The sequence below is a fragment of the Marinobacter sp. genome (assembly GCF_035268745.1).
GTDB lineage: Bacteria > Pseudomonadota > Gammaproteobacteria > Pseudomonadales > Oleiphilaceae > Marinobacter.
In genome coordinates this window covers 1-48,480 of the sequence record NZ_DATFKH010000117.1, presented here as the reverse complement: position 1 = coordinate 48,480, position 48,480 = coordinate 1, and the positions used below count along the sequence as shown (strand labels likewise).

Annotated in this window: 39 protein-coding genes, 4 tRNA genes and 1 pseudogene; 36 read left to right on the top strand and 8 right to left on the bottom strand. The window is 56.1% G+C overall.

Going from position 1 to position 48,480, the window contains the following annotated elements; genetic code table 11:
* The 3 genes from VJ956_RS08750 to VJ956_RS08740 form a co-directional block, all read left to right on the top strand.
* The coding region (locus VJ956_RS08750) for a hypothetical protein (protein ID WP_324083879.1) at positions 1-2,795 on the top strand (2,795 nt) is incomplete at its 5' end.
* A complete protein-coding gene (locus VJ956_RS08745) occupies positions 2,788-4,215 on the top strand; it encodes a hypothetical protein (protein WP_324083876.1) in 1,428 nt (475 codons plus the stop codon). The genes VJ956_RS08750 and VJ956_RS08745, both read left to right, overlap by 8 nt.
* Positions 4,208-4,777, top strand: a complete 570-nt coding sequence (locus VJ956_RS08740) for a condensin complex protein MksE (protein WP_324083874.1) — start codon at positions 4,208-4,210, stop codon at positions 4,775-4,777. The genes VJ956_RS08745 and VJ956_RS08740 overlap by 8 nt, the downstream gene beginning before the upstream one ends.
* 28 nt (positions 4,778-4,805) lie before the next feature.
* Here the strand turns inward: VJ956_RS08740 and VJ956_RS08735 are convergent, their stop codons facing one another.
* Both VJ956_RS08735 and folD read right to left on the bottom strand, forming a co-directional pair.
* Complete coding sequence (locus VJ956_RS08735) at positions 4,806-5,867, bottom strand: lipase family protein (RefSeq protein WP_324083872.1); 1,062 nt, start codon at positions 5,865-5,867, stop codon at positions 4,806-4,808.
* Positions 5,868-5,975: 108 nt separating this feature from the next.
* Entirely contained in the window at positions 5,976-6,833 is an 858-nt protein-coding gene (gene folD, locus VJ956_RS08730) for a bifunctional methylenetetrahydrofolate dehydrogenase/methenyltetrahydrofolate cyclohydrolase FolD (RefSeq protein WP_324083871.1), read from the bottom strand.
* A 166-nt stretch (positions 6,834-6,999) separates the two neighbouring features.
* Between folD and VJ956_RS08725 the strand changes: the two genes are divergently transcribed.
* The 10 genes from VJ956_RS08725 to VJ956_RS08680 all read left to right on the top strand — a co-directional run bounded on the left by VJ956_RS08725 (position 7,000) and on the right by VJ956_RS08680 (position 16,240).
* Positions 7,000-7,076, top strand: a tRNA-Pro gene (locus VJ956_RS08725).
* 33 nt (positions 7,077-7,109) lie between these two features.
* Positions 7,110-7,186, top strand: a tRNA-Arg gene (locus VJ956_RS08720).
* 94 nt (positions 7,187-7,280) lie between these two features.
* A tRNA-His gene (locus VJ956_RS08715) sits at positions 7,281-7,356 on the top strand.
* A gap of 47 nt (positions 7,357-7,403) precedes the next feature.
* Positions 7,404-7,488, top strand: a tRNA-Leu gene (locus VJ956_RS08710).
* A 210-nt stretch (positions 7,489-7,698) separates the two neighbouring features.
* The gene (gene tig, locus VJ956_RS08705; protein ID WP_324083869.1) at positions 7,699-9,006 is read left to right on the top strand and encodes a trigger factor; all 1,308 of its coding nucleotides are present in this window, start codon (positions 7,699-7,701) and stop codon (positions 9,004-9,006) included.
* Between the two features lie 188 nt (positions 9,007-9,194).
* A complete protein-coding gene (gene clpP / locus VJ956_RS08700; RefSeq protein WP_324083867.1) occupies positions 9,195-9,830 on the top strand; it encodes an ATP-dependent Clp endopeptidase proteolytic subunit ClpP in 636 nt (211 codons plus the stop codon).
* Positions 9,831-9,913: 83 nt separating this feature from the next.
* Positions 9,914-11,197: an ATP-dependent Clp protease ATP-binding subunit ClpX gene (gene clpX, locus VJ956_RS08695; RefSeq protein WP_324083865.1), complete on the top strand. Its 1,284-nt coding sequence runs from the start codon at positions 9,914-9,916 to the stop codon at positions 11,195-11,197.
* Positions 11,198-11,348: 151 nt separating this feature from the next.
* Positions 11,349-13,766, top strand: a complete 2,418-nt coding sequence (gene lon, locus VJ956_RS08690) for an endopeptidase La (RefSeq protein WP_324083863.1) — start codon at positions 11,349-11,351, stop codon at positions 13,764-13,766.
* A 236-nt stretch (positions 13,767-14,002) separates the two neighbouring features.
* Positions 14,003-14,275, top strand: a complete 273-nt coding sequence (locus VJ956_RS08685) for an HU family DNA-binding protein (RefSeq protein WP_324083861.1) — start codon at positions 14,003-14,005, stop codon at positions 14,273-14,275.
* 111 nt (positions 14,276-14,386) lie between these two features.
* On the top strand, positions 14,387-16,240 hold the full coding sequence (locus tag VJ956_RS08680; RefSeq protein ID WP_324083859.1) for a SurA N-terminal domain-containing protein: 1,854 nt from the start codon (positions 14,387-14,389) through the stop codon (positions 16,238-16,240).
* A 47-nt stretch (positions 16,241-16,287) separates the two neighbouring features.
* Here VJ956_RS08680 and VJ956_RS08675 read toward each other — a convergent pair whose 3' ends face one another.
* Entirely contained in the window at positions 16,288-17,157 is an 870-nt protein-coding gene (locus VJ956_RS08675) for a MurR/RpiR family transcriptional regulator (protein WP_324083857.1), read from the bottom strand.
* A gap of 215 nt (positions 17,158-17,372) precedes the next feature.
* Here VJ956_RS08675 and zwf point away from each other — a divergent pair, with 215 nt between their 5' ends.
* From zwf to VJ956_RS08645, 6 genes are all read left to right on the top strand, one after another.
* A complete protein-coding gene (zwf, locus tag VJ956_RS08670; protein ID WP_324083855.1) occupies positions 17,373-18,848 on the top strand; it encodes a glucose-6-phosphate dehydrogenase in 1,476 nt (491 codons plus the stop codon).
* A complete protein-coding gene (pgl, locus tag VJ956_RS08665; RefSeq protein WP_324083853.1) occupies positions 18,835-19,554 on the top strand; it encodes a 6-phosphogluconolactonase in 720 nt (239 codons plus the stop codon). The genes zwf and pgl overlap by 14 nt, the downstream gene beginning before the upstream one ends.
* A 1-nt stretch (position 19,555) precedes the next feature.
* Positions 19,556-20,203, top strand: coding sequence for a bifunctional 4-hydroxy-2-oxoglutarate aldolase/2-dehydro-3-deoxy-phosphogluconate aldolase (locus VJ956_RS08660; protein ID WP_324083851.1), 648 nt, complete (start codon positions 19,556-19,558; stop codon positions 20,201-20,203).
* A 208-nt stretch (positions 20,204-20,411) separates the two neighbouring features.
* The gene (locus VJ956_RS08655) at positions 20,412-21,374 is read left to right on the top strand and encodes a sensor domain-containing diguanylate cyclase (RefSeq protein WP_324083850.1); all 963 of its coding nucleotides are present in this window, start codon (positions 20,412-20,414) and stop codon (positions 21,372-21,374) included.
* Between the two features lie 555 nt (positions 21,375-21,929).
* The gene (locus tag VJ956_RS08650; RefSeq protein WP_324083848.1) at positions 21,930-23,603 is read left to right on the top strand and encodes a sensor domain-containing protein; all 1,674 of its coding nucleotides are present in this window, start codon (positions 21,930-21,932) and stop codon (positions 23,601-23,603) included.
* A 419-nt stretch (positions 23,604-24,022) separates the two neighbouring features.
* A complete protein-coding gene (locus VJ956_RS08645) occupies positions 24,023-26,317 on the top strand; it encodes a GGDEF domain-containing protein (protein ID WP_324083847.1) in 2,295 nt (764 codons plus the stop codon).
* 263 nt (positions 26,318-26,580) lie between these two features.
* Here the strand turns inward: VJ956_RS08645 and VJ956_RS08640 are convergent, their stop codons facing one another.
* Positions 26,581-26,982, bottom strand: a complete 402-nt coding sequence (locus VJ956_RS08640; protein ID WP_324083845.1) for a nuclear transport factor 2 family protein — start codon at positions 26,980-26,982, stop codon at positions 26,581-26,583.
* 182 nt (positions 26,983-27,164) lie between these two features.
* On the opposite strand from VJ956_RS08640, the gene VJ956_RS08635 reads away from it, so the two are divergent.
* From VJ956_RS08635 to VJ956_RS08615, 5 genes are all read left to right on the top strand, one after another.
* A complete protein-coding gene (locus tag VJ956_RS08635) occupies positions 27,165-28,343 on the top strand; it encodes an ABC transporter substrate-binding protein (protein WP_324083844.1) in 1,179 nt (392 codons plus the stop codon).
* Between the two features lie 66 nt (positions 28,344-28,409).
* Entirely contained in the window at positions 28,410-29,279 is an 870-nt protein-coding gene (locus tag VJ956_RS08630) for a branched-chain amino acid ABC transporter permease (protein WP_324083842.1), read from the top strand.
* Positions 29,276-31,783 carry an ATP-binding cassette domain-containing protein gene (locus VJ956_RS08625; RefSeq protein WP_324083840.1) on the top strand — a complete coding sequence of 836 codons (2,508 nt, stop codon included), beginning with the start codon at positions 29,276-29,278 and terminating at the stop codon, positions 31,781-31,783. Before VJ956_RS08630 ends, VJ956_RS08625 begins: the two co-directional genes overlap by 4 nt.
* Positions 31,780-33,006: an amidohydrolase family protein gene (locus tag VJ956_RS08620; RefSeq protein WP_324083837.1), complete on the top strand. Its 1,227-nt coding sequence runs from the start codon at positions 31,780-31,782 to the stop codon at positions 33,004-33,006. Before VJ956_RS08625 ends, VJ956_RS08620 begins: the two co-directional genes overlap by 4 nt.
* A gap of 36 nt (positions 33,007-33,042) precedes the next feature.
* Positions 33,043-33,648, top strand: a complete 606-nt coding sequence (locus VJ956_RS08615; protein ID WP_324083835.1) for a pyridoxamine 5'-phosphate oxidase family protein — start codon at positions 33,043-33,045, stop codon at positions 33,646-33,648.
* Positions 33,649-33,669: 21 nt separating this feature from the next.
* On the opposite strand, the gene VJ956_RS08610 is transcribed toward VJ956_RS08615, so the two are convergent.
* Positions 33,670-34,365, bottom strand: a complete 696-nt coding sequence (locus VJ956_RS08610) for a GntR family transcriptional regulator (RefSeq protein WP_324083833.1) — start codon at positions 34,363-34,365, stop codon at positions 33,670-33,672.
* A 333-nt stretch (positions 34,366-34,698) separates the two neighbouring features.
* On the opposite strand from VJ956_RS08610, the gene VJ956_RS08605 reads away from it, so the two are divergent.
* The 9 genes from VJ956_RS08605 (at position 34,699) to VJ956_RS16345 (ending at position 43,630) form a co-directional block, all read left to right on the top strand.
* Positions 34,699-36,312: an ABC transporter substrate-binding protein gene (locus tag VJ956_RS08605; RefSeq protein WP_324083831.1), complete on the top strand. Its 1,614-nt coding sequence runs from the start codon at positions 34,699-34,701 to the stop codon at positions 36,310-36,312.
* Positions 36,313-36,324: 12 nt separating this feature from the next.
* Positions 36,325-37,356 (top strand): ABC transporter permease, encoded by a 1,032-nt coding sequence (locus VJ956_RS08600; RefSeq protein ID WP_324083829.1) that lies wholly within the window; start codon positions 36,325-36,327, stop codon positions 37,354-37,356.
* A gap of 1 nt (position 37,357) precedes the next feature.
* Positions 37,358-38,251, top strand: coding sequence for an ABC transporter permease (locus VJ956_RS08595; protein ID WP_324083827.1), 894 nt, complete (start codon positions 37,358-37,360; stop codon positions 38,249-38,251).
* A gap of 10 nt (positions 38,252-38,261) precedes the next feature.
* Positions 38,262-39,938: an ABC transporter ATP-binding protein gene (locus VJ956_RS08590; RefSeq protein ID WP_324083824.1), complete on the top strand. Its 1,677-nt coding sequence runs from the start codon at positions 38,262-38,264 to the stop codon at positions 39,936-39,938.
* Positions 39,935-40,654: a GntR family transcriptional regulator gene (locus VJ956_RS08585; protein ID WP_324083823.1), complete on the top strand. Its 720-nt coding sequence runs from the start codon at positions 39,935-39,937 to the stop codon at positions 40,652-40,654. Before VJ956_RS08590 ends, VJ956_RS08585 begins: the two co-directional genes overlap by 4 nt.
* A gap of 52 nt (positions 40,655-40,706) precedes the next feature.
* A complete protein-coding gene (locus VJ956_RS08580; RefSeq protein WP_324083821.1) occupies positions 40,707-42,215 on the top strand; it encodes a gamma-glutamyltransferase family protein in 1,509 nt (502 codons plus the stop codon).
* 37 nt (positions 42,216-42,252) lie between these two features.
* Complete coding sequence (locus VJ956_RS08575) at positions 42,253-43,053, top strand: sulfite exporter TauE/SafE family protein (protein ID WP_324083819.1); 801 nt, start codon at positions 42,253-42,255, stop codon at positions 43,051-43,053.
* A 114-nt stretch (positions 43,054-43,167) separates the two neighbouring features.
* Positions 43,168-43,539, top strand: coding sequence for a hypothetical protein (locus tag VJ956_RS08570; RefSeq protein WP_324083817.1), 372 nt, complete (start codon positions 43,168-43,170; stop codon positions 43,537-43,539).
* Entirely contained in the window at positions 43,463-43,630 is a 168-nt protein-coding gene (locus VJ956_RS16345) for a hypothetical protein (protein WP_414674410.1), read from the top strand. Before VJ956_RS08570 ends, VJ956_RS16345 begins: the two co-directional genes overlap by 77 nt.
* Positions 43,631-43,674: 44 nt before the next feature.
* On the opposite strand, the gene VJ956_RS08565 is transcribed toward VJ956_RS16345, so the two are convergent.
* Both VJ956_RS08565 and VJ956_RS08560 read right to left on the bottom strand, forming a co-directional pair.
* On the bottom strand, positions 43,675-44,100 hold the full coding sequence (locus tag VJ956_RS08565; protein WP_324083814.1) for a GFA family protein: 426 nt from the start codon (positions 44,098-44,100) through the stop codon (positions 43,675-43,677).
* A 22-nt stretch (positions 44,101-44,122) separates the two neighbouring features.
* Positions 44,123-44,335: a DUF1127 domain-containing protein gene (locus tag VJ956_RS08560; RefSeq protein ID WP_324083812.1), complete on the bottom strand. Its 213-nt coding sequence runs from the start codon at positions 44,333-44,335 to the stop codon at positions 44,123-44,125.
* Positions 44,336-44,447: 112 nt separating this feature from the next.
* Between VJ956_RS08560 and VJ956_RS08555 the strand changes: the two genes are divergently transcribed.
* Both VJ956_RS08555 and VJ956_RS08550 read left to right on the top strand, forming a co-directional pair.
* Entirely contained in the window at positions 44,448-45,335 is an 888-nt protein-coding gene (locus tag VJ956_RS08555; RefSeq protein ID WP_324083811.1) for a LysR substrate-binding domain-containing protein, read from the top strand.
* Positions 45,332-46,915 carry a hypothetical protein gene (locus VJ956_RS08550; RefSeq protein WP_324083809.1) on the top strand — a complete coding sequence of 528 codons (1,584 nt, stop codon included), beginning with the start codon at positions 45,332-45,334 and terminating at the stop codon, positions 46,913-46,915. The genes VJ956_RS08555 and VJ956_RS08550 overlap by 4 nt, the downstream gene beginning before the upstream one ends.
* A 243-nt stretch (positions 46,916-47,158) precedes the next feature.
* Here the strand turns inward: VJ956_RS08550 and VJ956_RS08545 are convergent, their stop codons facing one another.
* The gene (locus tag VJ956_RS08545) at positions 47,159-48,067 is read right to left on the bottom strand and encodes a LysR family transcriptional regulator (protein ID WP_324083806.1); all 909 of its coding nucleotides are present in this window, start codon (positions 48,065-48,067) and stop codon (positions 47,159-47,161) included.
* Between the two features lie 160 nt (positions 48,068-48,227).
* On the opposite strand from VJ956_RS08545, the pseudogene VJ956_RS08540 reads away from it, so the two are divergent.
* Positions 48,228-48,380 (top strand): annotated as a pseudogene (locus VJ956_RS08540) (DoxD-like family protein); the annotation flags it as partial.
* Between the last annotated feature and the right edge of the window lie 100 nt (positions 48,381-48,480).

The window sequence follows — 48,480 nt, the reverse complement described above, 5'->3', positions numbered from 1 at the left end:
TGCTTAACTCCCTGCGTCTGTTCCTGTTGCCGGAGAACAACTTCAAGAACAGCCGCAAGAAGTTCGCCTTCCGCAATGCCAGCGCCGGCAGCTTTTACACCAATGAGGAAAGCTACCAGCATTACTTCCCCAGCCAGTTCAGTTTCCTGATCATGGAAGCCGAGAACCCGGCCGGGGTGCATTGCCAGATTCTGTACCGCGACAGCGCCAGCCAGCTCAGCTACGGTCGTGCCTTTGTGCCGGTGGGTTATGACCAGCTGCGGCCGCTGTTCTGGAACGGTGACGATGAGGACGGTATCGGCCAGGCGGTGCCGGAGCTGTCGTTCAGCCGCCTGTCAGAGACCCTGAAAAAGCTCTCCAGAGAAACCCGGCTGGTGAATGACCCGGCCAGACTCAAGCAGATGCTGTACAGCAGCGAGTTGATGAACGCGGATGCGGTGCGCTATTCCGTGCTGCCCCTGGGTGAGTCTGACGAGCGCCGGGTGCAGTCGCTGCGCACGCTGATTCTGCTGCTGTTCGAAATGAAGGCGGACGATCAGGCCATGGCCAACGCGGTGGCCAGCATTATCGAGGCGGACAAGAAGTTTGCTGACGACGCCTTTGATTTCAATATTGATGACTTCCTCAATCGGCATGACCAGTTAAAGCAGCAACAAACCCAACTGAACCGGATCGAGAAAGAGCGTTCCCGATTTGACAAGCTTTACCGGGATTATCAGGCCTATCAGAGCCTGCTTCGCAGCCAGCATGAGTTTGCGGCGTTTCGGGATGGCGTGGCCAATGCCCTGGAGGATATTGGCACCAGACGCAAAGCGGCGGTAGAGGCGTTCAATGAACAGAACGACATTCTGCGCCATGTGCTGCAGGCCCTGAAGAAACTGGAACAGGAGTCGGAGGGCCTGAAGGGCGAGATCCGTTCCGCCGACCGTCGCATCAAACAGTCCGAACAGAATCAGAAAGACGGCGATCTGCTGCTGTCCCAATATGGTGACATTACCCTGCAGGAAATCGAGGACATCCAGCGAGAGGAACTCGTGAGCAGGAAAGGGCATCTGGCGGCATTGAAGAGTGCCGCCCAGGCGGAAATCCGGCTGGAGCAGATTCAGCACGAAAAGCAGAAACTGGAGCGCAAGCTCGAAAATCTGAAAGAACGTGAAAGCAGGCAACGATGGCAGTTGCAGAACCAGCTGGACGAGGCCACTGCGGCACCGCTGCAGGCTGTGGACCCCCGGTTGGTGATGGCCAGTCCGGGGCAGGATCTGGATGCCGACACCAGGGCCGCGATCGAAGCCTTTGCCCGGTTGTTTGTGCCCAATGCCAAAGGCTTTGACTGGTTCGATGCCGAATACCCGGCCCAGCCGACGCGGCAGAGCAACTTCGCCGAGCAGCGCCGGCACATCGAGGGAGAGCTTCATGGGCTGGAAAAGGAACGTTCCGAGCTGGCGGACACCACCAATCAGGAACACGACAGGCCCCGGCTGATCGAGCGCACGGAAAAAGACATCCGTGCCATCGAGAAAGACCTGGACACCCTGAGCCGATACCCGGCAGCCGCGACCACCCTGCGGGACGCCACCGGGGAAAAGCAGGCGGCTGAAGAACAGTTGGCCAGACTGGACGAGCAGGCCCGGCTGGAGCAGCAGAAGCAGGATGCCGTGCAGCAAAAGGCCGCCCGGGCCAGAGCCGAAAAAGAGCGAGTCGAAGAGCGGGAGCGGGAACTGGCGGGTCTCAGCCGCAGTGTCGGAACCGTGGCGCACCGGTTCCCGCATCTGAAAGTCGTTACGGCTGAGCAGCCGCTGGATATTGAGCAGGTGTCTGTCGCCGCGTTCGATGACCTGCAAACCCGGCTGGATGACCTCGAAGAGCGCCGTCGCAGTATTCTCGACCACCTGCGTCAGTTCGTGTATCTGGGCATTCATGAAGACGCTGACGGCGAGCTGCAGAAGGACAGCCCGGCGTCTTCAGTCATTCGTGAGACTTTTAAAAGCCTGTCGGATCTGTTTGCGGGTATGGCAGAACGCTGGCATGTGCTGGAACAGCAGGTCGGGATCCATAACGAGACCGTGGCCAGCTACCGCCAGGCGCTGAAATCCAACCACGAACATATTGCCCGTTTTGAAACCCAGCTCAATCGTGAACTGGACGGCGTGCGCATCAATGATCTGGTGGAAATCCGGGTGGATATCCACACCGATCCGAAATTCCGCAACCTGGTGGAAGAAGCCAACAACATCGACCCTTATGGCAACCAGCTGCAGTCCGATGCCTTCTACGACCGTTTGCGGGTGTTTGTGGCGGACTTTTTCGGGGACCAGGGCGGCAGCAAGCGCCTGACCATGGACCGGGTTATCACCGGTATCTCCTACCGCACCCGCAAGGAAAACACTGCCAATCTGGACCGGAAGGGTCAGTCCACCTCCACCACGGCACTGATCAATCTGGAGCTGGTGTACCGGCTGCTGAAGCGGGTGCTGTATCCCGGCGTGCAACTGTCATTCCCCATGGTGCTGGACGAGCTGGCCAGCGTCGACATCAGCCAGATGCCATCGTTACTGGAGCGCCTGCGCAAGCAGGGCTTCAACCTGTTTTCGGCGGCCACCCACAGTGCCAGCGCGGAAGTGATTTACCTGATCGGCCGGCACCTGGAAGTGGGGCAGATGCGCACCTCCCGCCCCTACAGCCCGCAGCGCACCCTGGTGTTCTGGGGTGGTGCCGAGGGTTTCACCAACGGCGAGCCCGTGAGCCATTGGGCTGACCAGACCCAGAACAGCCTGCTGGAGCCGGCGGATGAGTAAACGCTTCAGCACCCTGGACACCGTCCGGCTGCTGTTCGAGCACCCGAGGATTCTGTTCCGGATGATCGAGCGGATGGACCGCAACGAGGCCCGATACATTCGTGAAAGTGATCTGGTGGCCGAGGTAATGGACTACACCCGCACCCTGGGTAATGCCGACCGGGACCGGGTGCGGCTGGCACTGAATACCGACAATCTGTTCCGCAGCGGGCTGGTGATCGACATCATCAAGGCCGAGGGCGAGCGGCGACTGGTGTTCCAGGATGCCCTGATCAGCCTGATGCGGGCCTGCAACGCGTCGCTTTACCAGGAGTTGACCGACGCCAGGCTGAGAGGCCATCTGGTGACCCTGCGGGATGTGCGTAATCGGCTGGAAATCAGCAGCTTCAGCAACGCGGACCCGGACTACACCGAGCTGCGGGACGACCTGAACGAGCGGGTCAGCCAGCTCATTGGCCTGCTACGCCAGAATGTGCTGCGCATGCAGACCATCAGTGTGCAGCTTGCGGACCTGTCCGGCGATGCCAGCCGGGCGCCGGAGAAATACCTGGAGTTCCGCCAGAACCTGTTCGAGCAGATCGTTACGCTCTATGAACGCCACATCAAGCCCACCCTGGTGTTTCTGAACCCGGACACGCGACTGCCCGACGGCAGTAACCTGTTCGAGACCGTCGAGGCCATGGTGCGGCTGCTGGAAAGCCACGGCGACAACAGCCTGGCGGACCAGTTGTTCCGTTCTTCGATCAGTCTCAACGCCCTGTACAAACCGATTCAGGCGGTGGCCCAGGAGGTGGAGCACTTCCTGCGCAAGACTCGCCAGGGCATGGTGCAGTACAACGCCATGGAGCATTTCTTCGGCAAACTGCAGGAGCTCAAGGGCGAAACCGAGACCCTCAGCCTGAAACGAAAATGGCTGGAGGGCGGGGACTTTGCCCGCAGCACCGGTTTCCTGATTGGCCTGCGGGCCCAGCAGCGCCCGAAGCACTATGCCTTCGGCCAGTCGTCCAGCTACTACCGGTTATTGTTCAGCGAACTGGAGCTGCGCCTGAATGATCTTCGCCGCAAAGCCGAGGTGCCGGTTCTGCAGGAAGTGGACGGCAGCGGTCGCCATACCCGCATTGATGTCCAGCGCATCAACCAGCTGTATCAGTGGCTCGAAACCCTGGAGCTGCGGCCGACCACGGATCTGGTGCGGGAGCTGCATGGCCGCCTGGACGGCTTCATTCCCGGTTACCGTTTCCCGGATCTGCTGGCGGCGCTGAACCGGTTGGTGAACTCGCCACCGGAGGGGCTGCAGGTGATTACCACCAACCGTTTCCGGATCCTGGATCAGTCATCCGACGGCGAGCAGTTCGTTTACCGCAGGCGCCGTCTGGAACCCAGTGCCGCGATCAACCAGCAAGAGCGATACCATGCCTGAATTCGATCAGATTCTGCCCGCCCACAGCGCAGCCATCTACCGGGAATTCCAGGCCGGCCGGGTGATTGTGCGCGACGTCTGGGACAGCAACCGCTCCGAGCTGCGCGCCAATTCGCTCTATAACCTGCTTTACAACCATCTGTCCCACTTCCGGACCTTCTATGAGCACCTTGGCAGCGAGCTGGTGTTCAACGAGACCGGTGCCTTTTTCTTTCTCAAGGAAAGCAGTGACGACGAGAACGAAGAGCACGATGAAAACGCCTTCCGGGTTCAGGTGATACTGCTGATTATCGGGCGTTATTTCGCGCGCAGCGGTCGGGACCTTGAATATCTTGGCCGTCCCGATGCCGGATTGAATGAGCAGGACCTCGTCGCTTTGAGTGGCGATGACGAATACCAGGAGATCCTCAGGGCTGCCCGCTTTGAAAAGGGGCTGCCTGAAGCTATGGACTACCTGGACAAGCGCAACCTGCTGTTTCGCTCTGGCGCCAGTCGCTGCTTCCTCAGTACTGCCGGTCTTTATTTTCTGCAGGAACTGGTCCGGGAGTATGAACGGGGCTAGCGCAGCCGTTGTCTGATTTTACTTTCGACTACTCTTGGGGCTTGTTCCGGCTCTGGGCGTACTGTTTCAGCTTTTCGGCGTAGTCCCGTATCGCGTGATCACCGGCGGCTGCCTTTCCCCAGCTCATCAGTAAACGCCTCAGTACCAGCCACGACCGCCAGAAGAAGTTGGGGCTTTTCCGGACCAGGCGGTGTCCGGGCGTGGTCGAGTCGGATTCGGGGCCGGTGGGGACTGTCGACAGGAATATGAGTGAGCCGTAATGGGTATAGCCGACCAGATTCCGCCGGAGCCATTCGGATATCTGGAATGTTCCGTTCAGCGGGATCAGGCGCAGTCCGCCGAGAACAAGCTTGAGACCGAACCCGAATGGCACGCGCGGTACGCCATCTGCCGCGTTGACCACGCGGTAAACGGGCGTCTTTATGCCTTCAAAGAAGCGGTCGTCTGCGACCCTCGGGCCGCCGAAGGTGTAGCATGCCCCGGTGCTTTCCCGTTCGAGGTAGCGGGTCGCAATCAGGGCCAGGGCCCCACCCAGCGAGTGACCCGCAATGTAGACGGGCGGGCCCTTGTGGCTGGTAAGGGTGGCTTCGATCAGGTCACGGACCTGATCGAATGCCTCGAGGAATCCCCGGTGAATGCGGCCACCGCCCGGCGCTGCCACCAGATCGGTCTTGATGTCGGTCAACACGTCCCTGATGTTGGGCTGGGTGCCCCGGAACACCAGGATCAGCATCTGTCCGGAGCCGTCGACCTGATTCAGTCGTGCCAGAAACGCCTCGGTGCCGGACTGGGCAAAGCCCTCAACGAATTCGAAGTTATGCTGTCCCAGTATCGTACTGATGTCGGATGACACTTCCTGGCCCGAGTCAAGCGCCCGCCGCACGAGCATCTCGACCGCATCCTCGGAGCCGCCCGACTCGACAGCGGCGCGAATCTCGGATACCAGCTTCACCACCGATACTTCTTCCGGAAGCGGTTCATAAACCAGACGTGAAAGCTCGGCCATGATCCACGAGGTGCGGTCCGAGTAGGCTGCCCGGGTAATTGGCGGAGTGGCAAGCAGATGCGGGGCGTCAAAATATTTGCTCATAGCATTCTCCCTAAGCTAAGAGTCATCCTGTCCTGCTTATTATTGTAGGCGAGCCGCCGGGGGCCGCAAATTCTCGCCTACCGCCCACACTCACAGTGCTACCCGGTGTTAATCCGCGTGTAGCTCGTTGGCGGCATAAAGGGTGTTCTGGAGCAGGGTGGCGATGGTCATCGGGCCGACGCCACCGGGCACTGGCGTGATCCAGGCGGCGCGTTCCGCGGCGACCGCAAATTCCACATCACCATGCAGCCTGCCATCGTCCGTGCGGTTGATGCCCACGTCGATCACAGTTGCGCCCGGTTTTATCCACTTGCCCTTGATCAACCCGGGCTTGCCGGCGGCGGCAATCAGAATATCGGCTTCGCCGACGAATTTTTCCAGGTTGTTGGTGAAACGATGACAGATCGTGACGGTTGCGCCCTTGAGTAATAATTCCATGGTCATCGGACGACCGACGATATTGGAGGCACCCACAATAACGGCATGCTGGCCCTTGTAGGGCGTGCCCACACTGTCAAGCAGGGTAATCACGCCTGCGGGTGTGCAGGGGCGCAAGGTCGGTTTGCGCTGCATCAGGCGACCGATATTGTAAGGGTGGAAGCCGTCGACGTCTTTGTCCGGGCGGATTTTTACCAGTATCGGATCGGCATCCAGGTGCTCCGGCAGCGGCAACTGCACCAGAATGCCATCAATACCCGGGTTCTCGTTCAGTTCATCCACCAGGGCTTCCAGGGTTTCCTGCGAGACATCCGCCGGCAGGTCGTAGGACAGGGACATGATGCCCGCCTGGTCGCAGGCCTTGCGCTTGTTGTCGACGTAGATCCGGGAGGCCGGATCGTTGCCCACCAGAACCACAGCCAGCCCTGGCGGCCGCAGACCCTGTGCGCGTCTGGCTTCCGTACCCATGGCGACGCGCTGGCGTACGCCTGCGGCGATTTCTTTTCCATCAATCAGTTCAGCGGTCATGTCTTTGTCTTGTTGGTTATGCGAGAATCAGGATCGGGTGCATTGTCTCACGGTTGCGGTCGTCAGCCAATTGCCCGGGGTAAATGGCGAAAAGCGTATTGACGGGCCGGGGTGGCGCCGGTAATATGCGCGCCAACTTTGCTGAGGTTACTGTTGTTCAGTCAGACGGGGTATAGCGCAGTCTGGTAGCGCGCCTGCTTTGGGAGCAGGATGTCGGGAGTTCGAATCTCTCTACCCCGACCACTTTCTGAATGTTCAGGTGGGCGAACGGTTCATGCGCTCGTAGCTCAGCTGGATAGAGCATCGGCCTTCTAAGCCGGTGGTCGCAGGTTCGAGTCCTGCCGGGCGCGCCATACCGCAGACGGTCTGATCCGTCCCGGAGACACCGAATCGGCAAAGTTAATCTGAAATATCTGTCGGGATCTGCCCGGCACCAGTCTGGATGTGGTGGACGTAGCTCAGTTGGTAGAGCTCAGGATTGTGACTCCTGCGGTCGAGGGTTCGATCCCCTTCGTCCACCCCAACTTCCTTAAGAAGTGGTTCCGGGTTGAGCTTCCTGCTTTCCACTGTGCGAGCGTGGCGGAACTGGTAGACGCGCTGGATTTAGGTTCCAGTGGGGCAACCCGTGAGAGTTCGAGTCTCTCCGCTCGCACCATTCTGTATTCTGGTTTTCTCTTCTTTCATATCCCGATCAACTCCTGGTGCCATTGTCCTGAAGTCCGGTTATTCGATGATTCTCTCGGCAAGGTAAACCGTGATAAACTGTGTGCTTTCAATTTTTGGGCTCTTTGCGGAATAACGGTCCGGCTGGCCCTTTTTTCAATATTTTCATTCACCTACAGAATCTGTAATTTGAGGATCTTCCATGCAAGCGTCTCTTGAAACGACCTCCAACATCGAACGTCGGCTGACGATTGGTGTGCCCGCCCAGGAAATTGATCAGGCCGTGCAGGCGCGCCTTCAGGAAACCGCGCGTACCGTCAAAATGAATGGCTTCCGCCCGGGCAAGGTGCCGATGAGTGTGGTCAAGCGTCGTTTCGGTGACAGTGTCCGTCAGGAAATCGTTGGCGAAGTCATGCGTGACAATTACGTCAAGGCGATCCAGGAGCAGGACGTGAATCCGGCTGGCTGGCCACGGTTTGAACCGAAGACCATGGAAGAGGGCAAAGACCTTGAGTTTGTAGCCATCTTCGAAGTTTTGCCGGAAATCGAACTGGGTGATTTCAGCAAGATCAGCGTCGAGAAGCCGGTTGCTGAAATCGGCGAAGAAGACGTCGACAACATGATCGAGAACCTGCGTCGCCAGCAGGCCACAATGAAGTCCGTCACGCGCGAGTCGAAGAACGAGGACGTGGTGCTGATTGACTTCAAAGGCTTCATTGACGGCGAAGAGTTCGAGGGTGGTTCTGCCGAGAACCACAAACTGACCCTGGGTTCCGGCCAGATGATCCCTGGCTTTGAGCAGGGCATTGTCGGCGCCAGGGCGGGTGAAGAACTCGAGGTCGAGGTAACCTTCCCCGAGGATTACCAGAGTGAAGAGCTGGCAGGCAAGCCGGCCAGGTTCGAGATCAAGATCCATGATGTCCAGGAGCCCCAGTTACCGGAACTGAACGCTGAATTTTTTGAAAAGTTCGGCATCAAGGCTGATGATGAAGCGGCGTTCCGTGCCGAAGTCCAGAAAAACATGGAGCGTGAACTCAAGCAGGCGGTTGCCAACAAGGTCAAGAACGACGTTGTTGAAGGACTGCTGGAGACCACGGAAGTCGACGTCCCGGCGGCATTGGCCGATCAGGAAATTGACCGTCTGCGCAAAGACGCTGTTCAGCGTTTTGGCGGACAGGTTGATTTCCAGCAACTGCCGAAGGAGATTTTCGAGGAGCAGGCGAAGCGTCGTGTCAAAACCGGACTGCTGTTTCAGGAAGTGGTCAAGAAAAACGACCTCAAGGCAGACGATGCCAGGGTAGATGCAAAGATCCAGGAAATTGCGTCAACGTATGAACAACCAGAAGAAGTTGTTGCGCACTTCAACAGCAATCCGGAGCAGAAGCAGCAGATTGAGTCCGCGGTGCTTGAAGATGCGGTGATCGACCTGGTTCTTGAACAGGCCACGGTCACGGACAAGCCGATGAAATACGAGGAAGCGATTCAGGCCGGACAGCAACAGCAGAACTGAAAGCACAAAGCTGGTACGAGGTACCGGTAGGCCCGATCCGGAGAACAGCTGGCAGGTCCGGCTGTTTTCATATGGAGCCTTTGCTGGCAGGCTACTTGAGTGACTGGCAAAGTGTGCAGTCGGACACAACAGCAACGCGCTGGCGAGCAGTCGCCATTTTCGAAGTTTATAAGGAGTTCACGCGCATTATGACGCAGAAACCAGTTGACGGCCCCGCAATGGTTACCAGCTCCGGTCTGGTCCCCATGGTTATTGAGCAGACCGCCCGGGGCGAGCGCTCGTTTGATATCTACTCCCGCCTGCTGAAAGAGCGGGTGATCTTTATGGTTGGTCAGGTGGAAGATCACATGGCCAATCTGGTTGTCGCGCAGTTGCTGTTTCTGGAGTCAGAGAACCCTGACAAGGACATTCACCTTTACATCAACAGCCCGGGTGGCTCGGTAACGGCCGGCCTGTCTATTTACGACACCATGCAGTTCATCAAGCCGGATGTGGCCACCCTCTGTGTGGGTCAGGCCGCCAGTATGGGTGCGTTCCTGCTGGCCGGTGGCGCCAGTGGCAAGCGTGCGTGTCTGCCCAACTCGCGGATGATGATCCATCAGCCGCTGGGTGGTTACCAGGGGCAGGCAACGGATATTGAGATCCATACCCGTGAAATCCTCAAGATCCGTAATACGCTCAATACCATCCTGGCAAGGCACACCGGGCAGGATATGGAGACAATCGCCAGGGACACCGAACGCGACAACTTTATGGATCCGCAGCAGGCCAAAGACTACGGCCTGATTGATTCTATACTTGATAAGCGCGCCCAGAATCAATAATACTGAATACTGCGAGGTGATCGCACAAATCCCGGCCAACGTAACAAGTATCTGCGTTGGCAACCAAGTTCAGAGGTATTTCAATGGCAGATGATAGAAACGGCAGAGGCGACGATAACGGCAAGTTGCTCTACTGCTCGTTTTGCGGAAAAAGCCAGCATGAAGTCCGTAAGCTCATTGCAGGGCCTTCGGTGTTCATCTGCGACGAGTGCGTTGACCTGTGCAATGACATTATCCGGGAAGAAATCCAGGAGAATGCTCAGGAAGAGGCCAGTGACCGCCTCCCGACGCCTGCGGAAATCCGCGATAATCTGAACGAATATGTCATTGGCCAGGATCGCGCCAAGGTAGTGCTGTCTGTCGCGGTATACAACCACTATAAACGGTTGCGGTACGGCGAGGGCAAGGCCGAGGTCGAGCTGGGCAAAAGCAACATTTTGCTGATCGGGCCCACGGGCAGCGGCAAGACCCTGCTGGCGGAAACCCTGGCCCGCATGCTTAATGTGCCCTTCACCATTGCCGATGCCACGACTCTGACCGAAGCCGGTTATGTCGGCGAAGATGTTGAAAATATCATCCAGAAGCTGTTGCAAAAGTGTGATTACGACGTTGAAAAGGCCCAGCGTGGCATTGTCTATATCGACGAAATCGACAAGATTTCCCGCAAGTCCGACAATCCGTCCATCACCCGTGATGTCTCCGGTGAGGGTGTCCAGCAGGCTCTTCTCAAGCTGATTGAGGGTACGGTCGCCTCGGTACCACCCCAGGGCGGCCGCAAGCACCCGCAGCAGGAATTCCTGCAGGTGGATACGGGTAATATGCTGTTTATCTGCGGCGGAGCCTTTGCCGGTCTGGACAAGGTGATTCAGGAGCGGTCCGAGCGCAGCAGCATTGGCTTCTCGGCAACCGTCAAGAGCCCGGACGACACCAAAAACACTGGCGATATCATCAAGAATGTCGAAACCGAGGATCTGGTTAAGTACGGTCTGATCCCGGAATTTGTGGGTCGCTTGCCGGTGATTGCCACGCTGACCGAACTGGATCAGGCGGCGCTGGTCCAGATTCTGACAGAACCCAAGAATGCGCTCACCAAGCAGTATCAGAAGCTGTTTGACATGGAAGGGGTGGAGCTGGATTTCCGTGAGGACGCGTTGCGCGCTGTCGCCAACAAGGCCATGGATCGCAAGACCGGCGCCCGGGGCCTGCGCTCGATCATGGAGGCAACACTGCTGGACACCATGTACCAGATTCCTTCTGAACATGATGTGTCCAAGGTGGTCATTGATGAAAGCGTGATCAAGGGCCAGTCAGAGCCCTTCAAGATCTACGCCAACAGCGACCACGCCAAGGCGGTACCGGACGACTGAGGTCCGGCGAATTGGTAAAAAGGGGCGGCAACGCCCTTTTTTTGTGCCTGATGCGGTGTTGCACTGCGTTGTCCGCCAGAAAGATTGTATTTTTTGCTGTCGCCCCAAAGAAGGGTGATATGCTCAATCAAATATCATCAGAGGATTTTCTATGACCCTGATACCTGAAGAAACCATGCAAGAATACCCGCTGCTGCCGCTTCGGGACGTAGTGGTGTTCCCGCACATGGTAGTGCCCCTGTTTGTTGGCCGTGAAAAGTCGATTCAGGCCCTGGAGGCGGCAATGGAGGGCGGTAAGGAAATCCTTCTGGTCGCCCAGAAAGACGCTTCCACCGACGAGCCCGGGGCAAAAGATGTGTTCGATATGGGCACCCTGGCGACGGTTCTGCAGATGCTGCGGCTGCCTGACGGCACCGTGAAAGTGCTGGTGGAGGGCAACGCCCGCGCCCGGATCAGCGATATTTCCGAACACGACTATCTCGCCGGCCGTGCCGCGCTCATCGATGAGGACGCACTGCCCGGCCGTGAGCAGGAAGTGCTGGTTAAAACCCTGCTGGACGAGTTCGAGAAGTACGTCAAAATGTCCCGCAAGGTGCCTTCCGAGGTCTCCAACTCGCTTACCGGCATTACCGAGCTCGAACGCCTGGCGGACACCATGGCGGCGCACCTGGAACTGAAGATTCCGGAGAAGCAGGAGCTGCTTGAGGCGCTGGATATCCGCAAGCGCGTGGATATCCTGCTGGGTAAACTGGATGGCGAGATTGATCTGATTGAGGTCGAGAAGCGGATCCGCGGCCGCGTCAAGAAACAGATGGAGCGCAGCCAGCGGGAGTACTACCTCAACGAACAGATGAAGGCCATCCAGAAGGAAATGGGCAGTCTGGGCGAGGGCAATAATGACTTCGAAGAGCTGGAACAGAAGCTGGAAGAAGCCAGTCTGCCAGAGGAAGCCCTGAAAAAGACCGAGGCCGAGCTGAACAAGCTGAAGATGATGTCTCCCATGTCGGCCGAGGCCACGGTTGTGCGTGGCTATATCGACTGGATGCTGTCGATTCCCTGGAAAAAGCGCAGTCGGGTCCGTCATGACATCGAAAAGGCGCGCAAGATCCTCGATGAGGACCATTACGGCCTGGATGAGGTCAAGAAGCGTATTCTCGAGTACCTGGCCGTGCAGAGCCGGGTGAAGAAGGTGAAAGGTCCGGTGCTGTGCCTGGTGGGTCCGCCCGGTGTTGGTAAAACCTCTCTGGGGCAATCCATTGCCCGTGCCACCAACCGCAAATACACCCGCATGGCGCTGGGGGGTGTCCGGGATGAAGCGGAAATCCGCGGTCATCGCAAGACCTACATTGGCGCCTTGCCCGGCAAGCTGCTGCAGAAGCTCGCCAAGGTGGGGGTGAAAAACCCGCTGTTCCTGTTCGATGAAATCGACAAAATGGGCATGGATCACCGTGGTGACCCGGCGTCGGCGTTGCTGGAAGTTCTGGATCCGGAACAGAACCACACCTTCAATGATCATTACCTGGAGGTGGATTACGATCTGTCAGACGTGATGTTTGTCTGTACCTCCAATTCCATGGACATTCCCCATGCCCTGCTTGACCGGATGGAGATTATCCGGATCCCGGGGTACACCGAGGATGAAAAGGTCAACATCGCCCGCAAGTATCTGGTGCCGAAGCAGATCAAGGCCAATGGCCTGCGCAAGAATGAGCTTGAGGTACCGGAACAGACTTTGCGGGATCTGATCCGCTACTACACCCGTGAAGCCGGCGTGCGTGGGCTGGAGCGGGAGATCGCCAAGATCTGCCGCAAGGTGGTCAGGAACCACGTCGAAAGCGGCGACAAGCCCTCTGTCGCGCTGACCCCGGAAATGCTGGAAGACTATTCGGGGGTTCAGAAGTTCAAATACGGTCTGGCCGAAGAAAATAACCAGATCGGACAGGTAACGGGTCTGGCCTGGACCCAGGTTGGTGGCGAGCTACTGACACTGGAGTGCGCGCTGACCCGTGGCAAGGGCCGTGTGATCAAGACCGGCTCGCTCGGTGATGTGATGCAGGAATCCATCCAGGCGGCCCTTACGGTGGTCAGAAGCCGTGCTGTAGGGCTTGGCATCAAGGATGATTTCCACGAAAAATACGATCTGCACGTCCACGTTCCCGAGGGTGCAACGCCAAAAGATGGCCCCAGCGCCGGTGTCGGCATGTGTACCGCTCTGGTTTCGGCACTGACCCAGATTCCCGTTCGCGCAGACGTTGCGATGACCGGCGAGATCACGCTTCGGGGCCGGGTTCTGCCCATCGGTGGCCTGAAAGAGAAACTGTTGGCGGCTCATCGCGGCGGTATCAAGACCGTTATTATTCCTGACGAAAATGTCAGGGATCTCAAAGAGATACCGGAAAATATAAAAGAATCGCTGGAGATTCGTCCGGCTAAGTGGATTGATGAAGTGCTCGACATAGCGCTGGAATACGCGCCTGAGCCCTGGGCTGAAAAGCCTGCCACGGAGGCGGACTCATCGACCCCGCGTGATGACGACAACGACATTGCCGAGCGGATAAATACCCATTAGACGCGTACCGTTTAGTTGACATGCCAGAGAGCCCATTGGTATAACTGTTTTCCGGCGAAGCAGCGGTTACCAAGGGCTCGCGGGCATTCTCCGCCTATTCCGGACACCGGTCACAAGTCAAGGGAATAACAAAATCGAAGAATGGAATTCTCTGATCGCTTATGCCATAGTCCGGGGCTTTCAGGAAACAACAAACCACACATAATATCTTCAACCTAGAATCGAAGGGGTTTAGCGTGAACAAGTCCGAACTAATTGATGCAATTGCAGAATCTGCAGATATTTCCAAAGCCGCGGCAGGCCGTGCTCTGGATTCAATGACTTCCTCCATAACCGGAGCGCTTCAGAAAGGCGACCAGGTAACCCTTATCGGTTTTGGGACTTTCTCGGTAAAAGAACGTGCGGCACGCACTGGCCGTAACCCCCAGACCGGGGCAGAGATCCGGATCCCGGCTTCCAAGGTGCCGGGCTTCAAGGCAGGAAAGGCTCTGAAAGACGCCGTCAAATAACGGACGATTTCAGTTTGTAGCACTGAAAAACTCCAAGGCGCATTCCTGACCGGATGCGCCTTTTTATGTTAAGTGGCCCTCACCGACAATGATCAGGGATCCGGGAGAAACATGCTTCAAAATATTCGGGAAAATTCCCAGGGCACTATTGCCAAAGTCATCATTGGTGTTCTGATTGTTTCATTGTCCCTCTGGGGCATGGACGCCATCATCGGCGGATTCTCCGGCGAACCGGATGTTGCCACAGTTAATGGTGAAGAGATCACCGAGCGCGAGTTCATGCGCCTGGTACAGCTCGAAAGCCAGCGCCGCCTCTCGCGTATGGAACGCCCGGATCCGTCACTGCTGAATGAAGACCAGATTCGCCGGGATGTGTTGCAGTCCCTGATTCAGCAGAAGGTCCTGACCCAGGAGGCCAGGGAGCAGGGGCTGGCTCTTTCCGATGCTGATATAGATTCGCTGATTACCCAGATGCCACAGTTCCAGGTAAATGGCGTTTTCAATCGTGATCGCTTTGTGTCGGCGGTCCGGAATATGGGGATGGGCGTTGGCGAGTTCCGTGAAAACATGCGCCAGCAGTATGTCATCAACCAGATTCGTGCGGGCATCTCGCAGAGCGGTCTCTCTGCCAGCCAGAATTCCGCCCGACTGCTGGCGATCGAGAATCAGACCCGGGATTTCCGCACCCTGACGGTTCCGGCGTCGACAGTGCGAGAACAGGTGACGGTAACGGATGACGAAGTTGCCAGTTACTATGAGGAGAATGCCGGAGACTTCAGGCTGCCCGAGCAGGTTGACGCCCGCTACATTGTGCTTTCACTGGAGGCCCTGGCCGACACAGTGACGATCACCGATGAGGAATTGCAGGCCTATTATGAGGAACGTGCTTCAGAGCTTGCCAGGGAAGAGCGCAAGGCCTCGCACATTTTGATTGAAGACGGCGCTGACGCTGAAGCCACCATGCAGACCATCCAGGAACGCCTCGCGGATGGTGAAGCATTTGCTGATCTGGCCACGGAATATTCGACCGATACCTTTTCGGCCGAACAGGGCGGGGATCTGGGGTACGCCGGCCGCGGGGTATATGATCCGGCTTTTGAAGAGGCGCTGTTTGCGCTTTCTGAAGGTGAGATTTCAGAGCCGGTTTCAACCGTGTTCGGGGTTCACCTGATCAAGGTCACGGATATCCGCAGCTCCGCCGTGCCTCCGCTTGCCGAGATGGAAGAGCGATTGCGCAGGGAGATGGCCCTTGCCCGGGCGAACGAGCAGTTTGCCGAAATCCGCACAAAGCTTGCGGACGAGGCCTATTCCGAAGACAACCTGACGGCGCCGGCAGAAAGCCTCGGCCTTGAGCTTCGTGTCAAGGAAGGCATTACCCGCGAGAATGGGGGGGAGCCACCGTTCGATCATGAAGGGCTTGTCCGGCAGCTGTTTTCAGAGGATGTTCTGGACGACGGCTTCAACACCGAGTTGATTGATGTCGGTGACAATATGTCGGTTGTGGCCCGGGTGGCCGAGTATTACGAGGCACGGCAGCGGCCGCTGGAAGATGTGGCGGCTCAGATCCGCGACCAGCTGGCCCGTGAGAAAACCGTTGAAGCCCTGCGTGAGCGGGCGGATTCCATCGTTGCCGCACTGAGAGGGGATGAGGAGTCTTCTGCCCTGGTTCTTGGTGACTGGACCACCTATACGGACCAGGGTCGTAATAACCCGTCACTGAGTCCTGCGGTGTTACAAACGGTGTTCTCTCTCAGGCGCCCCGACAATGGTCCGGTGTACGGCTCCGACGTTACCACCAGCGAAGCTACCATTATTGCGCTGGATAACGTGGAACAGGGCAGCGTTGATCGGGACAGTGCCGAGTACGAGCAGGTGGAAGGGTTTCTGGCGGCGGTTGCCGGGCAGTTTGAGTATCAGGCCTATCAGGATTACCTCCGAAACCGGGCCGAGATCGAGCGGCGCTGATAAAAAAAGCACCCTCAGGGTGCTTTTTTTATGTCCGGCGCAGGAGTTTATCTGGGCAGGCGGGTTGGCCGCAGACTTTCCTTGATGTTCCTGAGATGATCCAGAAAATCGGTGCCCCGCTTCAGGGTGACACCGGTCGCCAGAATATCAATGACCGTCAGATGAATGATTCTGGAGGACATGGGCATGTAGACTTCCGTGTCTTCCGGTGCATTGATGCCAACAACGACCGTGCAAGCCTCGGCAAGAGGGGAGTCCGGGGTTGTTATTCCGATAACCGTGGCGCCATTATTGCGGGCCTGCTGGGCGATCTCGACGGTTTCGCGGGTGCGCCCGGTGAAGGAAATCAGCACGATGACGTCACCCCTGGCGCTGCCCGCGGCCACCATGCGTTGCATCAAGGCATCGTCGTAGGACATCACCGGGATGTTGAAACGGAAAAATTTGTGCTGCGCGTCCATGGCAACCGGAGCGGATCCGCCCATCCCGAAGAAGTTGATCTGCTTGGCCTGGATCAGGTGATCAATGGCCGCCGCCAGCGCCTGGGGGTCGAGAGCCTGGCGGGCCTTGTCGAGGCTTGCGATCGTGCTGAGCATGATTTTGTCAGCAAACTCTGTCACCGTATCATCGGGTTCCACATTTTGTCCGATGTAGGGCGTCCCCGTGGCTATACTCTGGGCCAGGCGTATTTTGAAATCAGGAAAGCCTGTGGCGGAAAATCCCCGGCAGAAACGGTTGACGGTGGGTTCACTGACGTCCGCTGCCCGGGCCAGTGCCGCAATGCTGTACCGCGTTGCCGCGCTGGGGTCACGCAGAATTGCTTCGGCAACCTTGCGCTCGGATTTGTTAAGGGTCTCCAGCCTGGACTGGATGTCCTCGAGTAGGTTGTCGTTGCGTTGCACCTGATTGGCAGCCATTGCGAATACTCCCTGGTGTATCGGCTTTGTTGTCAGAGTCCGCGCTGATTATAGCCTCTTCCGTGGTATTTTAGTGTAGTTAAAATATCATAAATCCGAAAAAATCCTTGGGTAAAGGTATCCCGGATGTCAGTATTTGCATAAATTTACTACACTCATGCCCGAAGTCCTACCGGTTGTGTCGTTTTGCCTGAAAACAAAGTGAGAGGGAATTGATGGCCGAGCCAAAGCATACCTGCTGTGACCTGATGATGTTTGGAGCCCTGGGTGACCTGGCCCAGCGTAAGCTGTTTCCCGCCCTGTATCAGCTGGAGCGTTCCGGGTTGCTTCATGAAGGTAGCCGTATTCTTGCCATCGCCAGGAAAAAAGCTGACGCCGGAGCAATTCGCAGGATCCTTCTTGGCAAGCTGGAAGAGCATGTGAAAAAGGATGAATTCGATGCAGTTATGGCAGAGCAGTTTTTACAGCGCGTCGATTACCAGTTTCTCGACTTTACCAACCCCGAGGGGTACAGCGCGCTCAATGACTGGCGCAGCACGGAGTCCAGTAACCTGGTTGTCTATATGGCGACATCGCCAGCGATGTACGGGGTAATCGCCCGCAACCTGCGGGGCAATGACTGTTGTGACCGGGACACGAGGGTGGTGGTGGAAAAGCCTATCGGTCATGACCTGGAATCTTCCAAGATCATCAACAACGAGCTTGGCGAGGTCTTCAACGAGGATCAGTTATTCCGGATTGATCACTATCTGGGCAAGGAAACGGTCCAGAATCTGATTGCACTGCGTTTCGCGAACAATCTGTTTGCCTCCCAGTGGGACCAGAATCACATCTCCCACGTGGAAATATCGGTGGCAGAGAGCGTCGGTATTGAAGGTCGCTGGAGCTACTTCGACAAGGCGGGCCAGGTTCGTGATATGGTCCAGAATCACCTCTTGCAGCTGCTCTGCCTGATCGCCATGGACCCGCCTTCAGATCTGTCCGCCGACAGCATCCGTAATGAAAAGGTGAAGGTTCTCAAGGCGCTGCGCCGGATCACGCCAGACCTGATGGACACTCATGTGGTTCGTGGCCAATACACCGCAGGCACCAGTAACGGTAAGCCGGTGCCCGGATATCTGGAAGAGGACGGTGCCATAAAGCGCAGCAAGACTGAAACCTTTGTCGCCCTGAAAGCGGAGATCGATAACTGGCGCTGGTCCGGCGTGCCGTTCTATATCCGCACCGGCAAGCGTCTTCCGGAGAAGCTGTCCCAGATCATCATCCACTTCAAACCGGCACCACACTACATATTCGACCGCGACCAGAAACACCTGGCCAATAACAAGCTGATTATCCGCCTGCAGCCCGACGAGGGCATGTCGCTGCAGATCCTGACCAAGGACCAGGGCCTGGACAAGGGCATGCGCCTGCGCCAGGGGCCTCTGGAACTGACCTTCTCGGAGACGTTCGAAACCGACCGGATTCCCGACGCTTACGAGCGTCTGCTCTGGGAGGTTATGAAAGGCAATCAGTACCTGTTCGTGCGCCGGGATGAGGTGGAACACGCCTGGCAGTGGGTCGACCAGATTATTGCAAACTGGGATGATAGCGGCCAGCCACCAAAACGCTATGCTGCCGGTACCTGGGGGCCGGTGGCTTCCATTGCCATGATCACGCGGGACGGAAGGAGCTGGTATGAAGATGCATGACCTGAATTTGCCGGAGGCGGTGGACGCGCATTTCTTTGATACCCCTGACGAAGCCGGCATGGCTCTGGCGGACGCGGTTTCGAGACATCTGGCGGAGCGGCTGCTGATTGCGCCCCGTGCCAGCCTTGTGGTTTCCGGTGGCTCGACGCCGCTGCCATTCTTTGCGGCATTGCGGGAAAAACCACTGGACTGGTTAAGGATCGATGTATTGCTGGCCGATGAGCGCTGGGTGCCGGAAGACGATGAAGCCAGCAATACCCGATTGGTAAAGCAGAACCTGCTTCAGGGCCCGGCGTCGGAAGCAAACTACCTGTCCCTCAAACAGCCCGGTGAAACCCCGGCCGATGGCCTGGCAGCGGTCGAAGCGGCACTTGCCGACCTCCATCTGCCGCTGGATGTGCTGATTCTGGGCATGGGCAATGATGGTCATACCGCGTCCCTGTTTCCGGACGCCCCCGAGCTTGATCGGGCTATGGATACCGACACTTCGGCCCTCGTGGCGCCAATGACGCCGTCTTCCCGGGGTCAGGCGCGCATTACCCTGACGCTCAGGGCCCTGAGTCGGGCCGGTTTCACAGCCTTGCACATAAACGGCGATGACAAACTGGAAACCCTGCAGGCTGCCTGCCGCGACCCGCGGAAGGTGAAAGAAATGCCCATACGTGCCTTTCTGGAGCCGGGCCTGCAGATATACTGGAGTGCCTGACATGAACCAGCTGTCGGATTTTTACCGCGACCGCGTCCGCTCGGTACTGGCTGCCTCGCCACTTATTCCGGTGATTACTGTCAACCACCCGGACCAGGCGCTGCCGTTGTGCCGGGCCCTGGTGGAGGGTGGTATCCGGGTTCTGGAAATCACTCTGCGTACACCTCACGGCATCAGGGCCATCGAGCAGGTAAGAACGGCAATTCCGGAAGCCTGGGTGGGAGCGGGCACGGTGACCAGTATTACCCAGTATCGCGACGTTGAGTCCGCCGGCGCCCAGTTTGTGATCACCCCCGGGGTTACCGAGGCAATCCTGAGATTTGGCGTTACTTCCGAGGCCTCCTTGCTGCCGGGCATCTCGACCATTTCCGAGCTGATGATGGGCCACGACCTCGGCTATCGCGAATTCAAGTTCTTTCCGGCGGAAGTCTCCGGCGGCATCCCGGCCCTCAAAGCGTTCGCGGGTCCTTTCCCCGACGTCAGCTTCTGCCCGACCGGCGGCATCCGCCGTGATACCGCCAAAGACTACCTGGCCCTGGACAACGTTGCGGCCGTTGGCGGTACCTGGTTAACCCCGGGTGATCTGGTTGCCTCCGGTGACTGGGCCCGGATTTCCGAGATAGCCCATGGGAGTTTACTGGACCTCTGAGTTTTCTCTTTGTGTCGGATCCAGTTTAGTTGCTATGACCACCAAGCGGATCTTTTACATTACTGTATGAAACCGCAGGCCGCAGACATCTGATTTCGGGCTTCTTGGCTTGAATTTGAAAACGGATATCCTAAGGTGATTTAAAGTTTATTGTGGGAAAAGGGTAGAGCCCCCACTTGAGACGATGCTCAAAAAAAGAGGAACAGAAGTGATTAAACCAGAATTGCCAACTAATGAAGCAGAAAGGCTCCATGCCTTAAGAAGCCTCCAAATTCTCGATACGTCTCATGAGGAACGATTTGATCGCGTCACCCGAATGGCCAAACGCATGTTCGGTGTAGAGATTTCGTTGGTCAGTATTATCGATGAAGATAGGCAGTGGTTTAAGTCAAAGCAAGGATTGGATGCATCTGAGACGCCGCGCGACATATCATTCTGTGGCCATGCCATCAACGAGGACGGTTTATTCATTATTCCCAATGCGATTGAGGATGAGCGTTTTGCTGATAATCCTCTTGTTACCGGAGCACCCAACATCCGCTTTTATGCCGGTTATCCGCTCAAGTTGAGACAAGGTGTAAATCTGGGGACGTTATGCCTTATTGACTCGAAGCCACAGCATTTGGATGAAGATGATAAGCAGCTATTAAACGATTTAGGAGCCATGATTGAGCAAGAGATTCGATCAATTCAATTGGCAACACTGGATGAATTGACCTTGATATCGAACCGACGGGGATTTTTGACCCTGGCTGACCATGCCCAAAAAGTCTGTCGACGCAAAAAATTTCCGATGTCGATGATTTTATTTGACCTGAATAAATTTAAACCGATCAATGATACTTTGGGGCATCATGAAGGTGATTTTGCTTTAAAGCAGTTTGCAGAGGTGATGCGCACTGTATTCCGCGAGAGTGATGTAGTTGGCAGATTGGGAGGGGATGAGTTTGTTGCCATGCTGACGGATGCCGACGATGAACAAATTGCCATCGTCCTCAACCGATTTAAAGCAGAAATGGATGCAGTCAACAAGGCCATCAACAAGCCTTACCTCATAGAGTACAGTGCTGGCGTGGCAAGCTTTCCATATGATACAGAGAAATCGTTAGAAGAGATGATTGCTGAAGCGGATGCCGCAATGTATGAAAAAAAGAACGACGAAGTGCGTTAGAACTTGCTGGACTTATCTGTATCTGTTCAGCGAAGGCATCAAATAACATCAAGGCAGGCGAATGAAAAAGCTCATTACAAGCGACTGAAACGGAGGATGTTTTGCTCGTTGAGGCGGCCCTTGATTCGAGCAATTCGATCTTTGGACGACTGTTCAGGCATCCTTTACGGGCCCTCCCCAGCAGGGGAAAAGGTCCGCTTTGCAATGGTTTCGACGCCATGATCACAAAGCAGAGCTTTTCAGATAGGGCATACCCGATCCGCTATTCGGAAACAAAGCACGCTGAGGTCGCAAAGCGAACCTTTTACAGCCCCCTGAGATCGGCATTCGTCTCTGATTCGGAAATCAAACCTATAAGCTGTTAGCTAGATTTGCTTTATTCCATCTTGGCAGATTTATACTTGCCTCAGCTTTACCTTGAGAATAATTATGTAAATAATTGAGATACGTGTTTGGCCGGTCTAAAACATACTGCGAGTGTGCCTGTCGCCCGGTAAACTAAGTATGCTGGAACGGACTTACGGTTCTTAATAAACACAAATTAGGTCGAGATCAGTGACGAGGACGAGTCAAAATCTCTACGAACGCATCGCAGAAAACATGAGTGACGTGGTTGCGCTCCATTCACCTGATGGCCGCTATCTGTGGATCAGCCCGTCGGTCAAAAGAGTTCTCGGCTATTCCCCGGAAGAACTAATGGGAACCGACCCGTATGACCTGTTCCATCCGGATGATGCAGAGTCAATTCGAAACGGAACTCATCAGCCAGCGGTGTCTGGCAATGGAAACATCCTGATTCGTTATCAAATTCGCCGTGCTTGTGGCAAATATATCTGGTTTGAGACTTTGACCCAACCGGTTGAGGACGACCAGGGCAGAGTGACTGAGCTGCACACTACGTCCCGAAATGTAACAGAGCAGCAGAGAATTGAAGAGGCGCTGGCTGAAAGCGAGGCGCTTTATCGAGTCGCGATGGATAGTCTGGATGAAGGCGTTGTCATCCATGATGCAGAGGGTCGAGTTATAGCTCATAACCCACAGGCAGCCGACATTCTTGGATTGAGTAGCGATGAATTGAACGGCCGTGTGCCTATAGATCCGAGCTGGGATTCAGTCTATCCGGATGGTACGTCTTTTCCTGGCGAAGCGCATCCGATTATGGTGACATTGCGCACCGGAAAGCCCTGTAGTCAGGTATTGATGGGGATTTACAGCCCCCACTGGAAATCACGGCGCTGGATCTCGATTAATTCCCAATTGATCCCGAAAAGCATACGCGATGACGCTGGCCGAGCTGCTGTTGTTGCTTCATTTACCGACGTTACAGAAAACATTGAGCGCGAAGCTCAACTAAAGCGCTGGTCGGCGGTTTATCGTTTTAGTAGTGAGGCTATTATACTTGTCGACTCGGCCGGATTGATCAAGGATGTTAATGAAGCCTTCTCGACGGTAGTTCGTGATGATAGAGCACGATGGGTCGGGCGAAGCGTAGATGACATCACGCTGGAGACTCGCTCAAAAGGGCTATTTACATCAGCCATCTGGCCAGCGCTGGCGGCGACCGGCAATTGGCGCGGGGAATTATGGCTCCGTGATGCGCAGGGTGGCGTTCAGGTAACCTGGGCTGCAATGACAAGAGTTCAACAAAGTGTTGCCTCTGAAACTCATTACACAATGATCCTTAACGACTTCAGCGAACGGAGTGACAGGGAGGAAAAGCTGCTCTACAACGCCGGTCATGATTCGCTGACAGGGCTTCCGAATCGACTTCTCTTGAAAGACCGCTTCGAGGTGGCCGCCAGAAAAGCTGAGCGTCAGGAAACAACATTTGCTTGTCTTTATCTTGACCTTAACGGTTTCAAGCCAATTAATGATCGTTACGGTCATGCATTGGGAGATATCGTCCTCCAGTCCGTTGCCGAGAGAATCTCAGACGTCGTGCGTTCCTCGGATACCGTTTCACGAATCGGTGGCGATGAGTTTTTTGTAATAGTTTTCGGACTTGAAAACGAGAGCGATTATCGCGATTTCGCTGCACGTATCTCTAAAGCAATAGGAGACCGGCTAGAAATTGAAGGCCAGGAACTTGCCATTGGGGTAAGCATTGGGATTGCGCTTTATCCTGACCACGGAAAGTCTCTAGAAGCTCTCATGAAGGCAAGTGATGCTGCTATGTATCGCGCGAAACATCAGCGTCTGTGGATTGATATAGCTGGCGATGGCACTTGAGTTATTGAAGGGTTGATGTCATCAATGAAGTGCAAATCACGCTAAGCTTCTGGGCGAATACCCGTGCTCCCTCCCGTAGCCTATCTCATCGCGGTAAAAAGGTCCGCTCTCCAATGTTTGCTCCGGTCAGAATTGGTGTCAAAACAGCCAAGGCGTTGTTATAGCCACTGCAAGCATTTGCGAGTGGCCAACTCTCAGGCACTGGAATGGCATGGCGGCATTGCCCTGAGTCATCTTTAAGAAAATTGAAGCAGGACATTTCACACGATTTTGTCGGGTTTCATCTGTTTGTAATGCCGCTCTGGGGCCTTGTTAAGTGACAATAGTTTACGGATGTCACGAACCCTCCATGCTGGCCATGAAATGCAATAAATTTTGGCCCAAGGTAACATTGCAGATATCAACATAAAGGTCCCTGCATGGACGAGAGCGAATTGGACGAATCCCAGAGGCTGGCCATATACCAGATCCAGCGAAAGGTTCTGGAGAGAGCTATTCGTGGCGATGGTCTGGTCTCAAGCATGAAACTGCTTTGCCGCGAGATAGAACAAACTCTGAAGGAAGACTGCGCCCTTTGCTCCATTTTGTTACTTGATGGTCAACGGCTCAAACACTGCGCGGCTCCCAGCCTGCCGGCGGCCTACTGCGAGGCTATCGATGGGGTGATCATAGGTGAAGGGGTAGGCTCTTGCGGCACAGCGCTCTTTCGTCGAGAACAGGTGGTGGTAACCGATATCGCTACCGACCCCCTTTGGCAGGACTTTAGGGGTTTGGCCATGTCAAACGGACTGGGCGCCTGCTGGTCAAATCCTATCATTGCTTCCGACGGTACGGTTCTCGCCAGTTTTGCCATCTACTATCCCGACCAGCGCTCCCCCTCAAGATTGCATTTGTACCTGATCCAGGCTTTTTCGGCCCTCGCACTGCTTGTCATTGATCATTACAGGCTGGCTGAACAACAGGCCCGGCTTACTGCAGCTTTGGGAAAGATAAATGCCGGGCTAACTGCTGTCATGCAGGTAATCCCGGATGTGGCTATCGTGCTCGACCAGTCAGGTCACTACATTGATTTTCGCGGCGACACCTTCGAACTGATGACGCCACCAGAGATACTGTGGGCCCAGTCAATAGAAAACCTGTTCGGGCCCGAACTTGCAGAACAGGTGATGAAGGTCGCGAACGAGACACTCGCTACCGGGGAGATGCAAATCTTCGAGTACGAGCTTGTGACTGAAGGGGAGCGCCGGGTTTTCGAGGGCAGAACCGCGATCGTCGATGATTTCTATACCGATGCTCGTGATGACTCCTACGTCTTGTGGATGGCCCGTGAAGTCACGACCCGTAAGTGCGCCGAAGAAAACGCCGCCCGCTTGGCGTTGTTCGATGCGCTTACCGGCTTGCCCAATCGCCGCCATGCCGAGGAGCAGCTGGAGCAGCTACTGGAAGAAGTGAATCGCGGCCACGCCAGCGGCGCAGTGATGTTCCTCGATCTTAATGATTTTAAACGTATCAACGACAGCCTGGGACACCAACAGGGTGACCTGCTGCTGCGGCAGGTTTCACGGCGGCTGGAGGATCAGACGCGCCGTTCGGAAATAGTCGCGCGTCTGGGTGGGGATGAGTTCATTGTGTTGTTGCGGGAGCATTTAACCGGCAAGGATGCCCTGGCCGAATCCACTGCAGCAGTGGCGCGTAGAATACTGGGTTGCTTCAATGCACCGCTGGAAAATCAGGGCCATGCCTACAGCGTCAGCGTCAGCGTCGGGATAGCCCTGGCCGACCAGCCCGGATTGAAAACAGAAGACCTGTTACGCAACGCAGACGCAGCAATGTATGAGGCCAAGCGTCTTGGTGGCAATCGATTCGCGTTCTTTGAAGAATCGCTGCAACTGGAGGCTGACCGGCGTCTGGATCTGGAGCGTCGGATGGTCCAAGCCATTCGGGACATGCATTTTGTGGCCTACTTCCAGCCTCAGTTGACACCGGACGGGTCCATCTTCGGAGCAGAGGCGTTGCTGCGCTGGTTTGATCCGGAAGAAGGCGCCATTCCCCCGGATGCATTTATCCCGGTGGCGGAACGGGCAGGTTTGATCTATCAGCTTCAGGATATCGTGCTCGAACAGAGTTGCCAGATGCTCGCAGAATTGCGCAAGAAAGATCGATTGCCGCCAGCTTTCCGGCTTGCTATCAATATCAGCCCGCTGCAACTCCAAAACTACACGCTCACCGAACGTCTCGATTTTTTCCTGGCGAGGTACGACCTGACTGCAGACCGTTTTACCCTGGAAATCACCGAAAATCTTTTAATGGGCCAACAACAGGAAACCTATCATCAGATGCAGGACCTGCGGCAGCGGGGATTTCGATTTGCAATTGATGATTTTGGCACCGGTTATTCGTCGCTAGCGTATCTGCATCGTCTGGACGTGGACCAGTTGAAAATCGACAAAAGCTTTATTCGCGAACTGGGAGAAACAGACGTCGGAGAAGCCATCGTGGATTCCGTGGCCGCACTATCAAGAAGCCTCAACTTAGAAGTTATTGCCGAGGGTGTAGAAACTGAGCTCCAGGCTCGCATACTTCACGACAAGTCTTTGAGTGGACTGCAGGGATTTCTATATGCCTGTCCCATGCACAGCGCTGATTTGATGGACTATCTGGACCAGGCACTGGAAATCATGCCGTGGCACAACATCTCAGAGCCTTATCGTTAGTTCGGGATAAAAAACTCCCTGTTCTAGTAGCACTGCTGATTAAAGCAAAATCACAGAAATAGAATACCAGATGATGAATCAAGAGTGCGTCTACCACTGAAAAGGATCGCAGGTACGCACCAAGTAAGATCTCAAGTGGTGGTTACAAAATTCCTCGATAATGAGCGGCACCTAACATGCCGCCCATCCAGATTTGCCGCAGCGCGGGCCCCACCGACACCTTTTGCTCGCGAGCCAGCGCTAAGCAGATCAGCGGTTTGAATTCAGTCGGGTCGGTTCAGACCCGGGTCCAGTATCCATTCCGCGCTGTCGTTCCAAACGTCCATTCGGGTGATCTGGCCATTACGCACTTCGAACCGGTCCAGGTAGCGGTTGCCCGAGAAGGGGCGACCATCTGGCCATTCTCCATAGAGCGTGCCATTGGAATAAACCACGGTATGGTCCGGGTGTTCCGTCCAGTCGAACTGTCCCAGCGCTTTCTTGACCCAGGCATAACGACCACTGTTGAAATCAGTAATAGCTTGGGTGCTCTCCATAATTCGACCGCCGGTGAAGGTTATACGCACATTTGGGGCCATAAAGGTGGCCGCCCGCTCGGGGTCCGGCGCCATGGAAGCCTCCAGAAAATTGCTAACAATCGTAACTGCGTCATTCTTTTCCGACATACTGTTTTCCTCTATTCGTTGACAAGATCTGTTTTCTGAAAACGCTCTTGTGTGGTGCGATTTCATCCAAAAAGCCCGATAAAGGTGCTCTTTTAAGCGAAAAGCCATCAATTACCGATTATTTTACTGGCATCTGTTTTGCTAGCAACTTATATGCAAACGCTAGCAACCTGGAGAAAATCATGCGATTCAAGAACAGCTTCAAACAGTGGGCTATGCCTCTGGCAACGGCCGGCCTGTTAACACTGGGCGGTCTGGCCAAGGCCGAAGATAATCTGAAGATAGGCCTGGTGGCCGCGCTGTCTGGCCAGTCCGCCAAGTCCGGCGAGGCCATCACCCGGGGATTGACTATCGCTATCGACGAGATCAACGCCGATGGCGGCATTCTCGGCCGTCAGGTGGAATTGTTGCGTCGGGACGATGAGAGCAACCCCAACAAGGGCCTGCTTGCCGCTCGTGAACTGGTACAGAAAGAAGAGGTTGCCGTTCTCTTCGGCGGCCTGGATACACCTGTGTCCCTGGCAATTGTGCCCCTTGCGAACCGGATGAAGTTTCCATTCATGGGCGTCTGGGCCGCCGGCACACCGATTACCAAAAACGGCGCCGAGGAGAACTATGTTTTCCGGGTATCCGCTGTGGATGAGCTGGTTGACGAAGCCCTGGTGCAGTACGGCATCGACAAGTACGGTATGGAAAAACCGGGGATGATCCTGATCAACAACCCCTGGGGCGAGTCCAACGAAAAGGGTTTCCGCAAGGCGCTGGAATCTCGGAATATGAAATGGGCCGGCATTGAGCGGGTAGAGAGCAACGATACTGATATGGTGCCACAGCTCAGTCGCCTTAAGGACTCTGGCGCTGACTCACTGTTGATGGTTGCCAATGTTGCCCCGTCAGCACAGGTAGTGAAATCCCTTGATCGCATGGGCTGGGATGTACCGATTATTTCCCATTGGGGCCCAGCGGGAGGACGTTTTACCGAATTGGCCGGGGAAAATGGCGATAAGGTGCACTTTATCCAGACCTTCACTTTTGTTGAAAACCAGAAGGGCAAGGGCGCTGATGTCATGGCTGCACTTAAGAAACGTTACCCTGAAATTCAGGATCTTGCCGATGTCACACCCGCGGTCGGCATTGCCAACGCCTACGACGCCATGCACCTGACTGCACTGGCCATTGAGAATGCCGGCAGCACCGACGGCCCGGCTATACGCCAGGGCTATTACGATGTTTCCAGATACCAAGGCCTCATCAAGACCTACAGTAACCCTTTCTCTCCGGATCAGCATGATGCCATCGGACCCGATGACTACGTCTTCACTCATTTCGTGGACGGCCGCATCGTTCCATTGAAGCAATAAGTCATGGTTCGCCAGAAACATACTTAGGCAGGTAAGGGTCATCAGCCGGGCCGGAGGCACCTCATAATGATCACCGCCAGTATTATCAGTGGTCTCAGCATGGGCAGTATGTACGCCTTGCTGGCACTGGGATTTCACATCACCTTCATCGTTTCCAGAACGGTCAACTTCGCCCAGGGCAGTGCCATGATGGTGGGCGCCGTATTGGGCTACACCTTTAGCATCACACTGGGGCTGCCCTGGCTGGTAGCCGCATTTCTGACACTGGCAACATGTGCGGTTTATGGCCTGGTCATTGAGCGCTTCCTGGTACGACCATTCCATAGTCGTGGTTCCGAGGCATGGTTAATGGCCACTGTCGCTGGCGGCCTGCTGATGGACAACATCGTGATGTTCACCTTCGGCAAAGAGCCGCGCAGGTTCACGCTGGAAGCCGTCGACCATCGCCTGGAGCTTTTCGGCACCGGTGTCGACCTTATGCAGTTGATCATTCCCGCCGTGGTGGCGGCGATCGTGCTGGTGTTGGTTCTGACCCGTCGGTACACCCGCCTGGGCAAAGTACTGGACGCCACCGTACAGAATCCGACAGCCGCCCGCATGATGGGCATTCATGTGAACCGGGTCGTGGCCATTTCTTTTGCGGTCTCAACAGTGTTCGCCGGCATTGCAGGCCTGTTGATAGCGCCCCTTGTCAGTGTGCATTCGGAAATGGGCATGCTGTTCGGGCTAAAGGCCTTTGCCGTAGCCATTCTTGGGGGTATTGCCAGCGCTAACGGGGTGGTGCTCGCGGGGCTGCTATTCGGTCTGGCCGAAGCGCTGATCATCGTTAACCTCGGCTCTACCCTGGCCCAGATCCTGACATTCAGCCTGGTGATCGTTGCCCTGGCAATACGTCCCAATGGCCTGTTCGGCTCCAAAACGCTGGTGAAAGTATGATGTCTGCAAACGCAGTGGCTTCCCATCGATTAATAGTACCTGGCCTGCTGGCTTTGCTGGCACTGACGGGCGCCGTGCTGTCATTCACCCTGGGCGGCTACGGTCTGCTGGTGATGACCCTCATCGCCCTTACAACGGTGGTGTGTAGCGGCCTCAATATCCTGATCGGCCTCAGTGGCCAGATTTCCTTTGGTCACGTAGCGTTCTATGCCATCGGAGCCTATACGTCGGCGCTGATGACGATGGCTGGAGTGCCGCTGGCGCTGGCAATGGCCAGTGCTGCCGTGGTGACTGCCGCTGTCGGTGCCCTGCTGGCGATACCTGCAGTGAGAGTCAGCGGCCCTTACCTGGCGATGGTGACCATTGCCTTTGGTTTTATCGTGCACCATGGGCTGATCGAATGGCGGTCTTTCACCGGCGGAGCCAATGGCCTGGCCGGAGTGCCGATGCCGGATACCGGCAGCCTGCCGGCGGATACCGGTCTGGCACTGATCGCAGTGGCCCTGATGGTTGTTTCGCTGATGTTCTTTCACCGCTTGGCAGGCAGTGGCTGGGGGCGGGCCATCCGAGCGGTCAAGGCCACCGAGATTGCGGCCCGTTCGTTGGGCTTCAATCCGGTGCAGACAAAGACTCTGGCCTTCGCTCTGTCGGCGCTGTTTGCGGGTCTGGCCGGCTCGCTGCTGTCGCCGCTGATGATGTTTATCAACCCTGATTCCTTTCCCTTTACCCAGTCCATACTCTTTGTGCTCGCCGTCATTGTCGGCGGCGCCGGGACGGTGTTCGGGCCCCTACTAGGCGCCATCCTGATTGTTTTGATTCCAGAGTTACTCTCGGGCATGGCCGAGATGCGACTGCTGCTTTTCTCTGGTGCCCTGTTGGCGGTTCTCTGGATTGCTCCGACCGGCGCACTTGGCGTACTTCAGGCCCGGTTTTCAAAGCCAGCGCCCCTAACACCCCGGCAAAAACCGGATACTGACCGGCTGGAAAAATTCCTTACCTGCGATGCCGGCGCCCCTGACGGGCTGAAGGTAAAGGACATCGGCATCCGGTTCGGCGGCGTGCAGGCAGCGGAGGGAGTCAGTTTTGACGCCAGACCGGGCATGGTAACCAGCATCATTGGACCGAACGGAGCAGGCAAAACCACCGTCCTGAACATGATCAGCGGCTTCTACGCACCAGACAAGGGCCGTATTCTCCTTGATGACAATCTGGCCGGTTTGCCTGCCTGGAAAATCGCCCGGGCCGGCATTGGCCGGACTTACCAGACTACCCAGTTATTTTCCGGATTGTCGGTACTGGAGAACCTGCTGACAGGCATGCAGCGTGGTCAGTTGGAGGATTGCTGGCGAGAGCCCGCCCCCGGGCGGGTCGAACAAGCCCTGGATCTTCTGGCACTGGTCGGATATCGGGGATGCGTTCACACCAAGGCCGAAACCCTGCCACATGTAGATCGCAGGCTGGTAGAAATCGCCCGGGCTCTCGCGCTTAGACCAAAGGTACTGTTGCTGGACGAACCCGCAGCCGGGCTGAGCCGGGCCGACACGGATAAGGTAACGGCGCTTTTGCGGACCATTGCCGGTTACGGCATTGCGGTCATCCTGGTGGAGCACGACATGGCCATGGTGATGTCGGTTTCAGACCGGATTCTGGTGCTCGACTCCGGCCAGCCCATCGCCTGGGGCGAGCCCGAGGAAGTTCGCAGTAACCCTCAGGTGGTGCAAGCCTACCTTGGCAGCACCGACTATCAGGCGCCGCCAAGACCAGAGCCCTGGTCCGGTTCCCGTGATGCTACCCTTTTTGTCAAAGACCTGGTAATCGACTATGGCGCCGCCCCGGTGGTGGAGGACGTTAGCCTGGTGGTGAATCCGGGCGAGCTAATCGCCATCCTCGGAGCCAATGGTGCGGGCAAGTCCAGCATCCTGCAGGCACTCGCCGGCCTGCACCCGGCCAGCAGTGGCCGGATTGTGCTGAACAACGAGAATATCGAGACCATGGACGCCAGCGAGATTGCAGGCCGGGGACTGGCACTGGTACCGGAAGGGCGCCAGGTATTTCCGGAGCTGAGCGTGCGGGACAACCTCCTCATGGGGGCCTATACACGCGCCGACAGGTCCAGCCTGGACCAGGATATCGAGGATATCCTGGCTCGGTTCCCGCGCCTGCAGGATCGTATCAGCAGTCCTGCCGGACTCCTCTCGGGGGGCGAGCAGCAGATGCTGGCAATTGGCCGCGGATTGATGGCAAAGCCATCGATCCTGCTTCTCGATGAACCGTCGCTTGGTCTGGCGCCTGCAATGGTAGCAGAGCTTTACGATGCCCTGGCTGCGCTGCGGGACGAGGGAGTTACGCTGTTGCTGGTAGATCAGATGGCCAATCTGGCTCTGCAAGTGGCCGACCGTGCTTACGTACTGGAGACCGGTCGCGTCGTCCACTCCGGCAGTGCCGAGGCCCTTCGCAATGATCCGGAACTTGAAGCGGCCTACCTGGGAGAAAGCGTTGCATGACTTCAATACTGTTCAAGAATCTGAGGCTGCCGGATCAACCGGCGAAAATCACTGAATTGAGAGTGGACCAGGGTAAATTTGTCGAGACCTTCACGAACGAGGTATCACTGCCGAGTGAAATAGATCTCGGCGGCAATCTTGTTCTGCCGGGCCTTATCGAGACGCATATTCACCTGGATAAGGCCTGTATCATGAATCGGTGTGAGCTTAACGAAGGCACTCTCGCGGAAGCGGTGGCCACGACCAGGGCCGCGAAAGCTGACTTTACCGAGGCAGACGTTTATCAGCGCGGCGCAGCTCTTCTGGAACAGGCCATCACCCAGGGCACGACCTACATGCGTACCCATGTGGAGCTCGACCCCGGCATCGGTCTGACCGGATTCCGGGCAATCCTGCGGTTAAAGCAGGACTATGCCTGGGCCCTGGGCCTCGAGATATGCGTATTCCCACAGGAAGGGCTGCTCAACAACCCCGGCACCGAAGAACTCCTCTGTGAAGCTCTGGAGAATGGCGCTACGGTATTGGGAGGCTGCCCCTACATGGACAGTGACCCGGCGGCACAGATCCGGCGACTTTTCGAACTGGCAGAACGCTACGACTGCGACCTGGACATGCACCTGGATTTTGACCTGAATCCTGAAGGCATGACGATTTCTGAAGTCATTCGCTGCACCAGGGAGTGCGGGTGGCAGAACCGGGTAACCATCGGGCATGTCACCAAACTGTCAGCTCTTCCGCCGGAGCTCTTTGAGGAGACCGCGCGGGCACTGGCGGAGGCCGGCGTTCAGGTCACAGCTCTGCCTTCCACCGATCTGTTCCTGAATGGACGGGACGACACCCACAATGTGCCCCGGGGCGTGGCGCCGCTGCCCCGTCTCCATGACTGTGGCGTCACCTGCTCATTGTCCACCAATAACGTCGGTAACCCTTTCACTCCGTTCGGGGATGCATCACTCATCCGCCAGGCCAATCTTTTGGCGAACGTGTGCCATCAGGGCACACCGGCTGAACTGGCGCGCTGTCTGACGTGGATTTCTGAGGAGTCAGCCAGGCTGCTGCGTTTGCAGGACTATGGCCTTGCTCCGGGTTGCCATGCGGATTTCATCGTACTGGACGCGGACACTCCGGCCGCGGTGATCGCCGAATTGGGGCAGCCGCTGATGGCCTTCAAGGGGGGCCGACAGAGTTTTGAGCGGGTGCCGGCGTCATTATTGAGCCCCTGATCTTCATGGAACTCAGAAAAGGAACCAGGAAAAACCATGTACATTGATTCAGAACAGCAACTCAGAAACATTTATGGCTTCCCGAAAAAGAGGTTTAAAGATAGGCAGCTGAGCTGCCTGGAAAAACATTCGATTAACTTTATTGAGCGCTCGCCATTTTTTCTAATGTCCACCTGCTCGCAATCTGGATCAGCTGACTGCTCGCCTCGTGGAGGCGAGCCTGGATTTGTCTCTATTCTGAGTGAAACATGCTTGGTTGTTCCTGATGCAAAAGGTAACAATCGCCTGGACAGCCTGGTCAATATTATCGAGACGGGCAGTGTGGGGTGTCTGTTTCTGATTCCCGGTGTTGACGAGACATTGCGAATTAATGGCTTTGCTCGGCTATCCAACGCACCCGAATATCTAGGCAGATTCCACGACGAAAGAAATCCGCCAAAGACTTGCATCGAGATAACGATAAAAGAGGTATTTTTACATTGCGCCAAGGCATTGATGCGCTCAAAGCTCTGGTCGCCCGATTCAAGGATTGACCGTTCAAAGCTACCCACGCTGGGGCAAATGGTGAATGACCAATTGTCCGTCGCCGAAGCACCGGAAAGCCAGGAGGATATGATTAAGCGGTTCGAGAAGGATCTGTAACAATTACCAACCTGCCATAACCTAAATTTCTGCCAGTACGGATCGCAGGTCAATATCATGTTCATCACTTCCGTCCAGCGCGAGCTCTGACTCCAGATGATGAAGGTGATGGCTCATCAGCGCCACTGCTTGGTCATTTTCACCGGACTTGAGGGCCTCTAGGATTGTGCGGTGTTCATCGTGCTGACACGTCGGCTCATCGTTCCGCTGATACAGAGCAACAATCAGCGAACTGCGCACCATCAGGTTATCAAGAATATCCGCAAGCACCCTATTTCCGCTTATGCGACCAAGCAGGCGGTGGAAACTACTCAGCTCGCGCACAATCGCCCGCCTATCGGTACTATCGGTGGCCGCTTTTTCGGCCGCCATGTGGGACGATACATTCTGCTCGAATTTTCGCATCAGCTCCGGCGTTATCGACCCGACGACAGCACCTTCAATGGCCCGGCGAGCCACAAAAATTTCTCTTGCTTCCTGGGCCGAGGGCTGACTCACGTGAGCACCCCGATTTGGCTCAATGGTGACAATCTTGTTCAGCGCGAGACGTTGAAGCGCAGCCTGGACGTGGTTTCGGTTTGCCCGCAGGGAATCGACAATCTGAGCCTCTACCAGCCGGGTGCCCGGTGGCAACAGGTGCTGTGCAATAGCGCGCGATAAAGATTCGATAACGCGTTCAACTTCTTTCTGCTTGTTGGTTCGTGTGTATGCGCCCATTTTTTCTCTGTTAAACAATGCGTTTCGCGGCAATTCAAGGTGGCTCTTCCACTTAATAGCTAGCAATTTTAACGGTTTATTATCTCCCTGGCGGAGTTGGGAAGCAAACTGTTCAAACCGTGGCTTTCTATCGGTGCATTCTTGCTCCGTCTTAGTGCGGAAAGCAAGAAAAGGCCTAGCCCAATAACCACAGACATGGTTGAACGTTTTTTAAAAAAATAAACCTTAATTAATTGAATTATATAGTTTTTAAAATTTAAAACTGAGTTCCTTCAGGGTTGGTTCATTGATTGCATGCAATTTTTTGTTATTTAACTGTCAGGAGCATGCAGCATGGATCGTCGACACTTTCTAAAGGGCGTCACTTCACTCTCTGTAGGGGCAAGCATTCTCCCCCTTTTCAAGGTTCTTCCGGCCGCGGCTGCTAGCCAGAAAACAGCGGTTGTGGTAATCGGCGGGACCATCAACAGTCTGGACATTCACCGCAGCGGCACCAACCGCGCCAGCTATCAGGTGGCAATCAACTGCTATGACCGACTGGTATCCTTTGGCACTAAAACAATGCCGGACGGCTCGCTGAGCTATGATTTTGATAATGTTCAGCCAGAACTCGCCGAATCCTGGAAGATCAGCGAAGACCGGACCGTAATGACCTTCAAGGTCCGTAAAGACGCGACCTTCTGGGACGGTAAGCCGGTGACCGCGCACGATGTAAAGTGGTCCCTGGACCGCGCAGTTTCTCTGGGCGGTTTTCCTACGGTACAAATGAAGGCCGGAAGGCTATCGTCGCCAGAGCAGTTTGAAGTCGTTGACGACCAAACCTTCCGCATAACCCTGCCTTTCCCTTCCAAGCTCGCGCTGCCTGACCTGGCCACGCCTATCCCCATCATCATCAATTCGGAAGTAGCCAAAGCCAACGCCACTGATGACGACCCCTGGGCCACCGAGTACCTACATCGTAACCCCGCCGGATCCGGCGCCTATAGGATTGCCCGATGGGATGCCGGTGAACAGCTGGTTTACGAGCGCAATGACAACTGGCTTAACGGAGATGTGCCCGGATTCAAACGCGTCATAATGCGGGAAGTGCCGGCTCAGTCAACACGCCGCGCCCTGATTGAACGAGGCAGCGTGAGTGCATCCCACAACATTCCCAACAAGGATGCGAAGGAGTTGGCTGATAAACCGGGAGTGAAGGTGATCAGCACGCCCATCGAAAACTGTATTTACTCTCTTTGCACAAATCTGGAGTTCGAGCCTTTCAAGGATAAACGGGTCCGCCAGGCCGTTGCATGGTCCGTTCCCTATCAGAAGATCTTCGAGCAGGCCGCCTATGAGCAGGGCGTTCCAATGTGGGGAGGCACTGACACGGTGGACAAAATCGCCTGGCCCCAGAAGTCTCCTTATTCCCAGAACCTGGAAAAAGCGAAAGCCCTTCTGGCCGAAGCCGGCTATGAGGACGGTTTTGATGTACCACTTTCATTCAATTTGTCCAATGCCGACTGGGCAGAACCAGCAGCGCTGCTGATCCAGCAGGGGCTGGCTGATATTGGCATCCGCGCCACTATCGAAAAAATCCCCGGCGCCAACTGGCGCACCATTGCTCTGGTCGAGAAGAAGCTGCCACTTCACCTTGAGAACTTTGGCGGCTGGCTCAACACCCCGGACTATTACTTCTACTGGGCCTACATCAAGGGCAACCTGTTCAACTCCTACAACTACGACGACCCCGAGATGGCCCGGCTGGTGGACGAGACCCTGGATATGGCCATGGACAACCCGGAGTACGCTCCCAATGTGAAGCGCATGATCGAGCTGGCGTTTGAGGACATTCCGCGGATTCCGCTCTGGCAGCCAACCCTGAACGTTGCCTTCACCGACTCTGTGGCCGGCTACGAATACTGGTTCCATCGCCAGATGGACATTCGCGCATTGAAGCCGGTTTAGGGGGCAGACACTGTGTCGCCAATCTGGCTGAAAGTACGCAAGGTGGCGCTGCGCCTTCTTGAGGCGCTGCCCACCGTGTTCGGTATTCTGGTGGTCTGCTTTCTGCTGACACGCGCACTGCCGGGTGATCCGGCCGCCTATTTCGCCGGCCCCATGGCAGACCAGGCCTCCATCGAGGAGGTGCGTCGTAACCTGGGGCTAGACCAGCCCCTTCCGGTCCAGTTCCTGACCTACGTGAAGGATCTGGCGCAGGGTGATCTGGGCGTGGCCGTATCCACTGGCCAGCCGGTAGTTTCGGAGCTGGCCAATCGGCTGCCGGCATCGCTGGAGCTGACCCTCGGTGCCTTGCTACTGTCGTTTATCATTGCAGTACCTCTGGGGGTTCTGGCCGCCACACGGCCCAATACCTGGATCGACCATATCTGTCGTTTTCTGGTGACCGCAGGGGTCTCCCTGCCAACCTTCTTCACTGGTCTGGCCCTGATGTACGTATTCTATTACCTGCTTGACTGGGCCCCACCCCCGATGGGGCGACTGGATATGATGTATCTGCCGCCGGACTCGGTGACAGGCTTCCTGACCATCGACGCCATCATTGCGGGTGAATGGGAGGTGTTGAGGGCCGCCCTAGCTCAACTCGCCCTGCCACTGATTACTCTTGCCCTTTTTACCCTGGCGCCAATTGCCCGCATGACACGGGCCGCCATGCTGCAAACCCTGGGCAGCGATTTCGTTCGCACCGCCCGGGCAGCGGGGCTGAGTGGCCGCCGGGTACTGGTGACCTACGCTTTCCGCAATGCCTTGTTGCCCGTGGTGACCACCCTGGGGATGGTATTTTCCTTCGTTCTCGGCGCCAATGTGCTGGTAGAGAAGGTGTTTGCCTGGCCGGGAATTGGCTCATTTGCAGTCGAGGCCCTGGTGGTATCCGATTACGCTGCTGTCCAGGGCTTCGTGCTGTCCATGGCGCTGCTATTTGTGGCCCTTAACCTGTTGATCGATGTGATCTACACCATGATCGACCCTCGCGTCGGCGAGGATGCCTGAGATGAATAGCGCAAATACTGCAGCATCTGCCCAGCTCCAGGGGCCGCCCCGCACCAGTTACTGGCAGCATCTGCGCCATGTCGCCTCGGAAAATCCGGTTACCGGAATGGCCTTTGGTCTGTTCGCCCTGTTTATAGGCATGGCAATTTTCGGTCCCTATCTGGTGCCTTATGACCCATTGAATACGGGCGTCGGCCCGGCGTTACAGCCACCCAGCGCCGCGCACTGGTTTGGCACCGACCAACTGGGTCGCGACGTGTTTTCCCGGGTTGTGGTCGCGACACGGCTGGACTTGCTGATTTCCGTCTCGGCCGTGGCCATCTCCTTCGTTCTGGGTTCCATCATGGGATCCTTTGCCGGTTACTTCGGCGGCTGGACTGACCGCATCACGGGTCGACTGGTGGATACCATCATGGCGTTCCCACTTTTTGTTCTCGCAATGGGTATCGTGGCCGCCGCCGGCAACACCGTCGAAAACATTGTCTACGCCACCGCAATCATCAATCTGCCGTTCTACGCCCGCATGGCAAGGGCGGAGGTCAGCATTCGCCGCAACGCGGGCTTTGTGCAGGCAGCAAGACTGTCCGGTAACTCCGAGCTCCGGGTGCTGTTCGGCCACATTTTCCCCAACACGCTGCCGCCAATGATGGTACAGATTTCCCTGAACATGGGCTGGGCCATCCTAAACGCTGCAGGTCTCTCGTTCATCGGCCTCGGTGTTCAGCCCCCGGCCCCGGAATGGGGAATCATGGTAGCCGAGGGCGCCAACTTCATTATTTCCGGAGAATGGTGGCTGGTGATCTTCCCGGGTATGGCGCTGATGCTGGCGGTGTTTACTTTCAATCTGATCGGCGATGGTCTGCGGGATCTGGTTGATCCCCAGCGCCGCACCTGAGGAGTTCGCCATGAGTGTGCCGCTGCTGGATATACAGCATCTGAGTGTGGACTTCGTCACCCGCAAAGGGGCCGTGCGGGCAATCGACGATATTTCCGTCGCTGTCGACAAGGGTGAAACCCTGGGTATTGTCGGCGAATCCGGCTCTGGCAAATCGGTAACCTCCTATGCGGTGATGCGAATCCTGGATCGGGCGGGCCATATCGCCGGTGGCAAAATCACCTATGGCGGCATGCCACTGCACAAGGCACGTGAGAAGGACATGCGGGATATTCGCGGTCGCGAGATCTCGATGATTTTCCAGAATCCCCGCGCAGCCCTTAACCCTATACGTCGTATCGGGCAACAGGTAGCAGATGTGCTGAAGGAGCACAATCAGGCCACGCGGAGTAACGCCCGGGAAAAGGCCATCGAGATGCTTAAGGCCGTGAAAATCCGCGAACCGGAGCAGCGGTACGACGCCTATCCCTTTGAGCTTTCCGGCGGCATGTGCCAGCGGGTGGTAATTGCCATCGCGCTGGCCTGCCGGCCACGTTTGTTAATTGCGGACGAGCCCACAACCGGTCTCGATGTCACCACCCAGAAAGCGGTGATGGACCTGATTGTTGAACTCACCCGCGAATACAAGATGTCCACCGTTCTGATCACCCATGATCTGGGACTGGCAGCAGCTTACTGTGACCGACTGGTGGTCATGCAAAGCGGCAAGATCATTGAAGCCAACGGTTCCGCCGAGTTGTTCCACCATCCCCGGGAAACCTATACCCGACAACTGCTTCAGGCGACGCCACACCGGGATTCCCGGATAAGGGATCTACTGACGCCCGAGGCCCGGGCCAAAGCCATGAGGCTGCCGGAAGAACATGCGCTCGGTGAGCCGATTCTCAACGTTCAAAACCTGCGCAAACAGTTCGGCAAACCCGACTCCGAAAGCGCCCATATTGCGGTCAAGAACCTTTCGTTCGAAATTCGCGAGGGTGAGAGCCTCGGCCTGGTGGGTGAAAGCGGCTGCGGAAAATCTACCACCTCTGCCATGATTATGCGCTTGCTCGACACCAGCGGCGGGGTCATCGAATTTCTGGGCGAGGACATAGCGCCAGTATCCGCCTCAAAGTTTGCCAGCCACACGCTGCGCGGCAAACTGCAGATGGTATTCCAGGACCCCACCGACAGCCTGAATCCCCGCTGGAGCGCTGCCCAGTCTATCGGTGACCCGATTCACCGCCTGACGCCGCAGGTGAGCCGCAAGGAGCGAGAGCAGAGAGTGATCGAACTGGCCGGCTTGGTTGGCTTGCCAGTGCACCTTCTGGACCGTTTTCCCCACCAGTTGTCGGGTGGTCAGAAAGCCCGTGTTGGCATTGCCCGGGCCATCGCACTGGAACCGAAATTGCTAATTCTCGATGAACCCACGGCCGCACTGGACGTTTCGGTTCAGGCAGTGGTGCTGAACCTGCTGGAAGACCTCAAACACCGTCTCAACATGAGCTATCTGTTCATCAGCCATGACCTTAACGTGGTGCGCCTGCTTTGTGGTCGCATCATGGTAATGCAGAACGGTATGGTAGTTGAGGAAGGTGACTCGGGCCAGCTGCTGGACAACCCGGCCACCGACTATACTCGCACTCTGTTGGCAGCTATTCCTCACCCACCTTCGCCTGGTGGCGTTGCAGAAAGAGGCCATGCATGACACAGACTCCGCTGCCCTACGAACGTGCCGGCAAGGGCAGTGTCGTGGACAGTATTGTTCAAAACCTGGCCGACGATATCGTCAGTGGCCGACTGATGCCCGGCACCAAGCTTGATGCCCGGAGTATGGCAGAGCGGTTTGGAGTATCACGAACCCCCATTCGGGAAACCTTTGGCCATCTCGCTGCCATGGGGCTGGTCACTCACCGTCCGAACCGCGGTGTCATCGTTGCGACTCTTTCTTTCCAGGCCCTCACTGACCTGTACGAGGCCATGTCAGAACTAGAAGCGGCCCTGGCGCGGCTGGCGGCCCTGCGCATGAACAAGCAACAAAGGGAAGTTCTGCTGCAGCTTCACCAGGAATCGCTGGATGTGCTGCGTGATGGTACCGTCGACGACTACAGCCGATATAACCATGAATTACACACATTAATCTTTGAGGGAGCTCAGAGCAGCCAGTTACAGCAACTCGCGGAAGCTACCCGTATGAGGCTCGCCCCGTTTCGACGGGCCCAGTTTCGAATGCCGAATCGTGTCAGCAAATCATGGGAAGAGCACGATGTCATTGTCCGGGCGATCCTCGCTGGGGATGCTGACGGAGTGGCCCGACTCATGCGGCAGCATCTCCAGACCGTTGGCACCATGTCGGCTGAGTTCGTGGCTGAAAACCAGCCACCAGAAAGAGGTTCCGATACGGGTTCCAGCCATGAAAGCTGAATCCCCAATCGGCGTAATATGCACGCCTGATCACCGTGCCACGGAGGCCGGCATGGAGATTCTTCGCGCGGGAGGCTCGGCTATTGATGCGGCCATGGCCGCTGGTGCTGTGTTGTCCGTTGTTTACCCCCACATGACTGGAATTGGGGGTGATGCCTTGTGGCTTCTCAGTGATCGCGGAAAGGTGGATACTCTGATGGGGCTCGGGCAAGCAGGGCACCGCCTGCCGGATACGGGAAGGATCGACGGTCGCGGTCCCGCATCAGCCGCCACAACTGCGGGCGCTCTGCGTGGCTGGTCCCTGGCCCATGACTGGAGCCGCGACCGTTGGGGTTCTACCATGACCTGGCCCGATTTGCTGGAACAGGCTGTGGCCTTTGCCCGTTATGGTTATGAAGTCTCAGAGTCACAGGCATTCTGGCAGCAACAGCGCCGTAGGCTGATTCGTGACCTGCCCGATCTCACCACTCTGTGCTGCGACGAGACGGGTGAATTACATCCAGAAGGTGCGCTGGTCACACGACCGTCCCTGGCGGAAACCCTGGCTCATCTCGCGCGCGCCGGCGTGGATGATTTTTACGACGGCGAGCTGGCCACCGCTCTGGCTGCAGGCTTTGAAAAACTTGGCAACGGCCTGATCCGGGACGATCTGAGTGCGACGCGGGCGTGGCACGCGCCTCCCTTAAGCATCCGTTACCGGGCCGGCATCCTTTATAATTTCCCGCCGCCGACACAGGGTTTGTATACGCTTAGCGCTCTCAATACCCTGAATCCAGTTGATCTTGCTGCATTGAAAAATGGAGGCGCTGACTACTTTCATTATCTGGTGGAATCTATAAAAGCCCAGCTCAAGCACCGTAATCGGGAACTCTGTGATCCAGTCGCAGGTAACCCGGATACCCAGCGACTGTTGAACCCTGCCCGGGCACTAACCGACTGCGCTGCCATTGATCTGGACAAAGCCGTGCCCTGGCAGGAAGAAGGCAGGCCTGCTGACACTGTTTGGCTTGGAGCCAGTGACAGCCAGGGCCGTACTGCCTGCCTGATGCAAAGCCTGTTTCATGACTTCGGTTCCGGCTGTCTGGTGGGTGATACTGGCATCCTCTGGCTCAACCGTGCTGCCGGGTTCAGCCCTGACCCAGCCCACAAGAATGCCTGGGCGCCTGGCCAACTTCCGGCCCATACCCTGAATCCATCCGCTTATCTCGCCGATGATGGCACGCAGTTCTATTTCGGAAGCCAGGGCGGCGATGGTCAGCCACAGACTCAGATGGTACTCGCGACGCAGTTGGTGGATTTCAACCAGCCTGTTGAAAAGGCATTGCATGCCCCCCGATTCTTGCAGGGCCGCAGCTTTTTTGGCAGCAACGAGAGCTTAAAACTTGAACAGAACATCGCGCCTGGAGTGGGGGAATCGCTGGCAGCGCGTGGCCACGATATCGAGTGGATTCCAAAGCTAAGCCCATTTACCGGTTTAGCCGGGGTCATTGCGATTCAGCCCGACGGCCGGCGGGAGGCTATGCACGACCCTCGTGGAGAAGGCACCGCACTGGCTCAGTGATCGTTATCTCTTGAACCAAACGAAGTAAGGGAAAATCATGGACATGATCATTGCCTGTTCCGCCCTGGGAATTGTGGCCGGCATATTGGCTGGCATGCTGGGTATAGGGGGTGGTGTGGTTATCGTGCCGGCGCTGGTTATGATTCTTTCGGCTCAGGATTTCCCCTCCGAATCTATTGTAATAACGGCCGTTGCCACTTCGCTGTGTACGATCATCTTCACGTCGATATCGGCAGCCCGTGCCCAGATCAAACGACAGGCTGTCGACTGGACTATATTCCGGCTGTGGGCGCCGGCCGTGGTGGCAGGCAGTTTCCTCAGTGGTTTTATCGCCGCGCGCCTGCCAGCTGCGGTGCTCGAAGTGGGTATTGCCTTGTTCCTGCTGGTGACCTCTATCATCATGCTGAGCCGTTGGGTGCCAGACCCTTCACGCGCCATGCCAGGGAACTCTGGCACCACAGGCCTGGGCCTGTTCAGCGGCACGCTGTCCGGACTGGCGGGTATCGGCGGCGGCAACGTGATGGTCCCGCTGATGGTCTTTTTTAACGTGCCCATACAGCGCGCGGTCGCTACGTCCAGCACGCTGGGTTTTCCGCTGGCACTGGTAGGCACCCTTGGATACGCCATCTCGGGTTGGGACGAGTCGGTGACGCCCTGGTCCCTTGGTTATATTTACTTACCAGCCGTGGCGCTGATTGCGACATTCACGGTACTCCTGGCGCCGGTAGGTGTGTCGCTCAGCCATCGAATACCGGCCCCCACACTGAAGCGATGTTTTGGTGGGCTGCTGCTGATGGTCGCCGGCAAAATGTTGTTCGATGCGTTGTCCCATCTGTGACCGAATGCTGCGATTTTCAATAGCGACTAATCCGGTCCACTACCAGGTAGTCATTGGTAAACATGAAAAGACAAAATCTCGACCATGTAGGACAAGGGATTTGAACAGATTAATATGCGTGTGAACATCGATGCCCTACAGAGCGCCTATAACGATAACAAGCTGACTCCCGCGAGGATTATGGCGGATATCCGCCAACGCTCGCAGCAGTACGCCGAGCATAACATCTGGATCTATCAGCTCAGCGCGGCCGAACAACAGCCCTATCTGGATGCTTTGGCCGACAAGCCTATGGCTGACTGTCCATTGTGGGGCATCCCCTTCGTGATCAGGAACAATATCGACCTGGCCGGAACTCCAACCACCGCAGGTTGCGAAGGCTTTAGTTACCCCGCCAGCTTCTTAGCAGGTGGTTCAGCAGTTGATCAATGCCGGCGCCATCCCTGTCGGAAAGGCCAACCTGGACCAGTTTGCCACAGGCCTTAACGGCACCCGCTCCCCCTGGGGTATCTGCAAGAGTGCTTCGATCCTGATTACATCAGCGGCGGCTCCGGTTCGGGCTCGGCAGTGGCCGTAGCGCTGGGGCTGGCCAGCCTCAGTCTGGTTGCCGACACCGCCGGCTCAGGCCGGGTACCTGCCTGTTTTAATAACCTGGTCGGTGTCATGCTGAGGCAGATCGTCCTTAATCTCGAACCAGGGAGCCTTGCTGCCCACAAAGATGTGGCGCTCGGCTTTTACTCCCGGGTCTGTATCCAGCGTTCCGAGGGGGAAACCAAAGATTTCGGGGGCTGCATCAAATTTCGTGTAAAGACTGGAACCGCAGTTCCCGCAAAAACCCTTGTGTTCCCCCGGCGAGGATTCATAGAACCTTATCAATTCCTGACCTTTTACAGTGTGCCAATCAGAAGACTGTACCTTTGCCCGTGTGCGGAAAGCTGAGGCATGGAGCTTTCGGCACATCGAGCAATGACAGTTCAGGACCTCTGTCAGCGGGCCGTTTATCTCGTATTGAATGCCTCCGCAAAGGCAGCTGCCAGTGTGTTTCATACCTTCACACTCCTTCGAGTCATCAGTCTTTCCAGAAAACCTTACTTGCTTCTTGTTCAGCGTCAATTCGAGACACACCAATATCTTTGAGCATGGAATCAGGAAGGCGTGAGAGCTGCTTCCGCGTCCGGTAGTTGATATACCAAAGTTTGATCCGGCGAATCAGGCGTTGCTTTGCATCGCTGGCGTGGTGTTTGGTTTTGCCCTGGACGATTGGGATGGATGTGGCTGACATGTGCAATCTCCGCTTCTGTTAAGTTCAGCCTAATGCTTTCGCCATTAAGCTGACTCCACAAACGGGTTAAAGCGTGCAATAATTAACTAAAAATTAACCGTAGGGCGCTCTTATGCAGGCGATGCCATCGCTTAGGGGTCTTCAAGTGTTTCGATACGCCGCCAGAGAGCTAAGTTTCAAAGCCGCTGCGGAAGCGTTAAATATCTCCAACGCCGCGGTAAGCACCCACATTCGAGGACTGGAAGACTTTCTGGGATTCAAACTGTTTGAAAGGCTCACTCGTGAAGTAAAACTGACATCTGAAGGAAGCCGGCTCTCGGGCTTCGTCGAGACTGGGTTTCAGGAGCTGGAACGAGGCATCGCCCAATTTACGCCCAATTCAGATCCCAAGAATCTTAAGGTATCGACTCTGCCATCCTTCGCAAATCGCTGGCTTATGCCAAAAATCAGCCAGTTTCAGGAAAAGCACCCGGAACTGAAGATCAGCATCATGCCGGGATTCAGCCTGGTCGACTTTCAGGGCGATGGCGTGGATCTGGCCATACGCTACGGCAGAGGGAATTACCCGGGACTCGAGACACGATTTTTGATGGCTGAGTCTCTGGTTGTTGTGTGCCACCCCTCACTCGTGGGTAACCGGAGAATCACTGCAGCCGATCTTGCTCACTTGCCCTGGTTAATCGATGAGTCGATAGATATGCACGGCTCATGGCTTGAGTTTCAGAAAGCCCTGGGCATCGACATCCCGGATCCCGCTGTAAAACTTTCTGTCAACGAAGCCTCGGCACAAGTGGAAGCGGTGTTGGCCGGCCGAGGCATCTCACTGGTTCGCCTGAGTCTTGTTGCCGACATGCTTGAGTCAGGTCTGTTGATCCGCCCACTGGATTTCTCGATGCCTGCCGAATTTCATTATTACCTGGTGGCACCCGAAGCCAAATTCAGAACGGACAAAGTGCGGGCATTTGTGTCTTGGATTTCAAACAGAGTACCCCGTCAATGAAGGGCTTGGTCGCCTACCTCAGCCAAGTTGCGCCCGTGTCAGAGGCGATGATGGAATTCGTAAAGACCAGCTTTCACCCTGAAACCCTGGAGAAAGGCAGTTTTTGCATTCGAGAAGGCGAATATGCTCAAGACATCGCGTTTATGGAGGAAGGAATCGTCAGAGCCTTTTACAATGATGAAAGTGGCAGGGATTACAACAAAAACTTTTTCCAAGGGCCCGCAATCATCGGCTCTTGCGTTGCGCCCATCAGCAAGGAAAAAACAGGTTGCCTAACAGGTATTTATCATTGTTGTGGAAGACAGCCTTTTTTGTCTGATTTTTGTCGTTTTCCTCTACCAAATCCGATCGAACCTGACACAACCCAGCGGGAACATGCCATGACTTCTGCCAGCGAGCTGGACTTGCTTTCAAAACCATTGACCCTTCCCTGTGGCGCGGTCTTGAAGAACAGAATGGTCAAATCGCCGATGTCTGACTCGCTCGGCGACGGGGCGGGAAACCCGACCCAAGAACAGGCGAGACTCTATGAGCGTTGGGCGAAAGGGGGCGCTGCGTTGTCTGTCATTGGTGAGGTGCAGGTAGATTCACGATTTCCTGAGAGACCGGGCAACCTGGTTCTAGGACCGGGTTTGAATAGAACGATGTTTCAGCATCTGGCCCAACGGGGCACTTCAAATGGCAATCATCTCTGGGCACAGCTTGGTCACGCCGGAGCGCTGTCCCATGCACCGATCAGTCAGCCAAAAGGACCGTCCGCCCTCGATTTGGAGGAACTAAAATGTAATGGGATGTCCGTTGCAGAGGTCGAGAATTTGCCTGACCGTTTTGCAAAAACGGCATCCACTGCGAAATCCGTTGGGTTCACAGGCGTGCAGATACACGCTGGCCACGGCTTTCTGCTCAGTCAGTTTCTGAGTCCACTGTTCAATCTTAGGGAGGATGAGTACGGGGGCTCGATAACTTCGCGGTGTCGGATCGTACTCGAGATAATTAACCGGGTTCGAGCCGCTGTTGGGCCTAGTTTTCCAATTGCAATTCGCATCAATTCGATGGATCAATTAGAAGGTGGCATGACTGAAACCGATGCTCTGGAAGTGGTCAGCCATCTGGACACAACCTCTACCGATCTCATCGATATTAGCGGTGGAACCTACTTCCCAGGGATGAAACCGATTCAGAACTATCGTGCCGGTGAGCCCTACTTTGAGGAATTTGCGCGGGCTGCGAAAAAGAAAACCAGCATTCCGTTGATGGTCACCGGTGGTTTCAAACGCCGTGCTCAGGCGCTTCAGGCACTAGAAAGCAACGGTGTTGATGTGATTGGGCTGGCACGAGCCATGGTGTTGGCCCCGGACCTGCCGCACGTTTGGTTGTCAGAGCACGGCCAGGATGTTGAGTTCCCCAGGTTCGAGTCTGCGCCACCAGGCGGGATCACCGCCTGGTACACCATGCGCCTGACTGCCATCGGTCAAGATCGGGAAGACGAAACCATGCTTGATCTTCCAACGGCAAACCGTCTCTACGAAGAGCGGGATGCGGAGCGCTGCAAATGCTGGAAAACAAGGTTTGGGGGTTAAGTCGAGGCCGGCAAATTTAATACGTGCCGAGGTTCGCTTTGAAAACAAAGCATCACTTTGTTCCATGGAATCAACGTTCGCTTTTGTTTAAAAGCTTGGACTTATCCTGGTGCCCTCGCCACTCCTGGCCTATGAGTGAACCTACTCTGGTTCAGACTCCCTTCACTGGCTCATCTCATCGCGGTAAAAAGGTCCGCTTTCCAATGGTTTCGACGTCATCACCGCAAAGCGGATCTTTTGCACCTATTTAAATTGATCCCAGTAAGGCGGATCGCCAAAGAATCCGTCGATAAAGTCGATAAAGCTCCGAACCTTGCTAGCTAACAGCTGGCGGTGTGCATAGACAGCGTAAAGCGCCAGGGGTTCGGGCTCATGGTCAGCCAGTATGACCTGCAGTTCTCCTTTCATGATGCCGTTGCCTGCGATAAAGGTAGGCTGCAGTGCAATGCCTGCACCGGCAGTGGCAGCTGCCACCAGCACATCGCCGTTATTGCTGATCATATCCCTGCTGTGGTTGCGCTCGCTGTGCTGAAGCTCGCGAAGCAGGGGCTGGCTGGCATCCAGATCCATATAGCTGTAGCTCAGGAAACGGTGGTCCCTCAGATCTTCGGGGCTTCGGGGTATGCCGTATCGGTTCAGGTAATCCGGCGACGCGCACATCACCACGCGCACCGGCGCGATCCGTTTGGCAATCAGTGAGGAGCTTTTCAGGTGACCGATCCGCAGCGCGATATCGAACCCTTCTTCCACGATGTCCACCTTGCGATCGCTCAGCTGCAGATCGATGCCCACGGCCGGGTGAGCCTGCTGGAACCGGCTCAGTAGCGTTGCCATGTGATGAATGGCGAAGGATGTAGGGGCGCTGATACGCAGCAGGCCACGAGCTTCGGTTTGCAGGTCACCGAGCTCGTTCTCGGTATCGTCGATGTCATTGAGAATCTGCTGGGCTCGCAGGTGGTAGCTTGCTCCCGCTTCGGTGAGATGGATTTTGCGGGTGGTGCGATTGAGCAGGCGTACACCCAGATGCTGTTCAAGCTGCGATACATATTTGCTCACCAGTTGCGGTGATAGCTCCAGCCGGTCGGCAGCGCGGGTGAAGGTGCCTTCATTCACTACAGTGACGAAGGCACGCATGGCATCAATTCGGTCCATGGAATCTCCAGGATTCAGGTCATTTTTATTATCAACACTTCATGAATAATAAAGCAACGTCGGCCATCTTAGTCTTTTTATTCGGTGATAGTACAGTAGTCACATCGCCTGGGGCCTGGCTTCAGGAACACACCCACAGAAGAAAATCGAGGTGACTATCATGAACACTCAATTTGCAAAGACATTGTTCCAGTCCAACCGCGGTATCGCCGCGCTGGTACTGCGGGTGCCGGTCGGAGTTGTTCTGGCCGCCCATGGTGCACAGAAACTCCTTGGCTGGTTCGGCGGGTACGGCCTGGAAGGAACCGGGAGGGTTGGCTGATGCTGGTTAACGGGATCTGGCAGGAAAACTGGCAACCGGTGCAGGCGAAAGATGCGGAGGGCCGGTTTATTCGCCAGACCTCCCCCTTTCG

Bases quoted from the DNA above. Each gene is read 5' to 3' on its own strand.
- VJ956_RS08625 (WP_324083840.1), top strand. From the start codon at position 29,276: ATGATGTCTGCAAACGCAGTGGCTTCCCATCGATTAATAGTACCTGGC.
- zwf (WP_324083855.1), top strand. From the start codon at position 17,373: ATGGCCGAGCCAAAGCATACCTGCTGTGACCTGATGATGTTTGGAGCC.
- VJ956_RS08645 (WP_324083847.1), top strand. From the start codon at position 24,023: ATGGACGAGAGCGAATTGGACGAATCCCAGAGGCTGGCCATATACCAG.
- VJ956_RS08735 (WP_324083872.1), bottom strand. From the start codon at position 5,867: ATGAGCAAATATTTTGACGCCCCGCATCTGCTTGCCACTCCGCCAATT.
- VJ956_RS08615 (WP_324083835.1), top strand. From the start codon at position 33,043: ATGTACATTGATTCAGAACAGCAACTCAGAAACATTTATGGCTTCCCG.
- VJ956_RS08545 (WP_324083806.1), bottom strand. From the start codon at position 48,067: ATGGACCGAATTGATGCCATGCGTGCCTTCGTCACTGTAGTGAATGAA.
- clpP (WP_324083867.1), top strand. From the start codon at position 9,195: ATGACGCAGAAACCAGTTGACGGCCCCGCAATGGTTACCAGCTCCGGT.
- clpX (WP_324083865.1), top strand. From the start codon at position 9,914: ATGGCAGATGATAGAAACGGCAGAGGCGACGATAACGGCAAGTTGCTC.
- tig (WP_324083869.1), top strand. From the start codon at position 7,699: ATGCAAGCGTCTCTTGAAACGACCTCCAACATCGAACGTCGGCTGACG.
- VJ956_RS08610 (WP_324083833.1), bottom strand. From the start codon at position 34,365: ATGGGCGCATACACACGAACCAACAAGCAGAAAGAAGTTGAACGCGTT.
- VJ956_RS08585 (WP_324083823.1), top strand. From the start codon at position 39,935: ATGACACAGACTCCGCTGCCCTACGAACGTGCCGGCAAGGGCAGTGTC.
- VJ956_RS08590 (WP_324083824.1), top strand. From the start codon at position 38,262: ATGAGTGTGCCGCTGCTGGATATACAGCATCTGAGTGTGGACTTCGTC.
- VJ956_RS08660 (WP_324083851.1), top strand. From the start codon at position 19,556: ATGAACCAGCTGTCGGATTTTTACCGCGACCGCGTCCGCTCGGTACTG.
- VJ956_RS08675 (WP_324083857.1), bottom strand. From the start codon at position 17,157: ATGGCTGCCAATCAGGTGCAACGCAACGACAACCTACTCGAGGACATC.
- lon (WP_324083863.1), top strand. From the start codon at position 11,349: ATGACCCTGATACCTGAAGAAACCATGCAAGAATACCCGCTGCTGCCG.
- VJ956_RS08635 (WP_324083844.1), top strand. From the start codon at position 27,165: ATGCGATTCAAGAACAGCTTCAAACAGTGGGCTATGCCTCTGGCAACG.
- folD (WP_324083871.1), bottom strand. From the start codon at position 6,833: ATGACCGCTGAACTGATTGATGGAAAAGAAATCGCCGCAGGCGTACGC.
- pgl (WP_324083853.1), top strand. From the start codon at position 18,835: ATGAAGATGCATGACCTGAATTTGCCGGAGGCGGTGGACGCGCATTTC.
- VJ956_RS08580 (WP_324083821.1), top strand. From the start codon at position 40,707: ATGGAGATTCTTCGCGCGGGAGGCTCGGCTATTGATGCGGCCATGGCC.
- VJ956_RS08680 (WP_324083859.1), top strand. From the start codon at position 14,387: ATGCTTCAAAATATTCGGGAAAATTCCCAGGGCACTATTGCCAAAGTC.
- VJ956_RS08640 (WP_324083845.1), bottom strand. From the start codon at position 26,982: ATGTCGGAAAAGAATGACGCAGTTACGATTGTTAGCAATTTTCTGGAG.
- VJ956_RS08565 (WP_324083814.1), bottom strand. From the start codon at position 44,100: ATGAAACACACTGGCAGCTGCCTTTGCGGAGGCATTCAATACGAGATA.
- VJ956_RS08620 (WP_324083837.1), top strand. From the start codon at position 31,780: ATGACTTCAATACTGTTCAAGAATCTGAGGCTGCCGGATCAACCGGCG.
- VJ956_RS08740 (WP_324083874.1), top strand. From the start codon at position 4,208: ATGCCTGAATTCGATCAGATTCTGCCCGCCCACAGCGCAGCCATCTAC.
- VJ956_RS08560 (WP_324083812.1), bottom strand. From the start codon at position 44,335: ATGTCAGCCACATCCATCCCAATCGTCCAGGGCAAAACCAAACACCAC.
- VJ956_RS08595 (WP_324083827.1), top strand. From the start codon at position 37,358: ATGAATAGCGCAAATACTGCAGCATCTGCCCAGCTCCAGGGGCCGCCC.
- VJ956_RS08570 (WP_324083817.1), top strand. From the start codon at position 43,168: ATGCGTGTGAACATCGATGCCCTACAGAGCGCCTATAACGATAACAAG.
- VJ956_RS08550 (WP_324083809.1), top strand. From the start codon at position 45,332: ATGAAGGGCTTGGTCGCCTACCTCAGCCAAGTTGCGCCCGTGTCAGAG.
- VJ956_RS08605 (WP_324083831.1), top strand. From the start codon at position 34,699: ATGGATCGTCGACACTTTCTAAAGGGCGTCACTTCACTCTCTGTAGGG.
- VJ956_RS08630 (WP_324083842.1), top strand. From the start codon at position 28,410: ATGATCACCGCCAGTATTATCAGTGGTCTCAGCATGGGCAGTATGTAC.
- VJ956_RS08745 (WP_324083876.1), top strand. From the start codon at position 2,788: ATGAGTAAACGCTTCAGCACCCTGGACACCGTCCGGCTGCTGTTCGAG.
- VJ956_RS08555 (WP_324083811.1), top strand. From the start codon at position 44,448: ATGCAGGCGATGCCATCGCTTAGGGGTCTTCAAGTGTTTCGATACGCC.
- VJ956_RS08575 (WP_324083819.1), top strand. From the start codon at position 42,253: ATGGACATGATCATTGCCTGTTCCGCCCTGGGAATTGTGGCCGGCATA.